At 70.4% G+C, this 54483-nt stretch carries 63 protein-coding genes (2 of these 63 running past the window's edge); 57 read left to right on the top strand and 6 right to left on the bottom strand.

Translation table 11 applies throughout. The annotated features are described in order from the left end of the window. Nucleotides 1-925, bottom strand: the 5' portion of a protein-coding gene (locus tag ACFVHK_RS06355; protein WP_376928075.1) for a PQQ-dependent sugar dehydrogenase. Its footprint begins 248 nt before the window's first position; the window shows 925 of its 1173 coding nt (coding positions 1-925); the start codon lies at nt 923-925; its stop codon lies off the left edge, out of view. A gap of 70 nt (nt 926-995) precedes the next feature. On the opposite strand from ACFVHK_RS06355, the gene ACFVHK_RS06350 reads away from it, so the two are divergent. From ACFVHK_RS06350 to ACFVHK_RS06340, 3 genes are read left to right on the top strand one after another with little or no spacing between them, the layout of a single operon-like run. Continuing rightward, the gene (locus ACFVHK_RS06350; protein ID WP_376928074.1) at nt 996-1757 is read left to right on the top strand and encodes a LamB/YcsF family protein; all 762 of its coding nucleotides are present in this window, start codon (nt 996-998) and stop codon (nt 1755-1757) included. After that, nucleotides 1754-2428 carry a 5-oxoprolinase subunit B family protein gene (locus ACFVHK_RS06345; RefSeq protein WP_376928073.1) on the top strand — a complete coding sequence of 225 codons (675 nt, stop codon included), beginning with the start codon at nt 1754-1756 and terminating at the stop codon, nt 2426-2428. The genes ACFVHK_RS06350 and ACFVHK_RS06345 overlap by 4 nt, the downstream gene beginning before the upstream one ends. Next, complete coding sequence (locus ACFVHK_RS06340) at nt 2425-3285, top strand: 5-oxoprolinase subunit C family protein (RefSeq protein ID WP_376928072.1); 861 nt, start codon at nt 2425-2427, stop codon at nt 3283-3285. Before ACFVHK_RS06345 ends, ACFVHK_RS06340 begins: the two co-directional genes overlap by 4 nt. Nucleotides 3286-3347: 62 nt before the next feature. On the opposite strand, the gene ACFVHK_RS06335 is transcribed toward ACFVHK_RS06340, so the two are convergent. Next, a complete protein-coding gene (locus tag ACFVHK_RS06335; protein WP_376928071.1) occupies nt 3348-4202 on the bottom strand; it encodes a spermidine synthase in 855 nt (284 codons plus the stop codon). Between the two features lie 24 nt (nt 4203-4226). Next, entirely contained in the window at nt 4227-4982 is a 756-nt protein-coding gene (locus tag ACFVHK_RS06330) for a spermidine synthase (protein WP_376928070.1), read from the bottom strand. Nucleotides 4983-5089: 107 nt separating this feature from the next. On the opposite strand from ACFVHK_RS06330, the gene ACFVHK_RS06325 reads away from it, so the two are divergent. Next, nucleotides 5090-5446, top strand: a complete 357-nt coding sequence (locus ACFVHK_RS06325) for a group I truncated hemoglobin (protein WP_129235977.1) — start codon at nt 5090-5092, stop codon at nt 5444-5446. A 6-nt stretch (nt 5447-5452) separates the two neighbouring features. On the opposite strand, the gene ACFVHK_RS06320 is transcribed toward ACFVHK_RS06325, so the two are convergent. After that, nucleotides 5453-8134, bottom strand: a complete 2682-nt coding sequence (locus tag ACFVHK_RS06320; RefSeq protein ID WP_376928069.1) for a helix-turn-helix transcriptional regulator — start codon at nt 8132-8134, stop codon at nt 5453-5455. 287 nt (nt 8135-8421) lie between these two features. On the opposite strand from ACFVHK_RS06320, the gene ACFVHK_RS06315 reads away from it, so the two are divergent. The 14 genes from ACFVHK_RS06315 (at nt 8422) to ACFVHK_RS06250 (ending at nt 27351) form a co-directional block, all read left to right on the top strand. Continuing rightward, nucleotides 8422-9321 (top strand): Ig-like domain-containing protein, encoded by a 900-nt coding sequence (locus tag ACFVHK_RS06315; protein WP_376928068.1) that lies wholly within the window; start codon nt 8422-8424, stop codon nt 9319-9321. A gap of 113 nt (nt 9322-9434) precedes the next feature. Next, nucleotides 9435-9812, top strand: coding sequence for a hypothetical protein (locus ACFVHK_RS06310; protein WP_376928067.1), 378 nt, complete (start codon nt 9435-9437; stop codon nt 9810-9812). A 1-nt stretch (nt 9813) separates the two neighbouring features. Continuing rightward, nucleotides 9814-10215: a hypothetical protein gene (locus tag ACFVHK_RS06305; protein ID WP_376928066.1), complete on the top strand. Its 402-nt coding sequence runs from the start codon at nt 9814-9816 to the stop codon at nt 10213-10215. Nucleotides 10216-10553: 338 nt separating this feature from the next. After that, complete coding sequence (rpoB, locus tag ACFVHK_RS06300; RefSeq protein WP_376928065.1) at nt 10554-14045, top strand: DNA-directed RNA polymerase subunit beta; 3492 nt, start codon at nt 10554-10556, stop codon at nt 14043-14045. A 44-nt stretch (nt 14046-14089) separates the two neighbouring features. Then, nucleotides 14090-17992, top strand: coding sequence for a DNA-directed RNA polymerase subunit beta' (gene rpoC, locus ACFVHK_RS06295; RefSeq protein ID WP_376928064.1), 3903 nt, complete (start codon nt 14090-14092; stop codon nt 17990-17992). A gap of 162 nt (nt 17993-18154) precedes the next feature. Continuing rightward, nucleotides 18155-18829, top strand: a complete 675-nt coding sequence (locus ACFVHK_RS06290; RefSeq protein WP_376928063.1) for a hypothetical protein — start codon at nt 18155-18157, stop codon at nt 18827-18829. A 130-nt stretch (nt 18830-18959) separates the two neighbouring features. Then, nucleotides 18960-20054 (top strand): hypothetical protein, encoded by a 1095-nt coding sequence (locus ACFVHK_RS06285; RefSeq protein ID WP_376928062.1) that lies wholly within the window; start codon nt 18960-18962, stop codon nt 20052-20054. 79 nt (nt 20055-20133) lie between these two features. Beyond that, nucleotides 20134-20610 (top strand): DUF6121 family protein, encoded by a 477-nt coding sequence (locus ACFVHK_RS06280; RefSeq protein ID WP_376928061.1) that lies wholly within the window; start codon nt 20134-20136, stop codon nt 20608-20610. A 74-nt stretch (nt 20611-20684) separates the two neighbouring features. After that, entirely contained in the window at nt 20685-21332 is a 648-nt protein-coding gene (locus ACFVHK_RS06275; protein ID WP_129234363.1) for a spermidine/putrescine ABC transporter substrate-binding protein, read from the top strand. A gap of 304 nt (nt 21333-21636) precedes the next feature. After that, nucleotides 21637-22011, top strand: a complete 375-nt coding sequence (rpsL, locus tag ACFVHK_RS06270) for a 30S ribosomal protein S12 (RefSeq protein ID WP_022889720.1) — start codon at nt 21637-21639, stop codon at nt 22009-22011. Beyond that, entirely contained in the window at nt 22011-22481 is a 471-nt protein-coding gene (gene rpsG, locus ACFVHK_RS06265; protein ID WP_067948599.1) for a 30S ribosomal protein S7, read from the top strand. The genes rpsL and rpsG overlap by 1 nt, the downstream gene beginning before the upstream one ends. A gap of 96 nt (nt 22482-22577) precedes the next feature. Next, nucleotides 22578-24692 carry an elongation factor G gene (gene fusA, locus ACFVHK_RS06260; protein WP_376928060.1) on the top strand — a complete coding sequence of 705 codons (2115 nt, stop codon included), beginning with the start codon at nt 22578-22580 and terminating at the stop codon, nt 24690-24692. Nucleotides 24693-24804: 112 nt separating this feature from the next. Next, nucleotides 24805-25998: an elongation factor Tu gene (gene tuf, locus ACFVHK_RS06255; RefSeq protein ID WP_129234361.1), complete on the top strand. Its 1194-nt coding sequence runs from the start codon at nt 24805-24807 to the stop codon at nt 25996-25998. Between the two features lie 138 nt (nt 25999-26136). Continuing rightward, a complete protein-coding gene (locus tag ACFVHK_RS06250; protein WP_376928059.1) occupies nt 26137-27351 on the top strand; it encodes an acyltransferase family protein in 1215 nt (404 codons plus the stop codon). A 23-nt stretch (nt 27352-27374) separates the two neighbouring features. Here the strand turns inward: ACFVHK_RS06250 and ACFVHK_RS06245 are convergent, their stop codons facing one another. Beyond that, on the bottom strand, nt 27375-27824 hold the full coding sequence (locus ACFVHK_RS06245) for an OsmC family protein (RefSeq protein WP_376928058.1): 450 nt from the start codon (nt 27822-27824) through the stop codon (nt 27375-27377). A gap of 531 nt (nt 27825-28355) precedes the next feature. On the opposite strand from ACFVHK_RS06245, the gene rpsJ reads away from it, so the two are divergent. The 23 genes from rpsJ to map all read left to right on the top strand — a co-directional run bounded on the left by rpsJ (nt 28356) and on the right by map (nt 40944). Beyond that, nucleotides 28356-28664, top strand: a complete 309-nt coding sequence (rpsJ, locus tag ACFVHK_RS06240; RefSeq protein WP_017201594.1) for a 30S ribosomal protein S10 — start codon at nt 28356-28358, stop codon at nt 28662-28664. Nucleotides 28665-28672: 8 nt separating this feature from the next. Then, the gene (gene rplC / locus ACFVHK_RS06235; RefSeq protein WP_129233329.1) at nt 28673-29329 is read left to right on the top strand and encodes a 50S ribosomal protein L3; all 657 of its coding nucleotides are present in this window, start codon (nt 28673-28675) and stop codon (nt 29327-29329) included. A gap of 1 nt (nt 29330) precedes the next feature. Next, nucleotides 29331-29990 (top strand): 50S ribosomal protein L4, encoded by a 660-nt coding sequence (gene rplD, locus ACFVHK_RS06230; protein WP_129233330.1) that lies wholly within the window; start codon nt 29331-29333, stop codon nt 29988-29990. After that, nucleotides 29987-30289, top strand: coding sequence for a 50S ribosomal protein L23 (gene rplW, locus ACFVHK_RS06225; protein WP_129233331.1), 303 nt, complete (start codon nt 29987-29989; stop codon nt 30287-30289). Before rplD ends, rplW begins: the two co-directional genes overlap by 4 nt. A gap of 19 nt (nt 30290-30308) precedes the next feature. Next, nucleotides 30309-31148, top strand: coding sequence for a 50S ribosomal protein L2 (gene rplB / locus ACFVHK_RS06220; protein WP_129233332.1), 840 nt, complete (start codon nt 30309-30311; stop codon nt 31146-31148). A 12-nt stretch (nt 31149-31160) separates the two neighbouring features. Further along, nucleotides 31161-31442: a 30S ribosomal protein S19 gene (gene rpsS / locus ACFVHK_RS06215; RefSeq protein WP_129233333.1), complete on the top strand. Its 282-nt coding sequence runs from the start codon at nt 31161-31163 to the stop codon at nt 31440-31442. Between the two features lie 25 nt (nt 31443-31467). Next, on the top strand, nt 31468-31833 hold the full coding sequence (rplV, locus tag ACFVHK_RS06210; protein ID WP_129233334.1) for a 50S ribosomal protein L22: 366 nt from the start codon (nt 31468-31470) through the stop codon (nt 31831-31833). Continuing rightward, entirely contained in the window at nt 31833-32579 is a 747-nt protein-coding gene (gene rpsC, locus ACFVHK_RS06205) for a 30S ribosomal protein S3 (protein ID WP_129233335.1), read from the top strand. Before rplV ends, rpsC begins: the two co-directional genes overlap by 1 nt. A 2-nt stretch (nt 32580-32581) precedes the next feature. Then, on the top strand, nt 32582-33001 hold the full coding sequence (gene rplP / locus ACFVHK_RS06200; protein WP_129233336.1) for a 50S ribosomal protein L16: 420 nt from the start codon (nt 32582-32584) through the stop codon (nt 32999-33001). Further along, the gene (gene rpmC, locus ACFVHK_RS06195) at nt 33001-33321 is read left to right on the top strand and encodes a 50S ribosomal protein L29 (RefSeq protein ID WP_129233337.1); all 321 of its coding nucleotides are present in this window, start codon (nt 33001-33003) and stop codon (nt 33319-33321) included. The genes rplP and rpmC overlap by 1 nt, the downstream gene beginning before the upstream one ends. A 2-nt stretch (nt 33322-33323) precedes the next feature. Then, on the top strand, nt 33324-33626 hold the full coding sequence (rpsQ, locus tag ACFVHK_RS06190; protein ID WP_129233338.1) for a 30S ribosomal protein S17: 303 nt from the start codon (nt 33324-33326) through the stop codon (nt 33624-33626). A 33-nt stretch (nt 33627-33659) separates the two neighbouring features. Beyond that, on the top strand, nt 33660-34028 hold the full coding sequence (gene rplN / locus ACFVHK_RS06185; RefSeq protein WP_129233339.1) for a 50S ribosomal protein L14: 369 nt from the start codon (nt 33660-33662) through the stop codon (nt 34026-34028). A 2-nt stretch (nt 34029-34030) separates the two neighbouring features. Then, entirely contained in the window at nt 34031-34390 is a 360-nt protein-coding gene (gene rplX / locus ACFVHK_RS06180) for a 50S ribosomal protein L24 (protein ID WP_129233340.1), read from the top strand. Continuing rightward, nucleotides 34390-34983, top strand: coding sequence for a 50S ribosomal protein L5 (rplE, locus tag ACFVHK_RS06175; RefSeq protein ID WP_129233341.1), 594 nt, complete (start codon nt 34390-34392; stop codon nt 34981-34983). Before rplX ends, rplE begins: the two co-directional genes overlap by 1 nt. Nucleotides 34984-35150: 167 nt before the next feature. Then, complete coding sequence (gene rpsH / locus ACFVHK_RS06170) at nt 35151-35549, top strand: 30S ribosomal protein S8 (protein ID WP_129233342.1); 399 nt, start codon at nt 35151-35153, stop codon at nt 35547-35549. 4 nt (nt 35550-35553) lie between these two features. Continuing rightward, a complete protein-coding gene (gene rplF / locus ACFVHK_RS06165) occupies nt 35554-36090 on the top strand; it encodes a 50S ribosomal protein L6 (RefSeq protein ID WP_376928057.1) in 537 nt (178 codons plus the stop codon). Nucleotides 36091-36092: 2 nt separating this feature from the next. After that, complete coding sequence (gene rplR / locus ACFVHK_RS06160) at nt 36093-36452, top strand: 50S ribosomal protein L18 (RefSeq protein WP_129233344.1); 360 nt, start codon at nt 36093-36095, stop codon at nt 36450-36452. Further along, nucleotides 36449-37144 (top strand): 30S ribosomal protein S5, encoded by a 696-nt coding sequence (gene rpsE, locus ACFVHK_RS06155; RefSeq protein WP_129233345.1) that lies wholly within the window; start codon nt 36449-36451, stop codon nt 37142-37144. Before rplR ends, rpsE begins: the two co-directional genes overlap by 4 nt. Then, nucleotides 37144-37329, top strand: coding sequence for a 50S ribosomal protein L30 (gene rpmD, locus ACFVHK_RS06150; protein WP_129233346.1), 186 nt, complete (start codon nt 37144-37146; stop codon nt 37327-37329). The genes rpsE and rpmD overlap by 1 nt, the downstream gene beginning before the upstream one ends. Then, on the top strand, nt 37329-38033 hold the full coding sequence (rplO, locus tag ACFVHK_RS06145; protein ID WP_376928056.1) for a 50S ribosomal protein L15: 705 nt from the start codon (nt 37329-37331) through the stop codon (nt 38031-38033). The genes rpmD and rplO overlap by 1 nt, the downstream gene beginning before the upstream one ends. A 117-nt stretch (nt 38034-38150) precedes the next feature. After that, nucleotides 38151-39473, top strand: a complete 1323-nt coding sequence (gene secY, locus ACFVHK_RS06140; RefSeq protein ID WP_129233348.1) for a preprotein translocase subunit SecY — start codon at nt 38151-38153, stop codon at nt 39471-39473. Further along, the gene (locus ACFVHK_RS06135) at nt 39470-40105 is read left to right on the top strand and encodes an adenylate kinase (RefSeq protein ID WP_376928055.1); all 636 of its coding nucleotides are present in this window, start codon (nt 39470-39472) and stop codon (nt 40103-40105) included. The genes secY and ACFVHK_RS06135 overlap by 4 nt, the downstream gene beginning before the upstream one ends. 11 nt (nt 40106-40116) lie before the next feature. After that, on the top strand, nt 40117-40944 hold the full coding sequence (gene map / locus ACFVHK_RS06130; RefSeq protein WP_376928054.1) for a type I methionyl aminopeptidase: 828 nt from the start codon (nt 40117-40119) through the stop codon (nt 40942-40944). Between the two features lie 21 nt (nt 40945-40965). On the opposite strand, the gene ACFVHK_RS06125 is transcribed toward map, so the two are convergent. Beyond that, on the bottom strand, nt 40966-42882 hold the full coding sequence (locus ACFVHK_RS06125; RefSeq protein WP_376928053.1) for a BglG family transcription antiterminator: 1917 nt from the start codon (nt 42880-42882) through the stop codon (nt 40966-40968). Nucleotides 42883-43112: 230 nt separating this feature from the next. On the opposite strand from ACFVHK_RS06125, the gene ACFVHK_RS06120 reads away from it, so the two are divergent. The 16 genes from ACFVHK_RS06120 to glmM all read left to right on the top strand — a co-directional run. Next, a complete protein-coding gene (locus tag ACFVHK_RS06120) occupies nt 43113-43424 on the top strand; it encodes a PTS sugar transporter subunit IIB (protein ID WP_376928052.1) in 312 nt (103 codons plus the stop codon). A 91-nt stretch (nt 43425-43515) separates the two neighbouring features. Further along, a complete protein-coding gene (locus ACFVHK_RS06115) occupies nt 43516-43782 on the top strand; it encodes an HPr family phosphocarrier protein (protein WP_129233352.1) in 267 nt (88 codons plus the stop codon). Nucleotides 43783-43824: 42 nt separating this feature from the next. Continuing rightward, nucleotides 43825-45510 (top strand): phosphoenolpyruvate--protein phosphotransferase, encoded by a 1686-nt coding sequence (ptsP, locus tag ACFVHK_RS06110; protein WP_376928051.1) that lies wholly within the window; start codon nt 43825-43827, stop codon nt 45508-45510. A gap of 18 nt (nt 45511-45528) precedes the next feature. Next, nucleotides 45529-47061, top strand: a complete 1533-nt coding sequence (locus tag ACFVHK_RS06105) for a PTS mannitol transporter subunit IICB (protein WP_376928050.1) — start codon at nt 45529-45531, stop codon at nt 47059-47061. 165 nt (nt 47062-47226) lie between these two features. After that, a complete protein-coding gene (locus ACFVHK_RS06100; RefSeq protein WP_376928049.1) occupies nt 47227-47667 on the top strand; it encodes a PTS sugar transporter subunit IIA in 441 nt (146 codons plus the stop codon). After that, on the top strand, nt 47664-48812 hold the full coding sequence (locus ACFVHK_RS06095) for a mannitol-1-phosphate 5-dehydrogenase (protein WP_376928048.1): 1149 nt from the start codon (nt 47664-47666) through the stop codon (nt 48810-48812). Before ACFVHK_RS06100 ends, ACFVHK_RS06095 begins: the two co-directional genes overlap by 4 nt. Nucleotides 48813-48963: 151 nt before the next feature. Continuing rightward, nucleotides 48964-49185: a translation initiation factor IF-1 gene (gene infA / locus ACFVHK_RS06090; protein ID WP_011186713.1), complete on the top strand. Its 222-nt coding sequence runs from the start codon at nt 48964-48966 to the stop codon at nt 49183-49185. 71 nt (nt 49186-49256) lie between these two features. Further along, nucleotides 49257-49370, top strand: a complete 114-nt coding sequence (rpmJ, locus tag ACFVHK_RS06085; protein WP_056734976.1) for a 50S ribosomal protein L36 — start codon at nt 49257-49259, stop codon at nt 49368-49370. 130 nt (nt 49371-49500) lie between these two features. Beyond that, a complete protein-coding gene (rpsM, locus tag ACFVHK_RS06080; RefSeq protein ID WP_376928047.1) occupies nt 49501-49881 on the top strand; it encodes a 30S ribosomal protein S13 in 381 nt (126 codons plus the stop codon). Between the two features lie 32 nt (nt 49882-49913). Continuing rightward, entirely contained in the window at nt 49914-50312 is a 399-nt protein-coding gene (gene rpsK / locus ACFVHK_RS06075) for a 30S ribosomal protein S11 (protein ID WP_022889749.1), read from the top strand. A gap of 135 nt (nt 50313-50447) precedes the next feature. Further along, complete coding sequence (locus ACFVHK_RS06070; protein ID WP_129234455.1) at nt 50448-51434, top strand: DNA-directed RNA polymerase subunit alpha; 987 nt, start codon at nt 50448-50450, stop codon at nt 51432-51434. 46 nt (nt 51435-51480) lie between these two features. Then, nucleotides 51481-52026 carry a 50S ribosomal protein L17 gene (rplQ, locus tag ACFVHK_RS06065; protein WP_376928046.1) on the top strand — a complete coding sequence of 182 codons (546 nt, stop codon included), beginning with the start codon at nt 51481-51483 and terminating at the stop codon, nt 52024-52026. Nucleotides 52027-52135: 109 nt separating this feature from the next. After that, nucleotides 52136-53029 (top strand): tRNA pseudouridine(38-40) synthase TruA, encoded by an 894-nt coding sequence (gene truA / locus ACFVHK_RS06060; RefSeq protein WP_376928045.1) that lies wholly within the window; start codon nt 52136-52138, stop codon nt 53027-53029. A 137-nt stretch (nt 53030-53166) separates the two neighbouring features. After that, nucleotides 53167-53613 carry a 50S ribosomal protein L13 gene (rplM, locus tag ACFVHK_RS06055; RefSeq protein ID WP_376928044.1) on the top strand — a complete coding sequence of 149 codons (447 nt, stop codon included), beginning with the start codon at nt 53167-53169 and terminating at the stop codon, nt 53611-53613. Between the two features lie 36 nt (nt 53614-53649). Next, nucleotides 53650-54132 carry a 30S ribosomal protein S9 gene (gene rpsI / locus ACFVHK_RS06050; protein ID WP_376928043.1) on the top strand — a complete coding sequence of 161 codons (483 nt, stop codon included), beginning with the start codon at nt 53650-53652 and terminating at the stop codon, nt 54130-54132. A gap of 21 nt (nt 54133-54153) precedes the next feature. Then, on the top strand, nt 54154-54483 hold the 5' end (the start) of the coding sequence (glmM, locus tag ACFVHK_RS06045) for a phosphoglucosamine mutase (RefSeq protein ID WP_376928042.1). Its footprint extends 1032 nt past the window's final position; only the first 330 of its 1362 coding nucleotides appear in the window; its start codon is at nt 54154-54156; its stop codon lies beyond the right edge, outside the window.

Genomic DNA, 54483 nt, shown 5'->3' with positions numbered 1-54483 from the left:
TGCCGCTCGGGCTCGCCTCGGAGGTCGGCCACTGCACGGCCGGGTCGCGGAACCGTGCGTCGCCCGCGCGACCCTCGACGATCGGCCAGCCGTAGTTCCCGCCGGGCTCGATGCGGTTGAGCTCGTCCCACGTGTTCTGGCCGAACTCCGCCGCCCACATGCCGCCAGCGGCATCCCATGCCAGACCCTGCGGATTGCGGTGCCCGAGGCTCCAGACGAGGGTGCCCGACGGGTTGCCCGGGGCGGGCTCGCCGTCGGCCGTCATCCGCAGGATCTTCCCGCCGAGGGAGTCGGGATCCTGCGACAGGTCGCCGTCGCCCGCGTCGCCCGTCGTCGCGTACAGGAAGCCGTCGGGGCCGACGGCGAGGCGTCCACCGTTGTGGCGTCCGCCGCGGGGGATGCCGTCGAGCACGACCTCGGGCTCGCCGAGCCCGAGGTCGCCGGGTTCGCCGGTGTGGGGCATCCGCACGATGCGATTGTCCGAGTCGGTCGAGAAGTACGCGAAGACGGATGCCCGGTCGTCGCCGTCGCCCGGGAGGAACGCGAGCCCGAGCAGTCCGCCCTCCCCGCCCGCGACCACGTCGGTCAGGACTGCGACCTCGCGGAGGCCGCCGTCGGCGAGCACCTCGACGATCCGCCCGCGATCGCGCTCGCTCACGAGCACGCCGCCGTCCGGCAGGGGCAGGATCGACCACGGCGCCTCGAGCCCGCTCGCCAGCGTCTCGACGTCGCCCACGGGCCGCACGGCCGGAGGCGCCGAGACGGAGGGCGTCGTGGTCGGAGCGTCGGTCGGGGCGTTCACCACCGGACCGGAGCCCGCGTCGGGCGCGCAGCCCGCGAGCAGGGCGCCGGAGCCGGCGAGCATCGTCGTGGTCGCGGCGAGCAGCGCGACCCGGGCCCGGGTCCGCCCCGTGCGTCCGCGCATGTGCGACCTCCCCGGTCCGGTCGTCGTACTCCTCTGCCCAGTCTGCGGGAGGGCGCGGGAGAATGGGAGCATGCAGCGCGCGATCGACCTGAACGCCGACCTCGGCGAGTCGTACGGCGCGTGGACCATGGGCGACGACGAGGCGATGTTCGAGGTCGTCTCGAGCGCGAACGTCGCGTGCGGGTTCCACGCCGGCGACCCGTCGACGATGCTGCGCAGCGCACGCCTCGCCGTCACCCACGGGGTGGTCCTCGGCGCCCACCCCGGGTACCGCGACCGCGCGGGGTTCGGCCGGCGTGCACTCGACGTCTCCGTCGACGAGCTCGCGGCCGAGGTCGTCTACCAGCTCGGCGCGCTCGACGGCCTCGCCCGGACCGTCGGTGCGACGGTCGCCTACGTGAAGGCCCACGGCGCGCTCTACCACCGGCTCGCCGCCGATGCCGCGGCCGCGTCGGCGGTCGCCGACGCGCTCGCCGCGGCCGTTCCGGGCATGGTCGTCCTCGGGCCCCCCGAGAGCGAACTCGAACGCGCGGCGGCGGGTGCCGGCATCCGCTACGCCCGCGAGGCCTTCATCGACCGCGGCTACCTCGCCGACGGCCGCCTCGTGCCGCGCGAGCACCCCGATGCGCTCGTGCACGACCCCGCCCGCGCGGCCGACCGCGCCCTCGAGCTCGTCGAGACCGGCGGCATCGCCGCCGCCGATGGAGCCCGCGTCGAGCTCGCGCCCGACTCGCTCTGCCTGCACGGCGACACCCCCGGCTCGGTCGGCATCGCCCGCGCCGTCCGGGCGGCGCTCGCGAGCGCGGGCCACGACGTGCGGCCGTTCGCATGAGCCGTCCCGAGCCGCGGCTGCTGCCCTCCGGGCGTTCGGCCATCCTCGTCGAGTGCGACGGCCTCGACGAGGTGCTCGCGCTGCACGACGCGCTCTCCGCCGACCCGCCCGACGGCGTGGTCGAGCTGGTCCCCGCGGCACGGACGCTCCTGGTCGCGGTCGACCCGGAGCGGTTCCCGCTCGAGTCGGCGGCGAGCTGGGTCCGGAGCGCGGTGCGCGACGCGCTCCCGGCCGTCGCGCCGACGCCGGGCGAGCGCCCCGCGACGCCGACCGTCGGAGCGCCGCCCGACGCCCTCGTCATCGAGGTCGACTACCGCGGGGAGGACCTCGCGGGACTCGCCGACCATCTCGGCGTGACGCCGGAGCACCTCGTCGCCCGGCACGTCGCGACGCGATGGCGCGTCGCATTCATCGGCTTCGCGCCGGGGTTCGGCTACCTCGTGGCCGAGGACTGGCCCTTCGACGTGCCCCGCCTGGACGTCGCGCGCACGCGCGTGCCGCCCGGCGCGGTCGGCCTCGCCGGCGCGTTCTCCGGCGCCTACCCGCGCGAGAGCCCCGGCGGGTGGCGCCTCATCGGGCGGACCGACGCCGCCCTCTGGGACCCGCACGCCGACCCGCCCGCGCTGCTCGTCCCGGGCCGGGTCGTCCGCTTCCGGGAGGCGCCCGCATGACGGCGCTGCGCGTCGAGGCGACCGCCGGACTCGTGCTGGTGCAGGATCTCGGGCGTCCGGGCCGCGCCCACCTGGGGGTCGCGCCCTCCGGCGCGCTCGACCGGGGCGCGCTCGCGCTCGCGAACCGCCTCGTCGGCAATCCAGACGGGGTCGCGGGACTCGAGGTCGTGCTCGGCGGGCTCAGGTTCGCGCCCGACCGCGACGTGTGGTTCTCGGTCACCGGAGCCTGGGGGTCGGTGCGCGTCGCGGGCCGCGAGGTCGGGCCCTACCGTGCCGCGCGCGTGCGCGCCGGCGAGGCCGTCGAGATCGGCGCCGCGGAACGCGGGCTGCGCTACCTCGTCGCCGTGCGCGGCGGGATCGACGAACCGCTCGTGCTCGGATCGCGCAGCCGGGACACGCTCGCGGGGATCGGGCCCGAGCCCGTCGGTGCGGGACGTGTGCTCGCGGTGGGACCCGAGCCCGCGGCATCCGTGCCGCTGCTCGACGACGACGCCGCCTACCCGCCGCCGGTCGGATCGGTCACCCTCGGCCTGCTGCCGGGGCCGCGCGCCGACTGGGTGACGGATGCCGCGCTCGCCGTGCTGCACGAATCGCGCTGGCGCGTCTCCCCATCCGCCGATCGCGTGGGGGCGCGGCTCGAGGGTCCGGCCCTGGAGCGCCGGGTGCCGGGCGAGCTGATGAGCGAGCCGACGGTCGCGGGCGCCATCCAGGTCACCGGTGCCGGCGTGCCGACCGTGCTCCTCGCCGACCGGCCGGTGACCGGCGGGTACCCGGTCGTCGCCATCGTCGATCCGGGCTCCCTCGACGTGCTCGCGCAGGTGCGACCCGGCCAGGAGATCCGGTTCCGGCACGCGTGAGCGCCGGGCGCCGGGCGCCGGTCGACGGCCGGCCGCCGTCCCGTCCGCCCCGTCCCGACGACCTACGGCCTGCTCAGGAACACCGACCGCGCCGGGGGCGGCGACGGCACTGCGGTGGCATCCGTCACGACCGGCGCGCCGGCGATGAAGCGCACCAGCTCGTCGCCTTCGACGAGCTTCGCCGGGGCCGGATCGCTCGCGAGGCGGCGCGGCAGCCCGGCGAACGGCAGCGGGTCGTGCGAGGCGTACATGACGACGTTGCCGAATCGCCGGCCCTTCAGCATGCCGGTGTCGGCGGCGAGCGCGACGTGCGCGTACACGTGCGACAGGGTCGCCGCCTGCGAACGGGCGAACGCGAGGCCGGCGCCGTCGGCGACGTTGACGGCGACGATGCCGCCCGGTGCGAGCCGCGGCGAGACGAGCCCATGGAACTCCGCGCTCGTGACGTGGGCGGGCGTGCGCGCGCCCGAGAAGATGTCGACGATCGCGATGTCGACCGCCCCGTCGAGCCCGGCCGGGAGCTTCGCGAGGACCTCGCGGGCGTCGCCGTGCCGCACGCGCACCTGCGCACCGCGCGGGAACGGCAGGTTCGCGCGCACGAGGTCGACGAGGTCGGACTCCAACTCGATCACCTGCTGGCGCGACCCGGGCCTGGTCGCGATGACGTACCTGGGCAGGGTGAACGCGCCGCCGCCGAGGTGCAGCGCGGTGATCGGCCGCCCTTCCTCGCGCACGAGGTCGACCGCGTGGCCGATGCGGCGCACGTACTCGAAGCCCAGCCACTCGGGCTGCTCGAGGTCGACGTGCGACTGCGGGGTCCCGTCGACCGTGAGGGTCCACGAACCGGGGCGCGTCCGCGACTCCTCGAGCCTGGCGAGGTGTCCGCTCACGGCGAGGCGACGTTCGAGTTCCGGCACGGATGCCACGCTACCCGCGCCGGCTCAGCACGCGCCCCACAGCACGGCGTCGAGCCGCGCGCCCTGCAGGACCTCGGCGGGGAACGGGCCTGCGGCGCGCAGCCGCTCGACCACGCGCGGCGGGATCGCGGGTCCGGCGACGATCACGGCATTGCCCTCCTCGGCGCCGGCGAGCACGGCGGGCGGGCCCGCCACCAGGAGGCCGGCCGCGGGGTCGGCGCGCGCGATGCCGCGCGCCTGCGCAGCGAGGCGGGGGCCGCCCGGCGCATCCGCCACGTTCACGACCATCACGCCGGCAGGGCCGAGCCGACCGAGGCACGCGCCGAGGAACGCGGGATCGTCGACGAACGCGGGGGCCTCGAGGCGGGCGTAGAGGTCGACGACCACCAGGTCGAAGGAGAGCGCCGCGTCGAGGCGCGCGAGGGCGTCGCGCGCGTCGGCGACCATGATCGAGACGCCCGAGGCCGCGGGCAGCGGGAGTCGCTCGGTCACGAGCGCGACGAGCCGGGCGTCGGCCTCGACGACGACCTGGCGCGAGTCGGGACGTGTCGCCGCGACGTACCGCGCGAGGCTCATCGCGCCCCCGCCGAGGTGCAGCGCCGTGACGGGGGCGCCGGGATCGGCGAGCGCGTCGACGACGTTGCCGATGCGTCGCACGTACTCGAAGAACAGCCGGGTCGGATCGTCCGCGTCGACGTGCGACTGGGCGGCGCCGTCCACGAGCAGCGTCCACCCGGTCGACGAGAAGACATCGCGCTCGAACTCGATGCGGGGGGCCATGGTGGCATCGTCGCACGCGGTGCGCAGTCCGGCCTGCAGATCGCCGACGAGGCGCTCGCGCCGGGAGGGTGCGGGCGGCCTAGGATCGCAGGGACGAGGGAGGCGGGATGACCGAGCTGTACGACGAGGTCGGCGGACCGGACGGCGTGCGCACGGCGGTCGCACTCCTCTATCGGCGGGTCGTCGCCGACGACGAGCTCGGACCGTGGTTCCGGGAGGTCGACCTCGATCGCCTCCGCGCGCACCAGCGCGCCTTCCTCGCCGCGGCGTTCGGCGGCCCCCAGGCGTTCTCGGGCCGCAGCCTCGCCGAGGCGCACGAGGGCCTCGAGATCACGGATGCCGCGTTCGACCGCATCGTCCAGACGCTGCTCACGAGCCTCGCCGACCTGGGCGTCGCGCACGACGCGGTGGCGCGGGTCGGCGAGCGCCTCGAGCAGGTGCGCGGCGACGTGGTCACCGCCTGAGCCGGGTCAGCTCCGGCCGACGATCGGATCGGTCGGCAGGTGCAGCTCGCGACGTCCTCGGATGCCGAGCTTCGCATACGTCGACTGCAGGTGGTTGTCCACGGTGCGGGTCGAGAGGAACAGTCGCCCGGCGATCTCGTTCGAGCTCAGGCCCTGGGCCGCGAGCGACGCGACCTCGCGTTCGCGTGGCGTGAGCGGTTCGGCGCCCTCGGAGAAGCGGAGCAGGGGCGTCCTCGCCCCCTCGCAGGCCGCGGACAGCTCGGCGGCGCGCCGCAGGTCGGCCGCCGCCTCCCGTCCGCGGCCGTCGGCCCGCGCCGCCTGCCCTGCGGAGGCGTGGGCCTCGGCGGCGTAGAGGAGCGAACCCACCCGCTCCCATTCGGACGCGGCGGCGCGCAGGCCGGCCGGATCCGCCTCGGCCTCGGCGCGGGCGTGCGCCGCCCGCCGTGCGACGTCCGGAGCCCCGGTCCGCGCGGCCAGCGACTCGAGCCGATCGGCGGACGACGCGGTGTGGGGGCGCGAGCCGAACCTCGTGACGTGATGGAGCAGTCCGCTCGCGACGTTCAGCGCGCCGCGCGACTGCGCGAGCTCGGCACGCTCGAGCACCCGGGTCGCGGCGCGGTCGGCGGCGCCCTCCGCCGCATCGATCCAGGCGTCGGCCAGCGTCACGACCGAGCTGTCCTGCTCGAGGCCGGCCACCACCCGATCACGGTGCTCGCGGGCGGCAGCCGGGTCGCCCTGCTCGGCCGCGACGATCGCAAGGAAGCAGCGCGCGAACTCGCGCAACGACGTCGGCCCGTGCACTTCGGCGCCGCCGATGGTGTCGCGGAACCAGCGGGCGGCGGTGTCGAGGCGGCCGAGCTGCCAGAAGATCCGGCCCATCGTCAGCTCGGCCACGCGCGCGGTCGGCTCGTCGTCGTCGCGGATCGCATCGTGCAGCGCGTCGACGAGGGTGCCGCGGGCGTCCTCGAGGCGGTCGCTCGCGACGAGCACGTTCGCGAGGACCACCTCGGCGCGGCGCCGCGACACCGGGGAGTCGGCGCGGGCGGCGGCGGATACGGCGCGCTCGGCGCTCGCGACGGCCTCCTCGGTGCGCCCGACGAGGGAGAGCGGGGTCGCGCGGGCCAGGTCCAGCAATGCGCGTTCCGGCCCGTCGCCGAGGCGGCGACCCGCGTCCTCGACGGCGGCGAGCGCGGCGTCGCCGTACTCGAGGTTCGCCTGCAGCGCGGACTTGCCGAGCCCGATCGCCGCGGACTGCCCCGGGAGCTCGCCCTCGAGGCGTTCCAGCAGGTCGAGGGCGCGGACCGTGCCGAGCGGATCGCCGCCGAGCACGTCGGCCTGCACGCGCCCGATCGCGGCGAGCAGCGCCTCGTCGGCGCCGTCCGAGGCCGCGGCGCGACGCGCCGCCTCGAGCGCGGTCAGCGCCTCGTCGCCTCGGCCGAGGGACCACAGGATCTCGCCGTGCAGGAGCAGCGTCGGCGCGTCGGCGGCTCCCGCCGCGACGGCGGCTGCGGCGAGCCGCTCAGCGGTACGGCGATCGTACGCGGACCGCGCGAGCACGGCGCATCGGGCGAGCAGGGCGGGATCGCTCGGTCGACCGGCGTCGAGTCGCCACACCGCGACCCGCAGTTCATCGCCCGGATCCATCGGGCGGGACGCGACGAGGTCGGCCTGTTCGGCGAGCAGCGAGAGCGCGCGGATGCGCGGCATCGCCTCGCGGACGGCAGCCGCGTACTGCGGGTGCGCGAGCCCGACGCGCACCCGAGGTCCCGACTCGTCGACGCGGATGAGTCCTCGCAGCTCGAGTGCGGCGAGCGCCTCGGCGGCGCCCGGGCGCGCGAGCTCGTCGAAGGCGAGCGGCTCGCACAGCGCGAGACGTTCGACCGCGTCCCGCTCCGCCTCGTGGAGGCCTCGGAGGCGGGCGCGGATCAGGTCGCGCAGCGCGGGCGTGCCGACGGGTTCCCCGGCCAGGTGCCAGAGCCCCTCGTGCGCGACGAGCGATCCGGCGTCCCACGCGCCGATCGCGAGTTCCCGGAGGAAGAGCGGGTTGCCGTGCGCCGCACGGTGCAGCTCGACGACGTCGCGATGCGCGATGGCGCCGCCGAGCACCCTGGTGAGCAGTTCCGCGACCTCGTCGACGCCGAGCGGACCGAGGTCGAGGCGGATCGAGTCCGACGCCGTCGCCACCGGGACCAGCACATCGGGGACCGGCTCGGACTCGCGGACCGTGGCCGCAACCCGGAGCACCGACGCCTCCACGAGCTGGGCCACGAGTGTCACCGAGACCGGGTCCGCGACCGAGATGTCGTCGAAGGCGAGCAGCACGGAGCGGTCGCCGGCCAGCCGGGCGATCGCGGCGTGGGCGACGGCGAACAGCTCCGCCGCGTCGGCGGCGGACGTGAGCGGGGAACCCGTCTCCCTCGCGAACACGGGTGCCAGGGCCGAGAGCGGCACCGCGCTCAGCGCAGGGTTCCCGGTCGCGGTGAGGACGAGCCACCCGTCCTCGTCCAGGTGCTCGGCGACCTCCTGGACCACGCGCGACTTGCCGATGCCCGAAGCGCCGTAGGCGAACACGGCCCTCGTCGAACCTGCGAGGCCGTCGAGGGCACGACGGACGTCGGCGCCGCGTCCGACGAGCGGCCAGCTCTCGTCGAGCGCGAGGGGCGGCCGGGCCGTCCCCCCGGTGTCCAACGCCACCATCTCGGCCCTTCAGGTTCACCGGCGTGGCCGGTCGTCTCACTGTATTGCGCGACGACGTGAACCTGGTTGCGTGATCTTGGCCCCCGTACGGGGGAATCGGCCCGTGATGCGCGTGGGGCCTGGGTAGTCGGGCCGGTGAGGTGAGCAGTCGTCGACGGCGGATGAGCAGCGCCTGCCCATCCGCTCGTACCCCGGCCGCGGGCAGGCTCGTCACCGGCGGGTGGGACCCGCCCCGCGGATCAGGGGATCCGCGCCACCGACTCACCAGGAGACACGACATGACGCAGGAGCAGCGGGACGGCTCGTCGAAGCGGGCCGCGCGGGCGAGACGACTGAGAGGCACGGCTGCCGCGGCCGCCGCGATGATGGCCTCGGCCGGGGCGGTCCTCGCCGCGGCACCGGCGTCGGCCGCGGACAACGCGCCGCCGGTCGCCGTGGACGACCTCTTCACCTTCGTGCAGGGCACGACGATGTTCGTGCCGGCGCCCGGCTTCCTCGCGAACGACAGCGACCCCGACGGGGACGCGATCGTCGGGCACGTCACGGACATCTACGGACCCACGCACGGCGTGTCCTGGAGCCCGAACAACGGCAGCATCATCTACGAACCCGCCCCCGACTTCGTCGGCCCGCTGAGCTTCGGCTATCGACTGCGCGATGCGCACGGCGCGCTGAGCAACTGGGCGACGATCACCCTCGAGGTGCTCCCGAGCGTGGAGCCCGAGCCCGAGCCCGAGCCCGCGCCGGAGCCGGAGCCGGAGCCCGAGCCCGAGCCGGAGCCCGAGCCCGAGCCCGAGCCGGAGCCGGAGCCCGAGCCCGAGCCCGAGCCCGAGCCCGCTGATCCGGGAGAGCCGGGGGAGCCGGGGGAGCCGGGCGAGCCTTCAGAGCCCGGGGAGCCTTCAGAGCCCGGGGAGCCCGCAGAACCCGGGGAACCGACCGAGCCTGGAGAGCCGGGCGAGCCGACCGAGCCCGCCCCGCACGAGGAGCCGGGGCCGGCCGACGTCGACGAGCCCGCCGAACCCGTTCGCCACGAATCCGCCGAGGAGCTCGCGACGGCCGCACCCGTCGGCAGCCTCGCCCGCACGGGGGCCGATCCCCGACCGTCGCTCGCGATCGCGGCGATCCTCGCCGGGATCGGGCTCCTCTTCGTCGCCGCCAGGCCGCGCTCGACGCGATGAGCCCGGTGCCGCGGCGGGCCGGGGAACCCGCCGCGGCATCCGATCCGATCCCCACTCGATCCCGCACCGAACACCGAACCACGAGAAGAACCGCAAGAGAAGGAGCAGGAACCATGATGATGTTCAGCCAGCTCGGCGACATGGTGAAGACGGTGAAGGCCGCGCCCGGCCTCATCGACCGCGCGAACGCGCTCGCCGACCGGACCGCGACGTACCGGCAGCAGATGGACGCCATGGCGGCCCAGGCCGTGCACGCGGAGCCCGCCGCGGGCGCGCTCGAGCCCATCGCCGGCGTCGACCTCGATCGCTACGCCCGGATCGTCAAGGGCATCGCGGCCTACGGCTACGACGAGACGAAGCTGCCCGTGGTGGCCCGCATGTTCGGCATCGATCCCGAGGCGTGGGCGCAGGCCCAGGCCGGCTGGGGCGCCCGCATCCAGGCCGACCGCGGCGTCGGCCGCCGGTTCAACGAGATCTACGCGGCGGTGTGACATGGGCTTCCTCGCAGACCTCCGCACGCTGAACGCGCAGGCGACGGCCGTCCGGGAGCGGATGGACGTCGGCGCGACGCTCGCCGCCGCGCAGCAGTCCCTCGAGCAGGCCGATCGCGTGATGGCCGCGGCCGTCGCCGCGAACGACCCCGCATCCGACGCCGCGCGCGTCCGCACGACCGCCTCGGTGGTGTCCGCCCGCCAGCTGCCCATGGTGATCGGCATGGACGTCATGGTCGAGCTCGAGCTCGTCGCGCAGCTCCCGGGCGGCACCCCCGTCCCGGCGTCCCGCACCCAGCCGCTCGCGCCGATCCAGCTCGCTCGCGTGACCCCGGGTGCGATCGTCGACGTGAGCCTCGTGCCGGGTCGTCCCGAGACGGTCCGGCTCGAGATCGGAGCCTGAGCGGCCGGTCGATCCGGTGGTGACGACGGATGCCGCGTGGGGGAGCCCCACGCGGCATCCGTCATCGCGAGCCGGGGCGCCTCGTGCCGGGTCGACCCGTCGCCTGACGGAGTTCGCGCGGGTTATACCGGAGAAGCGGAGACAAATCAAGAATCCGACTGGACACGGCGCGCCTTCCGGTCTATGCTTGACCTTTGCGCTCCCAGACCCACTATGCCTTCATATTGCGGTCGGCTTCTGCGTGTCGGGTCTCCCGGCATCCGCACCACGTCTGAGGGGTCAACTCCACCACCACCGACAGTGAACCGGCCCCCGACGGGGCCATGGAGGTCATTTCCTTGGCTGCTGCGCGCAACGCATCCACGCCCACCCCCAAGAACGGACGCGGTGCAAGCCGCCTCTCGTTCGCGAAGGTCACCGACACCCTCACCGTACCCGATCTGCTCGCCCTCCAGACCGAGAGCTTCGACTGGCTCGTCGGCAACGAGGCGTGGCGGGCCCGCGTCGAGGAGGCCATCGAGTCCGGCCGTCAGGACCTTCCCGAGGCCACCGGCCTCGAGGAGATCTTCGAGGAGATCTCGCCCATCGAGGACCTCGGCGAGACCATGCAGCTCTCGTTCTCGAACCCGGAGCTCGAGCCGCCGAAGTACACGATCGACGAGTGCAAGGAGAAGGGCAAGACCTACTCCGCTCCGCTGTACGTCAACGCGGAGTTCATGAACCACCTCACCGGTGAGATCAAGACCCAGACGGTCTTCATGGGCGACTTCCCGCTCATGACCCCGAAGGGCACGTTCGTCATCAACGGCACCGAGCGCGTCGTCGTCTCGCAGCTCGTCCGTTCGCCCGGCGTCTACTTCGAGCGCACGCCCGACAAGACCTCCGACAAGGACATCTACTCGGCGCGCGTCATCCCGAGCCGCGGCGCATGGCTCGAGTTCGAGGTCGACAAGCGCGACCAGGTCGGCGTCCGCATCGACCGCAAGCGCAAGCAGTCGGTCACCGTCTTCCTGAAGGCCCTCGGCCTGACCTCCGAGGAGATCCTCGAGGAGTTCGCCGGCTACGAGTCCATCGCGCTCACCCTCGAGAAGGACAACATCCTCACGAAGGAGGAGGCGCTCAAGGACATCTACCGCAAGCTCCGTCCGGGCGAGCAGGTGGCCGCCGAGGCCGCGCGTGCGCTCCTCGACAACTTCTACTTCAACCCGAAGCGCTACGACCTCGCGAAGGTCGGCCGGTACAAGATCAACAACAAGCTCGGCCTCGAGGCGCCGCTCACCGACTCGGTGCTGACGGTCCAGGACATCGTCGCCACGATCAAGTACCTCGTCGCCCTGCACGAGGACCGTCCGACCCTGCCCGGCCGCCGCGGCGGCAAGGCGGTCGACATCCGCCTCGACGTCGACGACATCGACAACTTCGGCAACCGCCGCATCCGCGCGGTGGGCGAGCTGATCCAGAACCAGGTCCGCACGGGCCTGTCCCGCATGGAGCGCGTCGTCCGCGAGCGCATGACCACGCAGGACATCGAGGCGATCACCCCGCAGACCCTGATCAACGTCCGCCCCGTCGTGGCCGCGATCAAGGAGTTCTTCGGGACCTCGCAGCTCTCGCAGTTCATGGACCAGAACAACCCGCTGGCCGGCCTCACGCACAAGCGCCGCCTCTCGGCGCTCGGCCCCGGCGGCCTCTCGCGCGACCGCGCGGGCGTCGAGGTCCGCGACGTGCACCCCTCGCACTACGGCCGCATGTGCCCGATCGAGACCCCGGAAGGCCCGAACATCGGCCTGATCGGATCGCTCGCCTCGTTCGCGCGCATCAACTCGTTCGGCTTCATCGAGACCCCGTATCGCCGGGTCGAGGACGGCAAGGTCACCGACCGGATCGACTACCTCACCGCGATGGAGGAGGACGACTACATCGTCGCCCAGGCCAACGCGCCGCTCGACGCCAAGGGCCACTTCGTCGAGGAGCGCGTCCTCGCGCGTCGCAAGGGCGGCGAGGTCGACCTGTTCCCGGCCGACGAGATCGGCTACATGGACGTCTCGCCGCGCCAGATGGTCTCGGTGGGCACCTCGCTCATCCCGTTCCTCGAGCACGACGACGCGAACCGCGCCCTCATGGGTGCGAACATGCAGCGTCAGGCGGTGCCGCTGCTGCGCAGCGACTCGCCGTTCGTCGGCACGGGCATGGAGGGCTACGCCGCGATCGACGCCGGTGACGTGATCACCGCCGACCGCGCGGGCGTCGTCGCCGAGGTCTCGGCCGACGCGGTCACGCTGCAGCTCGACGAGGGCGGCACGCAGACCTACTACCTGCGCAAGTTCGACCGCTCGAACCAGGGCACGTCGTACAACAACCGCGTCGTCGTCTCCGCCGGCGACCGCGTCGAGGTGGGCGAGGTCATCGCCGACGGTCCCGCGACCGACGACGGCGAGCTCGCGCTCGGCAAGAACCTCCTCGTGGCGTTCATGCCGTGGGAGGGCCACAACTTCGAGGACGCGATCATCCTCAGCCAGAACCTGGTGAAGGACGACGTCCTCTCCTCGATCCACATCGAGGAGTACGAGGTCGACGCCCGCGACACCAAGCTCGGCAAGGAGGAGATCACCCGCGACCTCCCCAACGTGAGCCCCGACCTGCTGGCAGACCTCGACGAGCGCGGCATCATCCGCATCGGCGCCGAGGTCCGGCCCGGCGACATCCTCGTCGGCAAGGTGACGCCGAAGGGCGAGACCGAGCTGTCGGCCGAGGAGCGCCTGCTCCGCGCGATCTTCAACGAGAAGAGCCGCGAGGTCCGCGACACGTCGCTGAAGGTCCCGCACGGCGAGCAGGGCACGATCATCGGCGTCAAGGTGTTCGACGCGCAGGACGGCGACGACGAGCTCGGCTCGGGCGTCAACCAGCGCGTGATCGTCTACATCGCCCAGAAGCGCAAGATCACCGAGGGCGACAAGCTCGCCGGCCGCCACGGCAACAAGGGCGTCATCTCGAAGATCCTGCCGGTCGAGGACATGCCGTTCCTCGCCGACGGCACGCCGGTCGACGTCATCCTGAACCCGCTCGGCATCCCCGGTCGAATGAACTTCGGCCAGGTGCTCGAGACCCACCTCGGCTGGGTCGCCAAGCAGGGCTGGAAGGTCGAGGGCAACCCGGACTGGGCCAAGCGCCTGCCCGAGGGCGCCCGCGAGGCCGAGCCCGGTACCAAGGTCGCCACGCCCGTGTTCGACGGCGCGCTCGAGGAGGAGATCGCGGGTCTGCTCGACTCGACCCTCCCGAACCGCGACGGCGAGCGGCTCATCGACTCCAGCGGCAAGACGCAGCTGTTCGATGGCCGTTCGGGCGAGCCGTTCCCGTACCCCGTCTCCGTGGGCTACATGTACATCCTGAAGCTCCACCACCTCGTCGACGACAAGATCCACGCGCGTTCGACCGGCCCGTACTCGATGATCACCCAGCAGCCGCTCGGTGGGAAGGCGCAGTTCGGCGGCCAGCGCTTCGGCGAGATGGAGGTGTGGGCGCTCGAGGCCTACGGCGCCGCATACGCGCTGCAGGAGCTCCTCACGATCAAGTCCGACGACATCCTCGGCCGCGTCAAGGTGTACGAGGCCATCGTCAAGGGCGAGAACATCCAGGAGCCCGGCATCCCCGAGTCCTTCAAGGTGCTCATGAAGGAGATGCAGTCGCTGTGCCTGAACGTCGAGGTCCTCTCGGCCGACGGCACCGCGGTGAGCCTCCGCGACACCGATGACGAGGCCTTCCGCGCAGCGGAGGAGCTCGGCATCAACATCTCCGCGCGCTTCGAGTCGTCGAACATCGACGAGATCTGATCCGCCAGGCATACGAGAACGACTTCAGGAATCTAGGAGAGAAATTGCTCGACGCAACGACGTTCGATGAGCTCCGTATCGGCCTGGCGACCGCCGAGGACATCCGCAAGTGGTCCTACGGCGAGGTCAAGAAGCCCGAGACCATCAACTACCGCACGCTGAAGCCCGAGAAGGACGGGCTCTTCGGCGAGCAGATCTTCGGACCCAGCCGCGACTGGGAGTGCGCCTGCGGCAAGTACAAGCGCGTCCGCTTCAAGGGCATCGTCTGCGAGCGATGCGGTGTCGAGGTCACCAAGTCCTCGGTCCGCCGCGAGCGGATGGGCCACATCGAGCTGGCCGCGCCCGTGACGCACATCTGGTACTTCAAGGGCGTGCCCTCGCGCCTCGGGTACCTGCTCGACATGGCGCCGAAGGACCTCGAGAAGGTCATCTACTTCGCCGCGTACATGGTGATCGACGTCGACGACGAGGGTCGTCACGCCGACATGCCCGGCCTCGAGAACGAGCTCCGGCTCGAGATCAAGGCCATCGGCGACGCCCGCGACGCTCGCATCGCCGAGCTCATGCAGCGCAAGGAGGAGGAGCTCGCGGCCCTGGAGGCCGAGGGCGCCAAGTCCGACCAGAAGAAGCGCGCCGAGGCCGCGGCCGACAAGGAGATGGCCGGCGTCCGCAAGTCGGGCGACGAGCAGATCGCGCACCTCGAGCGCGTGTGGGAGGACTTCCGCACGCTGAAGGTCGGCGACCTGAAGCCCGAGGACTCGGTCTTCCAGGAGCTGCAGGACCGCTTCGGCATGTACTTCGAGGCCTACATGGGCGCCGAGGCGATCAAGAAGCGCCTCCTGTCCTTCGACCTGGCCGCCGAGGCGGAGGACCTGCACCTGCAGATCGCCGAGGGCAAGGGCCAGAAGAAGATCCGCGCGATCAAGCGGCTCAAGGTCGTCAACTCGTTCCTGCAGACCGGCAACTCGCCGGCCGCGATGGTCCTCGACGTCGTCCCGGTGATCCCGCCGGAGCTGCGCCCGATGGTCCAGCTCGACGGTGGCCGCTTCGCGACCTCCGACCTGAACGACCTCTACCGTCGCGTGATCAACCGCAACAACCGCCTCCGTCGCCTGCTCGACCTCGGTGCGCCCGAGATCATCGTCAACAACGAGAAGCGGATGCTGCAGGAGGCCGTCGACGCGCTGTTCGACAACGGCCGCCGCGGCCGCCCCGTCACGGGTACGGGCAACCGCGCCCTGAAGTCCCTGAGCGACATGCTCAAGGGAAAGCAGGGTCGCTTCCGCCAGAACCTGCTCGGCAAGCGCGTGGACTACTCGGGCCGTTCGGTCATCGTCGTCGGACCGCAGCTCAAGCTGCACCAGTGCGGCCTGCCGAAGCAGATGGCGCTCGAGCTGTTCAAGCCGTTCGTCATCAAGCGCCTCATCGACCTCAGCCACGCGCAGAACATCAAGGCCGCCAAGCGCATGGTGGAGCGTTCGCGTCCGCAGGTGTGGGACGTGCTCGAGGAGATCATCCGCGAGCGCCCCGTTCTGCTGAACCGCGCGCCCACGCTGCACCGCCTCGGCATCCAGGCGTTCGAGCCGCAGCTGGTCGAGGGCAAGGCCATCCAGCTCCACCCGCTCGTCTGCGCCGCGTTCAACGCGGACTTCGACGGCGACCAGATGGCCGTGCACCTGCCGCTGTCCGTCGAGGCGCAGGCCGAGGCCCGCATCCTCATGCTGGCGTCGAACAACATCCTCAAGCCGTCGGACGGCCGTCCGGTGACCCTGCCCTCGCAGGACATGATCATCGGCCTCCACCACCTGACGACGGTCATCGAGGGCGGTGCCGGTGAGGGTCGTGCGTTCTCGTCGATCGCCGAGGCGGTCCTCGCGTTCGACCAGAACCGTCCCGGCGAGCCGGTGCTCGACCTCGGCGCCATGGTGAAGATCCGCCTCGAGGGGCTGCACTTCGCCGAGGGCCAGGAGCCCGAGGGCTTCGTGTCGGGCCAGCCGTTCCTGATGGAGACGACCCTCGGTCGCGCGCTCTTCAACGAGGCGCTTCCGGAGGACTACCCCTTCTTCAACGCGCAGGCGGGCAAGTCGCAGATCTCGCAGATCGTCAACGACCTCGCCGAGCGCTACCCGAAGACCGAGGTGGCCGCGACGCTCGACCGCATCAAGGACGCCGGCTTCCGCTGGGCGACCCGTTCGGGCGTGACCGTCGCACTCTCCGACATCGTCGAGCTGCCGCAGAAGCGGGAGATCGTCTCGAAGTACGAGAAGCAGGCCGCGAAGGTCCAGTCGCAGTTCGAGAAGGGTCTCACGACCGACCTCGAGCGTCGTCAGGAGCTCATCCAGATCTGGACCAAGGCGACCGACGAGGTCGCGAAGGCCATGCAGGAGGAGTTCGCCGCGAACCAGGGCAACACCATCAACCGCATGGTGACCTCGGGTGCTCGTGGTAACTGGCTGCAGGTGCGCAACATCGCCGGCATGCGAGGCCTCGTGAACAACCCGAAGGGCGAGATCATCCCGCGTCCGATCATCTCCTCGTACCGCGAGGGGCTGTCGGTGGCGGAGTACTTCATCGCCACGCACGGTGCCCGCAAGGGCCTGGCCGACACGGCCCTCCGTACGGCCGACTCGGGCTACCTCACGCGTCGTCTGGTGGACGTCTCGCAGGACGTCATCATCCGCGAGGACGACTGCGGCACCTCGAAGGGCCTCGAGCTCCCGATCGCCGCGGTCGACTCGACGGGTGCGCTCGTGCGCGACCCGAACGTCGAGAACTCGGTGTTCGCCCGGTCGCTCGCGACCGACACGGTGAACGCGAAGGGCGAGGTCGTCGCCGCCGCAGGCGACGACGTCGGCGACGTGCTGATCGACAAGCTCGTCGCGGCGGGCGTCGAGTCGATCAAGGTCCGCTCGGTGCTCACCTGCGAGTCCGCGGTCGGCGTGTGCGCGAAGTGCTACGGCCGTTCGCTCGCGACCGGCAAGCTCGTCGACATCGGCGAGGCCGTCGGCATCATCGCGGCCCAGTCGATCGGCGAGCCGGGCACCCAGCTCACGATGCGCACCTTCCACACCGGTGGTTCGGCCTCGGCCGACGACATCACGCAGGGTCTGCCCCGCGTGCAGGAGCTCTTCGAGGCCCGCACCCCCAAGGGTGCGTCGCCCATCGTCGAGGCCCCCGGCCGGATCACGATCGACGAGACCGAGAAGCAGCGCAAGGTCATCCTCACGCCCGACAACGGCGACGAGCCGATCGCGTACAACGTGCTCAAGCGTTCGACGCTGCTCGTCGAGGACGGCCAGCACGTCGAGCTCGGCCAGCAGCTGATCGTCGGCACCGTCGACCCGAAGGAGGTCCTCCGGGTCAAGGGCGTGCGCGAGGTGCAGAAGCACCTGGTGAACGGCGTGCAGGACGTGTACCGCTCGCAGGGCGTGCCGATCCACGACAAGCACATCGAGGTCATCGTCCGGCAGATGCTCCGCAAGGTGACGGTCGTCGACCACGGCGACACCGACCTGCTGCCGGGTGAGCTCGTCGACCGTTCGAAGTACAACGGGATCAACCGTGCTGCGCTCACCGAGGGCAAGAAGACGGCGTCGGCTCGTCAGGAGGTCATGGGCATCACCAAGGCCTCGCTCGCGACCGAGTCGTGGCTGTCGGCCGCGTCCTTCCAGGAGACGACCCGCGTGCTCACGCAGGCCGCCATGGAGGGCAAGTCCGACCCGCTCGTCGGCCTCAAGGAGAACGTGATCATCGGCAAGCTGATCCCGGCCGGTACGGGCCTCGCCAAGTACCGGAACGTCACCGTCGAGGCGACCGAGGAGGCGAAGGCGGAGCGCTACCCGAACCGCATCTTCTCCGACGACGCGTCGTTCACCGAGGGCGACCTCAGCTTCGTCGACTTCGACTCGTTCTCGAGCGACGACTTCACCCCCGGCAACTACAGCTGATCCCCGCGGGGCGGCGGCCTGGCCGCCGCCCCGCGCACACGACGGGCCCCGGAGCGATCCGGGGCCCGTCGTCGTCCGATCGCCACCGCCTGATGACGGCACACAGGTGCGCGGGCTAGTATCTCGGGCGGTCGTCCCATCCGAATCCGACCCGGAGCCCACATGCCAGACGCTGCCCCCGCCACCCGCCGATCGAGGACACTGCTCATCGTCGCCGCGTCCGCGCTGGTGATCGCGGTCGTCGCCCTCGTCGTGGTCCTGGCGCTGCCCGCCCCGGACAGCCAGTCCGCCGAGCCGGCGCCGCAGACCCGTCCCGCGCCGACCGCCGAGCCGGCACCGGCACCGGTCGCGGTCCCGACGCCGGAGCCGGTGCGGGACGAGCGGATCCCGACCGACTGCGCGGGCATCTACACGTTCGACTGGTCGAGCACGTTCGCTCCCGGCTACGTGCTGAACCCGGAGTGGTCGACCGCCGACGGCGCTCCGGCGCTCTTCGGGACGGATGACGCGGGCGCGCTGCCGGTGCTGCAGGAGACGTCGCAGCTCACCTGCGCCTGGCTCCCCCCGGAGGGAGGCGACGGACGCGTCGGCCTCGTGACGAACGTCGCGAGCGTCGACGAGGCCCAGGCCGCGGCGGCGATCGCGGCGTTCCAGGCCGCCGGCCAGGAGTGCTACCAGGAGGAGGGCGGCACGCGCTGCATCTTCGAGTACCAGGGCGTCGCGGGCTCGGCCGGCGAGTCGCACTTCATCCGCGAGGGCCTCTGGATCGCCACGCGCTGGGACGGCCCGGCCGTGAGCGGCTACACGCTCGACATCGTCTCGCAGCTCTTCGCCTGACCTGCGACCGGGTCCGCCCCGCACCGCGACGCGCGGGCGACCTCCCGCGCGTGCCTCCCGATCGCACGCCGACGCGTTGCTAGAGTGAGCCGCACCACGGGCGGCCGGTGCTGCCCGGAAGGAGCGGACGATGAGCAGCACGACACCCGGATCCGAGCCCGACCAGCCGGCCGCCGACGACGGGTCCGCGACCGACGCCACCGACGCGTCGACGGATGCCGCGTCGCGCGACGACGTCGCCGCCGAGCAGGCGCAGGTCGACCCGACGGCTCCCGATGCGGAGCACGTCGATCGCGTCGAGCCTCCGGCCGTCGCGCCCGAACCGGCCGCGTCCGAGGAGGAGTACGACTTCACCGGGACGCAGGGTGCGGAGGAGCCGACGTCGGCGGAGGCATCCGCGCCGGTCGGGCCGACGCAGGCCGAGGCGGCCGACGAGCGGTCCGAACTCGACGCCGCCGTCGAGCGGGCGCGCACCGACCACCCGCCCGTCGCAGACGACACGACGGCGATCGACGAGCACCCCGAGCCGGTGCGCGCCGAAGCCGTCCGCCGCGAGACCGGCGTGCCCGAGACGGTCGGTGCGACGGGTGTCGGCGCCGCAGCGGGAGCCGGCGTGGCCACGGCGGCCCCGGAGACGCCGGCGCCGCCGATGCCGCAGACGATCTACGTCCAGGCGCCCACTCCGCCCAAGGAGAAGGGCAACCGCGGCTTCGGCGTGCTCGTCGGCCTGATCGCGACCGTCGGCTTCGCACTGCTCTACGCGGCGATCTCGTACCTCGTGATCACGTGGTACGGCGCCGGTCGCGGCGACGGCATCCGCGTGTACACCGAGTTCCTCGCGCAGCCGGTCTTCTGGATCCCGGTCGTCTTCTTCTTCCTGTCGTTCGCGCTCCTCGCGGCGATCCTCAACCGCGCCGCGTGGTGGACCTGGGCCGTGTTCGGCCTCGCGGTCGGGATCATCGTGTACTTCTCCTACATCGCAGGTTCCCTCCTCACGGTCGCGGCGTGGCAGTTCACCCCGCAGCAGGCGGCGGACTTCGTCGCCGAGCGCTGGGTCGACCCGTTCGCGATCATCGCGTTCATCGTCGCCCGCGAACTGCCCATCTGGTTCGGCGGGTGGATCGCCGCGCGAGGCCGCACGATGACGGAGCGGAACGTCCGGGCGCGCGAGGAGTACGACCGCCAGCTCGCGGCCGGACCGCAGACGGTGACGTCCTCGCGCTAGCGGAGCGGATCGCCCTCGGGCCCTCGGTCCGGGTGCGCTCATGGCGGGTGCTCCCTTCGAGGCGGCGTAGGCTCGGAGCATGGCGTCGAACGCGACCTCCGCGTGGGCCGTCGCCGGCTTCGCGGCGGCGCTCGACGTCGCGCTGATCGTGGCGGCGTTCGGATTCACGAGCCTGCTCGCCGACCTCGAGCCGATCGCCGATCCCGCCGCCGGCCGCCTCGTCGGACCGATCACCATCGGCGTAGCCGTCGGCGCCCTGCTGCTCCTGCTCGGGGCGGCCCTGGGGCGGGGGATGCGCGCCTGGTCGATGGCCGGCCTCGCGTTCCTCGTCACGTGGACGTCCGGCGTCGTGGCCGGGACGATCGCGTACTCCGCGTCCACCGGCACCATCCTCGCGGCGTTCCTCTTCGCGCTCTCGTTCATGTCGGTCGGATTCGGGCTCATCATCCCGCTCGCGAGCGCCCTCGTCGCCCTGCTCGCCGCGGTCACGGTGCGCGCCGAGGAGGGCGGGGTGGAACGGCCCAGGTGGCCGTGGGAGCGCGACGACGACGAGTGATCCGTGCGCCCGCGTCGGGACATCCGTTCATGGCTTCTCGGGCGCTCGCGGTCGACGGCAGTAGGGTGAACCGCGTGGAGGGATCGGTCGAGGCCCGGGTGAGCCACGAGGTCGACCGCTGGCTGGCGTGGCTGCCGCGGTGGCGACCGGGGACGCACCGCGGTCGCGTGCGCCTCTGCACGCGCTGCTTCGGTTCGCCGATCCTCGCCGCGGCCGGCCTCGACGTCGACGTGCCGCACCCGGTGCAGCACGCCTTCTCCATGCGCATGAAGGGCATCATCGACGTCGCGGTCGACGACTACACCGCACGGAACCTCCCCATGCTTCACCGTGAGATCCGCCTCGCCGAGGAACGCAAGGCCAGGCGGCCGTATCGTGCCGGGGAGGGCCTGGACCCGGAGTTCCTGGGGCTCGACCTCGACCCCGACCCGACGCCCGGGGAGCCGTTCCTGTTCACGCTGCAGGGGCTCGAGGCGGATGCCGCGGCCGAGGCCGCCGAGCCCGCACCGCGTCCGTTCACCCCGCAGGAGAAGGAGGCGCTCCGGGAGGAGGTGCGCCTCGCCGACGACTTCGCCAAGCAGCTCGGACGGCGCATCTGCGCCGAGCTCGCGCGGCACCGCCAGCGCATCGCCAACGCGGTCGAGCGGCTCGTCGAGCCGCAGGTCGCCGAGCTGCTCGCCGACCTCGACCGCGAACTCGACGCACCCGGCTGGACCGGCTGATCGCGCCGTCGACGCCGCCCGGCGTTCGCCGAGGGCGTGCAGACGTCATTTGACCGCATCGTGACGCCGGATTACCATTGGTCGGGTGTGCGCGTTGCCGCGCGCTCGTGCCGTGCCCACGGATCCCCCGGATCCACGGAGGCGGCGCGGGTTCTCACAGTGCGCACACCAGGGCGCCGGCCCCCGGCCGGAACGCCCCCACGGCATACCCACCACTGAAAAGGCAGCGCCGCTCGGCGGTGCCGGTGGGTCGTGATGTGAAATCCATCAACGCTGTCACCGTGCAGCACAACAAGGAGAAGCAGTGCCAACCATTCAGCAGTTGGTCCGCAAGGGTCGCTCGCCGAAGGTCACCAAGACCAAGGCTCCCGCCCTGAAGGCCAACCCCCAGCAGCGCGGCGTGTGCACGCGTGTGTACACCACCACCCCGAAGAAGCCGAACTCGGCGCTCCGCAAGGTCGCCCGCGTGAAGCTCTCGAACGGCACCGAGGTCACCGCCTACATCCCCGGTGAGGGCCACAACCTGCAGGAGCACTCGATGGTGCTCGTCCGCGGCGGTCGTGTGAAGGACCTCCCGGGTGTCCGCTACAAGATCATCCGCGGTGCGCTCGACACGCAGGCCGTGAAGAACCGCAAGCAGGCTCGCAGCCGCTACGGCGCGAAGATGGAGAAGAAGTAATGCCTCGCAAGGGACCCGCTCCGAAGCGCCCCGTCGTCGCAGACCCCGTCTACGGCTCGCCGGTCGTCAGCCAGCTCGTCAACAAGATCCTCGTCGACGGCAAGAAGGACCTCGCGCAGCGCATCGTCTACGAGGCGCTCGAGAACGTCGCGAACAAGTCCGGCCAGGACGCCGTCGCGGTCCTGAAGAAGGCCCTCGACAACGTGCGCCCGACCCTCGAGGTCCGTTCGCGCCGCGTCGGCGGCTCGACCTACCAGGTCCCCGTCGAGGTCAAGCCGCACCGTGCGAACACCCTGGCGCTGCGCTGGCTCACCAGCTACGCCAAGGCCCGCCGCGAGAAGACCATGACCGAGCGTCTCACCAACGAGATCCTCGACGCCTCGAACGGCCTGGGTGCCGCGGTCAAGCGCCGCGAGGACACCCACAAGATGGCCGAGTCGAACCGCGCCTTCGCCCACTACCGCTGGTAGCGGGCCGAGCGGATGCCGCGGGCCTCGCGCTCGCGGCGGCCTCGCGGCATCCGCTCACCCCCCACCCTTCCCTTCCTGAACATCCGGAGGAACCCCGTGGCACTTGACGTGCTCACCGACCTGAACAAGGTCCGCAACATCGGCATCATGGCGCACATCGATGCCGGCAAGACCACCACGACCGAGCGCATCCTGTTCTACACGGGCGTCAACCACAAGATCGGCGAGACGCACGACGGCGCGTCGACCACCGACTGGATGGAGCAGGAGAAGGAGCGAGGCATCACGATCACGTCCGCCGCGGTCACCTGTTTCTGGAACAAGAACCAGATCAACATCATCGACACGCCCGGCCACGTCGACTTCACCGTCGAGGTGGAGCGTTCGCTGCGCGTGCTCGACGGCGCGGTCGCCGTCTTCGACGGCAAGGAGGGCGTCGAGCCCCAGTCCGAGACCGTCTGGCGCCAGGCCGACAAGTACGACGTCCCGCGCATCTGCTTCGTCAACAAGATGGACAAGCTCGGCGCCGACTTCTACTTCACCGTCGACACGATCGTCAAGCGCCTCGGCGCGAAGCCGCTCGTGCTCCAGCTCCCGATCGGCGCCGAGAACGACTTCGTCGGCGTCATCGACCTGATCGAGATGCGCGCACTCGTGTGGCCCGGCGACGCCAAGGGCGACGTGACCATGGGCGCCAAGTACGAGGTCCAGGAGATCCCCGCGGACCTCAAGGACAAGGCCGACCAGTACCGCCAGCAGCTGCTCGAGACCGTCGCCGAGACCAGCGACGAGCTGCTCGAGAAGTTCTTCGGCGGCGAGGAGCTCACGGTCGACGAGATCAAGGGCGCGATCCGCAAGCTCACGGTCAACTCCGAGATCTACCCCGTCCTGTGCGGCTCGGCGTTCAAGAACCGCGGCGTGCAGCCGATGCTCGACGCGGTCATCGACTTCCTGCCGTCGCCGCTCGACGTGCCCGCGGTCCAGGGCCACGACGTGCGCGACGAGGAGAAGATCATCGAGCGCCACGCCGACGCGACCGAGCCCTTCTCGGCGCTCGCGTTCAAGGTCGCGGTGCACCCGTTCTTCGGTCGCCTCACCTACGTCCGCGTCTACTCGGGCCGTCTCGACTCCGGCGCCCAGGTCATCAACTCGACCAAGGGCAAGAAGGAGCGCATCGGGAAGATCTTCCAGATGCACGCCAACAAGGAGAACCCGGTCGACTCGGTCACGGCGGGCAACATCTACGCCGTCATCGGCCTGAAGGACACCACGACCGGCGACACCCTGTGCGACCCGGACAACCAGGTCGTCCTCGAGTCGATGACCTTCCCGGAGCCCGTCATCGAGGTCGCCATCGAGCCGAAGACCAAGGCCGACCAGGAGAAGCTCGGCACGGCCATCCAGAAGCTCGCCGAGGAGGACCCGACCTTCCGCACCGAGCTCAACCAGGAGACCGGCCAGACGGTCATCAAGGGCATGGGCGAGCTGCACCTCGACATCCTCGTGGACCGCATGAAGCGCGAGTTCAAGGTCGAGGCCAACGTCGGCAAGCCGCAGGTGGCCTACCGCGAGACGCTCCGTCGCACGGTCGAGCGTCACGACTACACCCACAAGAAGCAGACGGGTGGATCGGGCCAGTTCGCGAAGATCCAGTTCAAGCTCGAGCCGCTCGAGGTCGAGGGCGACAAGACCTACGAGTTCGAGAACGCCGTCACAGGTGGTCGCGTCCCGCGCGAGTACATCCCGTCGGTGGATGCGGGCTTCCAGGACGCCATGCAGGTCGGCATCCTCGCCGGCTATCCGATGGTGGGCGTCAAGGCGACGCTCACCGACGGTGCCGCCCACGACGTCGACTCCTCGGAGATGGCGTTCAAGATCGCCGGCTCGATGGGCTTCAAGGAGGCCGCTCGGAAGGCGAACCCCGTCCTGCTCGAGCCGCTGATGGCCGTCGAGGTCCGTACTCCCGAGGAGTACATGGGCGACGTCATCGGCGACCTGAACTCGCGCCGCGGCCAGATCCAGTCCATGGAGGATGCCGCAGGCGTGAAGGTCGTGCGTGCGCACGTCCCGCTCTCGGAGATGTTCGGCTACATCGGCGACCTGCGGTCCAAGACCTCGGGCCGCGCCGTGTACTCGATGGAGTTCGAGAGCTACGCGGAGGTCCCGAAGGCCGTGGCCGAGGAGATCGTCCAGAAGAACAAGGGCGAATAGCGCCCGAACGCACGGACCGACAGGTTCGCGTAACATAACAACACAACCCCGTAGCACACCGGTCGCAATCCGGCGCCCGGTGCTGCTACACGGATCCTGAGGAGGACCCACAGTGGCTAAGGCCAAGTTCGAGCGGACCAAGCCGCACGTCAACATCGGAACGATCGGTCACGTCGACCACGGCAAGACCACGCTCACCGCAGCGATCTCCAAGGTGCTCGCCGACAAGTACCCGTCGGCCACCAACGTGCAGCGCGACTTCGCGTCGATCGACTCCGCTCCCGAGGAGCGCCAGCGCGGCATCACGATCAACATCTCGCACGTCGAGTACGAGACGCCGAAGCGCCACTACGCGCACGTCGACGCCCCGGGTCACGCCGACTACATCAAGAACATGATCACCGGTGCCGCCCAGATGGACGGCGCGATCCTGGTGGTCGCGGCGACCGACGGCCCGATGGCCCAGACGCGCGAGCACGTGCTGCTCGCCAAGCAGGTCGGCGTGCCCTACCTGCTCGTCGCGCTGAACAAGGCCGACATGGTCGACGACGAGGAGATCCTGGAGCTCGTCGAGCTCGAGGTCCGCGAGCTGCTCTCGTCGCAGGGCTTCCCCGGCGACGACGCCCCGGTCATCCGCGTCTCGGGCCTCAAGGCGCTCGAGGGCGACGAGAAGTGGGTCAACTCGGTCCTCGAGCTCATGGAGGCCGTCGACGACTCGATCCCCGACCCCGTGCGTGACAAGGACAAGCCGTTCCTCATGCCGATCGAGGACGTCTTCACCATCACCGGTCGTGGCACGGTCGTCACGGGTCGCGCGGAGCGCGGCACCCTGAAGATCAACTCCGAGGTCGAGATCGTCGGCATCCGCCCGACGCAGAAGACCACGGTCACGGGCATCGAGATGTTCCACAAGCAGCTCGACGAGGCATGGGCCGGCGAGAACTGCGGTCTCCTGCTCCGCGGCACCAAGCGCGAGGACGTCGAGCGCGGCCAGGTCGTCGTGGCCCCGGGCTCGGTCACCCCGCACACGAACTTCGAGGGCACGGCCTACATCCTCTCGAAGGACGAGGGCGGCCGTCACAACCCGTTCTACGCGAACTACCGTCCGCAGTTCTACTTCCGCACCACCGACGTCACCGGCGTCATCACGCTGCCCGAGGGCACCGAGATGGTCATGCCCGGCGACACCACCGACATGACGGTCGAGCTCATCCAGCCGATCGCCATGGAGGAGGGCCTCGGCTTCGCCATCCGCGAGGGTGGCCGCACGGTCGGCGCCGGTACCGTCACGAAGATCATCAAGTAATCTTCGCGATCGCGACCTGCAAGGGGTCGGGCCTTCGGGCCCGGCCCCTTCGTCGTTCCGCTACCACAGTCGCGCACGGGCGTCCAGATGCGGGCAGCGCGTCCCTCGTCGAGGAGACCTCGGGTTAGCCTTGACCGGATGGTTCCCCCGTCGATCCGAACCCGGGCCGCAGTGCGGCCCGAGATCCAGGCCCTCCGCGCGATCGCGGTGTGCGCCGTCGTGCTGCACCACGGGTGGCCCGCGGTCGCCCCCGCCGGCTACATGGGCGTCGACGTCTTCTTCGTCGTGTCGGGGTTCCTCATCACCGCACTGCTCCTGCGCGAGTCGGCCCGCACGGGTCGCATCTCGCTGAAGGACTTCTACCTCCGCCGCGCACGGCGGATCCTGCCGGCCGCCATGGCCGTGCTCGTCGCAGTCACCGTGCTCACGTATCTCGTCGTCCCCAGGGTCGAGTGGCGCTCCTACTTCCGCGAGGTCATCGCGAGCGCGCTCTACTTCGAGAACTGGCTGCTCGCTGCCGACTCGCAGGACCCCGCGCGCGACGACCTCGCCTCCACGCCGGTCCAGCACTTCTGGTCGCTCTCGGTCGAGGAGCAGTTCTACCTCGCCTGGCCGCTGCTGATCATCGCCGCGCTCGCGTTCGCCGCCCGTCGGTCGCGAGACCCGCGGCGCGCCCTGCTCGTCGTGCTCGGCGCCGCGACGATCGCCTCATTCGCGTGGAACGTGGTCCTCACCGTGCAGGACCACAACCTCGCCTACTTCTCGACGTTCACGCGAGTGTGGGAGTTCGGCGTCGGCGGAATCCTCGCCATCCTCGTCCCGGAGGTCGCTGCCGGTCGGGAACGGCTCCGGGCCGCGGTGGGATGGCTGGGGCTCGCGCTCATCGCCGTGCCGATCATCGTCTTCCGCGACCCGGAGGTGTTCCCGGGGGTCGTGGTCCTCGTCCCCGTCGCCGGTGCCCTCGCGGTCATCTGGGCAGGCATGCCGGCCGTCGGATGGTCGCCGGCACGCGTCACCGGGACCTCGGCGGTCCAGTGGACGGGCGACATCTCCTACTCGCTCTACCTCTGGCACTGGCCGATCTTCATGTTCGTGCCGTTCATCACGGGGGTGCCGAGCCCGCCGTGGCTGATGGTCCTGCTCGTGATCGCGGCATTCGCGGTCGCCGCGGCGTCGAAGCGATGGATCGAGGATCCGGCGAGGTTCGGCGCGGCCGGGGCGCGCCGGCCGCGGTCGGCCCTGCTGCTCGGCTCGGTCGCCACGCTCGCGGCGCTCCTCGTGGCCGCGGGGATCGTCGGACCGAGCGCGGCGGGCGCCGAGGCCTGCGAGCGTCCGTCGCAGACGGGGGAGTGACCTCCCGGCAGCGAGGCGGCGCCTCAGATCTCGATTCCCCCGATGGTGGTCCGGAGGTCGATGGACCCCTCGACGCTCCGCGCCACCGTGCACGCCTTCGCGATCGCGCGCGCCATGATCGCCGCCAGCTGTTCGCGATCGGCGGGCTCGAGTGCGGAGAGATCGACGACGATCTCCTCGTCGATCTCCCGGTACCGGTTGTCGTCCTTCGACGTGCCGTGCGCCCAGACCGTGATCGCGACGTCGTCGCCGAGGCGACGCGCCGCGACCGAGTCGGCGCTCATGCCCGCGCAGCCGGCCAGCGCGAGCTTCAGGAGCTCGCCCGGCGTGAAGTGGCCCGGGGCCTCGACGGGCCCGATGAGCACGGTCGATCCGCGCTCGTTGAGGCCCTCGTAGGTGCGCGGGCCGGTGCGGGTCACCGAGACGCTGCCCGGTCCGATCCGTTCGCCGACCGCGTGCGCATGCTCCGTCATCGAGTCCTCCCTCGGCTTGCCGTGCACCGATTCCACCACGACGACGGATGCCGCGGCATCCGCTTGACTGGGAGGATGCGGTGAGCATCGAGGCCGCGACACGCCCGGGTTGCACGGAAGTGCCCGCATGTGGCAGACTCGTTGAGTTCAACATTTCGAACGGCGTGCCTTGCTGCGCTCCGTTCGAATCACTGCCAGGCAGTGCATAGCCACCGGAAGCTCCACGGAGTCCCACGGGTCAGGCTAGGCCGCGGGCAGCAGGACACCACAACCGACACCCTCAGATTCGAGCATGGCCTCTGCCTGCGTGCAAGAGACCCATGCCCGTTTCCGCGAGTGCGACACGCCCGAGCGCGGGGGTCGGTTGGGGCTCGAGGTCGAGCGTGTCGAGGCCACCGCACCGCGGGGTGGCTTCGACAGGCTCGATCACCGGCCTTTGACAGAAGAACAGTGGTGCTTCACACGGAGTAGCTACGCGGCGTCCGATGCCCTCGGAAGGGGTAAGACGCCTTGACAGAGAGAGAGTCAGCAATGGCGGGACAGAAGATCCGCATTCGACTGAAGTCGTATGACCACGAGGTCATCGACACCTCGGCGCGCAAGATCGTCGACACGGTGACCCGCGCGGGCGCCACGGTCGTCGGCCCCGTGCCGCTTCCGACCGAGAAGAACGTGGTGTGCGTCATCCGTTCGCCCCACAAGTACAAGGACAGCCGCGAGCACTTCGAGATGCGCACCCACAAGCGCCTGATCGACATCGTGGACCCGACGCCCAAGGCCGTCGACTCGCTCATGCGTCTCGACCTTCCGGCCGACGTCAACATCGAGATCAAGCTCTGAGGTACGACATGTCCACCACTGCAAAGAACGTGAAGGGTCTGCTCGGCACCAAGCTCGGCATGACCCAGGTGTGGGACGAGAACAACAAGCTCATCCCGGTCACCGTCATCGAGATCGCCCCCAACGTGGTCACCCAGCTCCGCACGCAGGAGAAGGACGGCTACTCCGCCGTCCAGATCGCCGCGGGCGCCATCGACCCCCGCAAGGTCACCCAGCCCCTCACCGGTCACTTCGAGGCCGCCGGCGTCACGCCGCGCCGCCACGTGACCGAGGTGCGCACCGCCGACGCCGCGGACTACGCGCTCGGCCAGGAGCTCACCGTCGACGGCACCTTCGAGGCCGGCCAGCTGGTCGACGTCGTCGGCACGTCGAAGGGCAAGGGCTTCGCCGGTGTCATGAAGCGCCACAACTTCGCGGGCGTCTCCGCGTCGCACGGTGCCCACCGCAACCACCGCAAGCCCGGTTCGATCGGCGCCTCGTCGACCCCGAGCCGTGTCTTCAAGGGCATGCGCATGGCCGGTCGAATGGGTGGCGAGCGCGTCACCGTCCTGAACCTCCGCGTGCACGCCGTCGACGCCGAGAAGGGCCTGCTGCTCGTCAAGGGCGCGGTCCCCGGTGCTCGCGGCCGTCTCGTGTTCGTCCGCAACGCTGTGAAGGGAGCCTGAGATGGCTACCGCTGCCACCATCGACGTCCTCGACGTCACCGGCAAGAAGTCCGGCTCGATCGAGCTGCCCGCCGAGCTCTTCGACGTGCAGACCAACGTCCCGCTGATCCACCAGGTCGTCGTCGCCCAGCTCGCCGCCGCGCGTCAGGGCACGCACAAGACCAAGACCCGCGGCGAGGTCTCCGGCGCCGGCCGCAAGCCCTTCAAGCAGAAGGGCACGGGCCGCGCCCGCCAGGGCTCGATCCGCGCACCGCACATGACCGGCGGCGGCGTCGTCCACGGCCCGCAGCCTCGCGACTACTCGCAGCGCACCCCCAAGAAGATGATCGCCGCGGCCCTGCTCGGCGCGCTCTCCGACCGCGCTCGCGGCGGCCGCATCCACGCGGTCGAGTCGCTCGCCAACGGCGAGGCCCCGAAGACGAAGGACGCCGTCGCGCTCCTCGCCGGGATCGCCCCGTCGAAGCACCAGCTCGTCGTGCTCACCCGCGACGAGGAGCTCTCGGAGCGTGCGGTCCGCAACATCCCGACCGTGCACGTCCTGCCGGTCGACCAGCTGAACGCCTACGACGTGCTCGTCTCCGACGACATCGTCTTCAGCAAGGCCGCGCTCGAGGCGTTCGTCGCCGCGAAGCAGGCGAAGAAGGAAGAGGTCTCCGCATGAGCGCCGCGCACAACAAGGACCCCCGCGACATCATCATCTCGCCGGTGGTCTCGGAGAAGAGCTACAACCTGATCGACGAGGGCAAGTACACGTTCATCGTGGACCCCCGCGCGAACAAGACCGAGATCAAGCTCGCCATCGAGAAGATCTTCAACGTCCAGGTCGCCTCGATCAACACCCTCAACCGTCAGGGCAAGACGCGTCGCACCCGCTTCGGCATGGGCAAGCGCAAGGACACCAAGCGCGCGATCGTCACCCTCAAGTCCGGCTCGATCGACATCTTCACGAACGTCGGCTAAGGAGCAGAGGAACCTCACTATGGCTATTCGCAAGTACAAGCCCACGACCCCGGGTCGTCGCGGTTCGTCGGTCGCCGACTTCGCCGAGATCACGCGCTCGACGCCCGAGAAGTCGCTGCTCCGCCCGCTGTCGAAGTCCGGTGGTCGCAACAACCAGGGCCGCATCACCACCCGCCACGTCGGCGGTGGCCACAAGCGCCAGTACCGCGTCATCGACTTCCGTCGCAACGACAAGGACGGCGTGCCCGCCAAGGTCGCGCACATCGAGTACGACCCGAACCGCACCGCGCGCATCGCGCTGCTGCACTTCGTGGACGGCACCAAGCGCTACATCATCGCTCCCGACAAGCTCAAGCAGGGCGACCTCGTGGAGTCGGGCCCGGCCGCCGACATCAAGCCCGGCAACAACCTGCCGCTGCGCAACATCCCGACCGGTACCGTCATCCACGCCATCGAGCTCCGCCCCGGCGGCGGCGCGAAGATGGCGCGTTCGGCCGGCGCCTCGGTGCGCCTGGTCGCGAAGGACGGCCCCTACGCGCAGCTCCGCCTGCCGTCGGGCGAGATCCGCAACGTCGACGCGCGCTGCCGCGCGACCGTCGGCGAGGTCGGCAACGCCGAGCAGTCGAACATCAACTGGGGCAAGGCCGGCCGCAAGCGCTGGAAGGGCGTCCGCCCGACCGTCCGCGGTGTCGCGATGAACCCGGTCGACCACCCGCACGGTGGTGGTGAGGGCAAGACCTCCGGTGGTCGTCACCCGGTGAGCCCGTGGGGCCAGCCCGAGGGACGCACCCGTCGCCCCAACAAGGAGAGCGACAAGCTCATCGTCCGTCGTCGCACCGTCGGCAAGAAGCGCAAGTAGGAGTAAGAGAAGATGCCTCGCAGCCTCAAGAAGGGCCCCTTCGTCGACGAGCACCTGCTTCGCAAGGTCGCCTCGCAGAACGACGCGGGTTCCAAGAACGTCATCAAGACGTGGTCGCGTCGCTCGATGATCGTCCCGGCCATGCTCGGCCACACGATCGCCGTGCACGACGGCCGCAAGCACATCCCGGTGTTCGTCACCGAGACCATGGTGGGCCACAAGCTCGGCGAGTTCGCGCCCACCCGCACCTTCCGTGGACACGTGAAGGACGACAAGAAGGGCCGCCGCCGCTGACGCGGTGGCGTGAAGGAGGAGAGAAATGGTGGAGTCGATCGCCCGCGTGCGTCACATCCGCGTGACCCCCATGAAGGCCCGCCGCGTCGTCAACCTGATCCGCGGCAAGCAGGCACAGGAGGCCCTGGCCATCCTGAAGTTCGCCCCGCAGGGTGCGAGCGAGCCGGTGTACAAGCTCGTCGCCTCGGCCATCGCGAACGCTCGCGTCAAGGCCGATGCCACGAACACCTACCTGGACGAGCAGGATCTCTACGTGAAGACGGCGTACGTCGATGAGGGCACCACCCTCAAGCGTTTCCAGCCGCGCGCGCAGGGTCGTGCCTTCCGCATCAACAAGCGCACGAGCCACATCACCGTCGTGCTCGGCACGCCCGAGGAGGGTACGAAGTAATGGGTCAGAAGGTCAACCCGTACGGCTTCCGTCTCGGCATCACCACCGACCACGTGTCGCGGTGGTTCTCAGACTCGACGAAGCCCGGACAGCGCTACGCCGACTACCTCGCCGAGGACGTCAAGATCCGTCGCCTGCTGCAGACGTCGCTCGATCGTGCCGGCGTGAGCCGCATCGAGATCGAGCGCACCCGCGACCGCGTCCGCGTGGACATCCACACGGCTCGCCCGGGTATCGTGATCGGCCGCCGCGGCGCCGAGGCCGAGCGCATCCGCGCCGACCTCGAGAAGCTCTCCGGCAAGCAGATCCAGCTCAACATCCTCGAGGTCAAGAACCCCGAGGCCGACGCCCAGCTCGTCGCGCAGGGCATCGCCGAGCAGCTCTCCGCCCGCGTGGCCTTCCGCCGCGCGATGCGCAAGGGCCTGCAGGGCGCGCAGCGCGCCGGCGCCAAGGGTGTCCGCATCCAGGTGTCGGGCCGCCTCGGCGGCGCCGAGATGAGCCGCTCGGAGTTCTACCGCGAGGGTCGCGTGCCGCTGCACACGCTCCGCGCGAACATCGACTACGGCTTCTACGAGGCCAAGACCACCTTCGGTCGCATCGGCGTGAAGGTCTGGATCTACAAGGGCGACATCACCAACAAGGAGCTCGCCCGCGAGCAGGCCTCCCAGAAGCCGTCGCGTGACCGTAACGACCGTCGCCGTGCGCCCCGTGCGCAGGAGGCGGCCGCAGCAGGAGTTGAGGCATAACCATGTTGATTCCCCGTCGAGTCAAGTACCGCAAGCAGCACCACCCCGGCCGTTCGGGCCAGGCCACCGGCGGCACGAAGGTCTCCTTCGGCGAGTACGGCATCCAGGCCCTGAGCCCCGCCTACGTGACGAACCGTCAGATCGAGTCCGCTCGTATCGCCATGACGCGTCACATCAAGCGTGGCGGCAAGGTGTGGATCAACATCTACCCCGACCGTCCGCTCACGAAGAAGCCGGCCGAGACCCGCATGGGTTCCGGTAAGGGTTCGCCCGAGTGGTGGGTCGCCAACGTCAAGCCGGGTCGCGTCCTCTTCGAGGTCTCGGGCGTCTCCGAGGAACTCGCTCGCGAGGCCATGACCCGTGCAATCCACAAGCTGCCCCTCAAGGCACGCATCATCAAGCGCGAGGAGGGCGACGCATAATGGCCGTCGGTTCCAAGGAGCTCGCTGTGACCGAGCTCGACACCTTCGAGGACGAGCGTCTCGTCGACGAGCTGAAGAAGGCCAAGGAGGAGCTGTTCAACCTCCGCTTCCAGGCCGCCACCGGCCAGCTCGAGAGCCACGGCCGCCTGCGTGCCGTGAAGCGCGACATCGCCCGCATCTACACGGTCATCCGTGAGCGCGAGCTCGGCATCCGTGCCACGCCCGCGCCGGTCGAGGCGCCCGCAGCGCCCGCGAAGAAGACGAAGAAGGCCAAGGCCGAGGCATCCGCCGACGCCGAGGCCGAGACGAAGGAGGCCTGATCATGGCTGAGACCAAGAAGGCTGCGGCCGAGGTCGCCGAGACGGCCGAGCTCGTCCGCGGCTACCGCAAGGTCCGTCGCGGCTACGTCGTCAGCGACAAGATGGACAAGACCATCGTCGTCGAGGTCGAGGACCGCGTGAAGCACCCGCTGTACGGCAAGGTCATGCGCCGTACGTCGAAGGTCAAGGCGCACGACGAGCAGAACACCGCCGGCATCGGCGACCTCGTCGTGATCTCCGAGACCCGCCCGCTCAGCGCCACCAAGCGCTGGCGCCTGGTCGAGATCGTCGAGAAGGCCAAGTAAGCCCCCGGGCTTGCTTCCCAGAAGGAGTACGAAGTGATTCAGCAGGAATCCCGGCTCAAGGTCGCCGACAACACGGGCGCCAAGGAGCTGCTCACCATCCGCGTGCTCGGCGGTTCCAGCCGACGCTACGCGGGCCTGGGCGACGTCATCGTCGCCACCGTCAAGGACGCGATCCCGGGCGGCAACGTGAAGAAGGGCGACGTGGTCAAGGCCGTCATCGTCCGCACCGTGAAGGAGACCCGTCGACCCGACGGCTCCTACATCAAGTTCGACGAGAACGCCGCGGTGATCCTCAAGAACGACGGTGACCCTCGCGGCACCCGCATCTTCGGGCCGGTCGGCCGGGAGCTTCGCGACAAGAAGTTCATGAAGATCATCTCGCTGGCGCCGGAGGTGCTGTAAACATGGCCAAGATCAAGAAGGGCGACCTCGTCGAGGTCATCTCGGGCCGCAGCCAGGCCCGCGGCGGCGACCGCGGCAAGCAGGGTCGCGTCATCGAGGTCCTGGTCGACCAGAACCGCGTCGTGGTCGAGGGCGTGAACTACGTCACGAAGCACGTGCGCGTCGGCCAGACCCAGCGCGGCTCCAAGACCGGTGGCATCGAGACCCACGAGGCCCCGATCCACGTGTCGAACGTCGCGATCGTCGACCCGGAGACCAAGAAGCCGACCCGCGTGGGCTTCCGCACCGAGACGGTCACCAAGGACGGCGTCGAGAAGACGGTCCGCGTCCGCTACGCCAAGAAGTCAGGTAAGGACCTCTAATGACTGACACCGCGACTGCCGCGCCGGCTGGCAAGATCCAGCCGCGCCTCAAGCAGAAGTACCAGACCGACATCACGAAGACCCTGACCGAGGCGAACGGGTACACCAACCCGCACCAGGTCCCGGGCCTGACGAAGATCGTCGTCAACATGGGTGTCGGCGAGGCCGCGCGCGATGGCAAGGTCATCGACGGCGCGATCGCCGACCTCACCAAGATCACCGGCCAGAAGCCGCAGGTCACCAAGGCCCGCAAGTCCATCGCGCAGTTCAAGCTGCGCGAGGGACAGCCGATCGGCGCGCACGTCACGCTGCGCGGCGACCGGATGTGGGAGTTCCTCGACCGCCTGCTCTCGCTCGCGCTGCCCCGTATCCGCGACTTCCGCGGCCTCTCGGACCAGCAGTTCGACGGCACCGGCAACTACACGTTCGGTCTCACGGAGCAGTCCGTGTTCCACGAGATCGACCAGGACAAGATCGACCGCGTCCGCGGCATGGACATCACCGTGGTGACCACCGCCAAGACCGACGACGAGGGTCGCGCGCTGCTGAAGGCGCTCGGCTTCCCGTTCAAGTCGAACGAGTCCGCCCAGTAGTTCGTAGTAGACTCTACGAGTTTGTGCCTGCGCCGGCGGGTCTCGGAACCATCCGAGGCCCCGCCGGCACCGGCATACGGCGGTCCGCAACCGCGTGCCGCCACCACCACAGGTCAGTCCCCGTGTAACGGGTCCTGAAACCTGGTGAACGTAAGGAAACCAGTGTCATGACGATGACCGACCCGGTCGCTGACATGCTGACGCGCCTGCGCAACGCCAACTCCGCGCACCACGACACCGTGTCGATGCCGCACTCCAAGCTCAAGGGGCACATCGCCGAGATCCTCAAGTCCGAGGGCTACATCTCCGGCTTCGAGGTCGCCGACGCGCGCGTGGGCAAGACGCTCACGCTGCAGCTCAAGTTCGGCCCGAACCGCGAGCGCTCGATCGCGGGCATCAAGCGCGTGTCGAAGCCCGGCCTCCGCGTGTACGCGAAGTCGACCGAGATCCCCAAGGTGCTCGGCGGCCTCGGCGTCGCGATCCTGTCCACTTCCAGCGGTCTGCTGACGGACCGCCAGGCCGAGAAGAAGGGCGTGGGTGGGGAAGTCCTCGCCTACGTGTGGTAGATCCATGTCACGAATCGGACGACTTCCCATCGACATCCCCGCGGGTGTCGACGTCAAGGTCGACGGCCGCGCCGTCACCGTGAAGGGCCCGAAGGGCGAGCTCGCACTCACCGTGGCGCAGCCCATCGAGGTCAAGGTCGAGGACAACCAGGTCCTCGTCACCCGCCCCGACGACGAGCGCGAGTCGCGTTCGCTGCACGGCCTGACCCGGAGCCTCATCGCCAACGACATCGTCGGCGTGACCCAGGGCTACTCCAAGGGCCTCGAGATCGTCGGCACCGGATACCGCGTCGCGCAGAAGGGCAGCGCGGTCGAGTTCGCGCTCGGCTTCTCGCACCCGGTCACCGTCGAGCCGCCCGCCGGCATCACGCTGACGGTCGAGGGCAACAACAAGATCACCGTCTCGGGCATCTCGAAGCAGGTCGTCGGTGAGACCGCCGCCAACATCCGCAAGATCAAGAAGCCCGAGCCCTACAAGGGCAAGGGCATCCGCTACGCCGGCGAGGTCGTGCGTCGCAAGGCCGGAAAGGCTGGTAAGTAATCATGGCCGTCAAGAGCAAGTCGGCTGCGCGTTCGCGCCGCCACACCCGGCTTCGCAAGAAGATCGTCGGCACCGAGCTGCGTCCCCGTCTCGTGGTGACGCGTTCGGCCCGCCACGTCTTCGTGCAGGTCGTCGACGACAGCAAGGGCCACACCGTGGCATCCGCCTCGACCATGGAGGCAGACCTCCGTGCGTTCGAGGGTGACAAGACCGCCAAGGCGAAGAAGGTCGGCGAGCTCGTCGCCGAGCGCGCGAAGCAGGCCGGCGTCGACTCGGTCGTGTTCGACCGCGGCGGCAACAAGTACGCCGGTCGTGTCGCAGCGATCGCCGACGGAGCGCGAGAGGCAGGACTGAGCCTGTGAGCGAAAACACTGTGAAGGAGACCGAGGTGGCCGCAGAGGCACCCGTCGAGACGGCAGCTTCCTCGGAGCCGCCGCGCAACGAGCGCGAGGGCCGCCGTGGCGGCCGCGACCGCGGCCAGGGCCGCGACCGTCGCGATCGCGACGCCGAGAAGAGCCAGTTCCTCGAGCGCGTCGTCACCATCAACCGCGTGTCGAAGGTCGTCAAGGGCGGCCGTCGCTTCAGCTTCACGGCGCTCGTCGTCGTGGGTGACGGCAACGGCCTCGTCGGCGTCGGCTACGGCAAGGCGCGCGAGGTGCCGACCGCGATCTCGAAGGGCGTCGAGGAGGCGAAGAAGAACTTCTTCCGCGTCCCGCGCGTCGGCGCGTCCATCCCGCACCCCGTTCAGGGCGAGGCGGCCGCCGGTGTGGTGCTCCTGCGCCCGGCCGGCCCCGGTACCGGTGTCATCGCCGGTGGTCCGGTCCGCGCCGTGCTCGAGTGCGCCGGCATCCACGACGTCCTGAGCAAGTCGCTCGGTTCGTCGAACACCATCAACATCGTGCACGCCACGGTCGAGGCGCTGAAGCAGCTCGAGGAGCCGCGCGCGGTCGCCGCACGTCGTGGTCTCGACTACGACCAGGTCGCGCCGGCCCGCCTGCTGCGTGCCGAGGCCCAGGCGGCCGAGGCCGCCGCAGCAGCGAAGGCAGGTGCCTGATGGCCAAGCAGCTCAAGGTGACCCAGATCAAGTCCAAGGTGAGCGAGAAGCAGAACCAGCGCGACACGCTGCGCAGCCTCGGTCTCAAGAAGATCGGCCAGAGCGTCGTTCGCGAGGACACCCCCCAGGTGCGCGGCTACGTGAACACGGTCGCCCACCTCGTGACGGTTGAGGAGATCGACTAATGGCTGACGAGACGAAGGACGTCGCCGCCGAGGAGACCCCGAAGAAGGCTCCCGCGAAGAAGGCCGCTGCCAAGCCGGCTGCCGAGAAGAAGGCCGCTGCCAAGCCGGCTGCCGAGAAGAAGGCCGCTGCCAAGCCGGCTGCCGAGAAGAAGGCTCCGGCCAAGGCCGCCGCCAAGGCCGACGACGCGAAGGCCGAGAAGGCCCCCGCGAAGAAGGCCCCGGCGAAGAAGGCTCCGGCCAAGAAGGAGTCCGAGGACGTCGTGCGCGAGCCCGTCCTCAAGGTGCACCACCTTCGCCCGGCGCCCGGCGCCAAGAAGGACCGCACCCGCGTGGGTCGCGGTGAGGGCTCGAAGGGCAAGACCGCCGGTCGCGGCACGAAGGGCACCAAGGCCCGCAACACCGTGCGCCCCGGCTTCGAGGGCGGCCAGCTTCCGTACCACATGCGTGCGCCGAAGCTCCGCGGCTTCAAGAACCCGTTCCGCGTCGAGTACCAGGTGGTCAACCTGGACAAGCTCGCCGAGCTCTACCCGAAGGGCGGCGACGTCACCGTCGCCGACCTGGTGGCCAAGGGTGCCGTCCGCAAGAACGAGCGCGTCAAGGTGCTCGGCAACGGCGACATCCAGGTGAAGCTCAACGTCGCGGTCGACAAGGTCTCCGGCTCCGCAGAGCAGAAGATCGTCGCCGCCGGCGGTTCGGTCAAGTAAGGCCGCTGCACCACACACGGAATTCGAGCCTGTCGGGACCTCGCGTATGATTCACGGGGGTCTCGACAGGCTCGAGCCGCATTCATACTGACTGCGGCGTCAGTAACAGGAGGACGAGTGTTCAACGCCATCGGGCGGATCTTCCGCACCCCCGACCTTCGCCGGAAGATCGGTTTCACGCTGGGCATCATCGCCCTGTTCCGCCTCGGCTCGTTCATCCCGGCGCCGTTCGTGGACTTCGGCAACGTCCAGCAGTGCCTGGCGGCGAACCAGGGTGCGTCCGGCCTCTACGAGCTCGTCAACCTCTTCTCCGGCGGCGCGCTCCTCCAGCTGTCGGTCTTCGCGCTGGGCATCATGCCGTACATCACGGCGTCGATCATCGTGCAGCTGCTGCGCGTGGTCATCCCCCACTTCGAGACCCTCTACAAGGAGGGCCAGTCCGGCCAGGCGCGACTCACGCAGTACACGCGCTACCTGACGATCGCGCTCGGCGTCCTCCAGTCGACGACGCTCATCACCGTGGCCCGCTCGGGCGCGCTGTTCCCGGCGAACTCCGACCCCGCGTGCTCGCAGCTCATCACGAACGACGCGTGGTACGCGATCCTCCTCATGGTCGTCACGATGACCGCCGGCACCGGCCTCATCATGTGGATGGGCGAGCTCGTCACCGAGCGCGGCGTCGGCAACGGCATGTCGCTGCTCATCTTCACCTCGATCGCCGCGACCTTCCCGACCTCCCTGTGGGGCATCGGCGTCGCCCGCGGCTGGGACGTCTTCGCACTCGTGCTGGCGATCGGCCTGCTCGTGGTCGTGGCCGTCGTCTTCGTCGAGCAGTCGCAGCGCCGAGTACCGGTCCAGTACGCCAAGCGCATGGTCGGGCGCCGCACCTACGGCGGCAACAACACCTACATCCCGATCAAGGTGAACATGGCCGGCGTCGTGCCCGTCATCTTCGCCTCCTCGCTGCTGTACCTGCCGGCGCTCATCGCGCAGTTCAACCAGCCCGCAGCCGGCGAGGAGCCGCAGGCCTGGGTCGTGTGGATCACGAACTACCTGACGCAGGGCGATCACCCGCTCTACATGCTGCTGTACTTCCTCCTCATCGTCGGCTTCACGTACTTCTACGTGGCGATCACGTTCAACCCCGACGACGTCGCCGAGAACATGAAGAAGTACGGCGGCTTCATCCCCGGCATCCGCGCGGGCCGTCCGACCGCCGAGTACCTCGACTACGTCCTCACCCGCATCACGCTGCCGGGCTCGATCTACCTCGGCCTCATCGCACTGCTGCCGCTCGTCGCGTTCTCGTGGTTCGGCGCGAACCAGAACTTCCCGTTCGGCGGCGCGTCGATCCTCATCATCGTGGGCGTCGGCCTCGAGACCGTGAAGCAGATCGACGCCCAGCTCCAGCAGCGCCACTACGAAGGACTCCTCCGATGACGCAGACCCCCTCCGCCCGGTTCCTCATCGTCGGTCCGCAGGGCTCGGGCAAGGGCACGCAGGGCGTGCTCGTCGCCGAGGCCTTCGGCGTCCCGCAGGTCGCCACCGGCGACATCTTCCGCGAGAACGTCAAGGGCGGCACCGAGCTCGGCAAGCGCGTCCAGGCGATCATCGAGGCCGGCGACCTCGTCCCCGACGAGCTGACGAGCGAGCTGGTCCGCGACCGGCTCGAGCAGCCGGATGCCGCGCGCGGCTTCCTCCTCGACGGGTACCCGCGCAACCGCGGTCAGGTCGACGACCTCGAGGCGTTCCTCTCGGGTCGAGGCGAGTCGCTCGACGCGGTCGTCGAGCTCGTGGTCCCGCGCGAGGAGTCGATCACCCGACTCCGTCAGCGCGCGATCGACCAGGGCCGCACGGATGACACGGAGGAGGTCATCGCGAACCGCCTCGCGATCTACGAGCGCGAGACGGCTCCGATCCTCGACGTGTACCGCGAGAAGGACCTCGTCGTCCGCGTCGACGGCGTCGGCACGCTCGACGAGGTCACGGAGCGCATCTTCGCCGCACTCGCGACGCGCGGCCTCGAGCCGAACGGCAGCGACGCGCACGGTCGCAACGCCGGCGCAGCCTGACGGCGCGCCGCGTGTTCGGCCGCCTGAAGCTCAAGACGCCGGCCGAGCTGCGTGCCATGGTCCCCGCGGGCGAGGCGACCGCGGCGCTGCTCTCCGCAGCGCGTGAGCGACTCGTCGTCGGCGCCGCCCCGCTCGACCTCGACGCCGCGGCCGACGAGGTGATCCGCGCCCGCGGCGGCCGCTCGAACTTCCGCCTCGTCCCGGGCTACTCGCACACGCTCTGCGTGTCGGTCGACGACGACGTCGTGCACGGGATCCCCGGCGCGCGGCCGTTCCGACCCGGTGACATCGTGTCGGTCGACGGCGGCGTCGAGATCGGCGGCTGGAACGGCGACGCCGCGTTCACGGTCGTCCTGCACGACCCCGGCCGGCCCGACGTGGTGCTCGCCCGCGAGCGGCTCGCGGAAGCGGCCGAGCGGTCGTTGTGGGCCGGCATCGCCGCGCTCGCCTCGGCCCGCCACCTGAACGAGGTCGGCGAGGCGATCGAGGCGTCCGTCGAGGCGTCGGGCGAGTACGGCATCATCGAGGGCTACGGCGGCCACGGCATCGGCCGTGCGATGCACGAGGAGCCGTCGGTCTACAACCACGCGGTCCGCGGTCGCGGGCCGCGGGTGCGCCCGGGACTCGTCGTGGCGATCGAGCCGATGATCACGTCGGGCGACCCCGCGACGTTCGTCCGCGAGGACGGCTGGACCGTCGCGACGGCGGACGGCGGGGACGGCGCGCACGTCGAGCACAGCGTCGCCGTGCACGCCGACGGGATCTGGGTGCTCACCGCTCCCGACGGCGGAGCCGCGGGGCTCGCGGGACACGGCGTGCGGCCGGTGCCGATCGCCTGACCGGCCGCGGCGCGGCATCCGTCAGGTCGTCATGAGGCCGGACAGCTCGGCCAGCAGCCCGGGGTAGTCGGTCGCCCCCCGGACGAGCCGGCGCACGTTCTCCGGCTCGGAGAACGCCTCGACGAACTGGTCGAAGACCGACTGGAACTCCGCGCGGCCGTCTTCCGCGAACGCGATCAGCGCGACGACGTGCACGTTCGCCTCGCCCCATTCGATCGCCCGCTCGTCGATCGCGATGGCGATCGCGCTCCGGGTGGCCGTCATCGTCATCGCGTGGGGCACGGCGAGCAGGTCGGTGAACGCGGTCGACGACATCCGTTCGCGTTCGAGGGCGCCCTGCACGTAGGCGTCGTCGATGACGCCCGCATCGATGAGGCGATCACCGAGCAGGCGGATCACCGCCTCGCGATCGCGTCCGCCGACCCCCCGCACGAAGAGCTCGGGCCCGATCGAGTGGGACAGCGTCGACGCCAGCCGTGCTCGCCGACGGCCGCGCCGGAGACGCGCGACCTCCGCGCGCACCCGATCGACGTCGTCGTCCGTCGGGAAGGGCGCGACCGTGATGACGGCGGGCATCGGCGAGTCCGGCGGGAGCACAGCGACCACGAGGTCGGCCTCGTCGGGTTCGTCGTCGACCAGGTCGACCTCGTCGCCCAGGGCGTTCCGCAGGCGCTCCACGAGCAGCTCGCGGGCGTCGTGGTACTCGGGGACGTCGACGGCCACGCGGACGACGTCGCCCCGCGACCGGGTGCGCTCGAGCTGTGCGCCGAGGTGCATCGCGAGGTACGCGATCTCGTCGTCGTTCACCGTGATGCCCTCGAGCCGGGCGAGCTCGCTGGCGAGGTAGACCGCGAGGTCGTAGATCAGCGGGTACGCGGACTTGATGGAGGCGGTGAGCGGGTTGCGCGAGTAGCTCTGTTCGGCGGCCCGGGCGGCCAGGTTCTCGACGTGCAGGGCGAGGCGCTCGATGAACCGGTCGTCGCCGAGTTCGACGAGCCACTCCCGCGAGATGCGCGCGACGATCTCGCGGACGACCGCCTCGCGGGCGGGGCCCTGCTGGGACGTCGCGACGCGCGTGCCGACGAGCCGTGCGAGGTGCTCGAGCTCCGCGGGCGGGAGGCGCACGTCGAACTCCGCGCGCACGAGGCGGTCGAGGAGCACGGAGAGCGCCGCGGGCGCCGAGGCGGCGGTGGCGGCGGCTCCGTCCTCCGCTCCGGCGTCGGGTGCCCCCGATGCGGCGGGGGCGGTCGCGGATGTCGCGGCGTCCTCCGCTTCGACGAGCACGCGATCCCGACCGACCCGATCGAGCGCGATCGCGACGTGCAGCAGCACGTCGTCGAGCGCGTACTCGTTCGGAGCGTACCCGGCCTCGCGGAGACCCGAGACGAGCGAGGAGCGGAAGCCCTCCATGGACGGGAACCCGGCGCGCAGCGACGACAGGTCGCGGATGCCTCGTCGTCCCTCCTCGCGCACGAGCGATCCGAGGAGCCGGCGCATCGCCGTCTCGGGGCCCGCGATCCGGACCCTGCTGCCGTCGCGCACGAGCGCGAGGCCGGTGTTCTGGAGGCGTGCGCGGACGCGCCCGAGGTCCGCCTCCACCGTCGACTCGCTCACGTGCGCCTCGGAGGCGACGTCGTGCACGTCGAGTCCGTCGCGGGCGTCGACGAGGTCGCGGATGAGGCGGGCACGCCGGCCGTCGGGCGTGGCCGTGGCCTCGGCGTCCGAGCGGGCGTGGAGGACCCGAGCCCAGGCGGTGCGGTCCAGGCGGTAGCCGTCGGGTCCGGACTCGACGACCATCTCGCCCGTGCGATTCGCCTGCGCGACGTAGGAGCGGACGGTGCGGGCGGAGACTCCGAGCCGGTCGGCGAGTCGGGCGGCCGTGACCGGGGCGCCGTCGTCGGCGAGGACCTCGACCAGACGCTCCCAGTTGTCCGACACCTTCAGCCCCGCTCCGAATCCTCTCCGCCGCGGCGCGCACGTTCGTCGGGCGGGTGCAGCCCAGTCAACCACCTGCCGGGCGGCCGGGGGAGCGGATGCGACGCATCTTCCGGGGGTGCGGAAGCGGATCTGTTGGCGGCACCGGGCCGCTCGGGAGCAGACTCGGCATGTTCGCGGCTTCCCGCCGTGACCGATCGAAGAGGACCGGGCAAGGCTCGGCGAGGAGGCCGATGATGCGGATCGTCGTGGTGTGCGGGGCGGGTGCGTCGAGCACCTTCGCCGCGCTGCGCATCCGCCGGGCCGCCGAGGCGCGCGGCATCGCCGCCGACGTCCGGGCTGCCGGCGAGCAGACCCTCGCCGATGCGCTCGACGGCGCCGACGCGCTGCTCGTGGGCGTGCACCTCGTGCCGAGGCTCGACGCACTCGAGCAACTGGCGACCGCGGCATCCGTGCCCGTCGCCGTGCTGCCCGGCGAGACCCGCGCGCTCGACGGCGACGCAGCGCTCGACCTCGCGATCGCGATCATCGGAGCCCGAGCATGAACACGCCCACGCCGCGCAAGCCCGTTCCCTCCGCGCACGCACGGGTCTATGGTGAACACGGGAACGGACGCCAGCGACGGAGGCCGGAGACATGGTGGAACGCACTGTTCGAGTCGGATCGAGTCACGGACTGCACGCCAGGCCGGCGAAGCTGTTCACGCAGGCCGCCGCTGCATCCGGGGCGAGCGTCACGATCGCGAAGGCGGGAGGCGCTCCCGTCAACGCGGCGAGCATCCTGGCCGTCATCGCGCAGGGCATCGACCACGGCGACGAGGTCACCGTGGCCGTCGACGGCGGCGACGAGCAGCGCGTGCTCGACGAGCTCGTCGAGCTGCTCAGCACCGATCACGACGAGTAGCCTGCAGCGTCCGTCCTCGATCGAACCGAATGGGGAGGGCGAATGATGGAGTTCAGAGGCACCGGCATCGGCCAGGGTGTGGCCGTCGGACCGGTCGTACGGATGTCCGAGCGGCTGCCGGAACCGGTGGATCGACCGAGCCACCTGGACCCGGCCCGCGAGGAGGAGCGAGCCCGCGCGTCGGTCTCGGTCGTCGCGGACGACCTGCAGCGCAAGGGCGCTCAGGCGGGCGGTGCCGCGCAGGACGTGCTCGAGGCGCAGGCCATGATGGCCGAGGACCCGACGCTCATGGACGACGTCGTGAAGCGGCTGGCCGACGGCAAGACCGCCGAGCGCGCCGTGTTCGAGGCGTTCGCCGCGTTCCGTGACCTGCTGACGTCGATGGGCGGCTACATGGGCGAGCGCGCCGCCGACCTCGACGACGTGTCGCAGCGCGTGGTGGCGCACCTGCTGAAGGTGCCCGCGCCGGGCGTGCCCAATCCGGGCCATCCGTTCGTGCTCGTCGCCCGCGACCTCGCGCCGGCCGACACGGCGCTCCTCGACCTCACGCAGGTGCTCGGGCTCATCACGATCGACGGCGGCCCCACCTCGCACACCGCGATCCTCGCTCGTGAGAAGTCCATCGTGGCGGTGGTGGGCGCAGCGGATGCCGCGAGCCTCGCCGACGGCGACACCGTGATCGTCGACGCCGAGAACGACCTCGTCGTCTCCTCGCCCGCGCCGGACGCCGTCGCAGCGGCGAAGGAGCGCATCGCGGAGCGCGCTGCGCGTGCCGCCGCGCCGGTCACGCCGGGCGCACTCGCCGACGGCACGGCCGTGCCGCTGCTCGCGAACCTCGGCTCGGCCGACGGCGCGGCCGGCGCGATCGAACTCGGCGCCGAGGGCGTCGGGCTCTTCCGCACCGAGTTCCTGTTCCTGGACTCCGACCGCGCGCCGAGCGTGAGCGAGCAGCAGGACCAGTACACGCGCATGCTGTCGGCGTTCGCCGGCAAGAAGGTCGTCGTGCGGGTGCTCGACGCCGGCGCGGACAAGCCGCTGTCGTTCCTCAACGACGCCGAGGAGGAGAACCCGGCACTCGGACTCCGCGGCATCCGGGCGCTGCGGCACGCCGAGGTCATCCTGCGCGAGCAGCTCACCGCGCTCGCCGCGGCCGACGCCGCGACCGACGCCGACCTCTGGGTCATGGCCCCGATGATCGCGACGGTCGATGAGACCCGGTACTTCACGGAGCTCTGCCATGAGCTGGGACTCAAGACCTCCGGGGTCATGGTCGAGACGCCCTCGGCGGCGCTGATCGCCGACCGGGTGCTCGAGGTCGCCGACTTCGCATCGATCGGCACCAACGACCTCACCCAGTACACGATGGCCGCCGACCGGCTGCTCGGCACGGTCGCGAACCTGCAGGACCCGTGGGCGCCCGCCGTGCTGCGGCTGGTCGCCGAGGTCGGCGCCGCCGGCGGACGGCTCGGCAGGCCCGTCGGGATCTGCGGCGAGGCCGCCGCCGACCCGCTCCTCGCCGTGGTCCTCGTGGGACTCGGCGCCACCACCCTGTCGATGTCGCCATCGGCACTCGCAGACGTCCGCGCCTCCCTCGCGCGGTACACCCGGGAGGATGCCGAGCGCATCGCCCGGGCAGCCTTGGCCGCGGAGGGAGCGGTCGAGGCGAAGCAGGCGGCGAAAGAGGCCGCCGAATCCGCACCCACCCCCACCGGCACGACCGTGCCGTGACCCAGCACTGGAGGCATCATGACGACGACGTCAGCTGAGGCGAAGCGACCGGGAGGAGCCCGGGTCGCCGTCCAGCGATTCGGAACCTTCCTCAGCGGCATGATCATGCCGAACATCGCGGCATTCATCGCCTGGGGCTTCATCACCGCGCTCTTCATTCAGGTCGGACCGTTCCCGATCCCCGAGATCGGCGGGTTCCCGAGCCCCGACGGCACGGAGAACATCGGCCTCGTCGGCCCGATGATCACCTACCTGCTGCCGCTGCTCATCGCGAACATGGGCGGCCGCATGGTCTACGACACCCGCGGAGGCGTGGTCGGCACCATCGCGACCGTCGGCGTCATCGTCGGCGCGGGTATCCCGATGTTCATCGGCGCCATGATCATGGGGCCGCTCGCGGCGTGGATCATGAAGCAGATCGACCGCCTGTGGGAGGGCAAGATCAAGGCCGGCTTCGAGATGCTGGTCAACAACTTCTCCGCCGGCATCGTCGCCATGCTGCTCGCCCTGGTCGGCTTCTACGCGTTCGCGCCGGCCGTCGAGGCCGTGAGCAACGGCCTCGAGGCTGCGGTGAACTGGCTGGTCCTCGCGGGCCTGCTGCCCCTCGTGTCGATCCTCGTCGAGCCCGGCAAGATCCTCTTCCTGAACAACGCCATCAACCACGGCGTGTTCACGCCGCTCGGCGTGCAGCAGTCGGAGGAGACGGGCAAGTCGATCCTGTTCCTCATCGAGGCGAACCCCGGCCCCGGCCTCGGCATCCTGCTCGCATTCGCGATCTTCGGTGTCGGCCTCGCCCGTGCGAGCGCCCCTGGCGCGATCATCATCCAGTTCCTGGGTGGCATCCACGAGATCTACTTCCCGTACGTGCTGATGAAGCCGCTGCTCGTCATCGCGGCCATCGCGGGAGGCATGACGGGCGTGGCGACGAACGTCCTGTTCTCGAGCGGCCTCCGCGCCCCCGCGGCGCCGGGCAGCATCTTCGCGGTGCTCATCCAGACCGCCTCCGACAGCTACGTCGGCGTCATCCTCTCGGTGGTCCTCGCGGCGACGGTCTCGTTCGTGATCTCCGCGATCATCCTCCGGGCGAGCCGCAAGCGCGACCTCGAGAAGGAGAACGCCGGCGACCTCTCGGCGGCGATCGCGCAGACCCAGGCCAACAAGGGCAAGGATTCGGGCGTGCTCTCCGGCCTCCAGGCCGAGGGCGTCGCGGCCGGCGGCGGCCTCATCGCCGAGGGCGAGCAGGCGGCGTTCGAGCACAAGCCGATCCACTCGATCATCTTCGCCTGCGACGCGGGCATGGGTTCGAGCGCGATGGGCGCGACCGTCCTGAGGAACAAGATCAAGAAGGCGGGCATCGACAGCGTCACGGTCACCAACAAGGCGATCGCGAACCTGCGCGACGACGTCGACCTGGTCATCACCCACCAGGACCTCACCGAGCGGGCGAAGCTGCAGTCGCCGAGCGCCCTGCACGTGTCCGTCGAGAACTTCATGAACTCGCCGAAGTACGACGAGATCGTGAACCTCCTCGAGTCGGAGGGCGTCCGCTGACGACCCCACCCGACGGATGACGCGACGCCCGAGGCGCGGCCCCACCCCCGTGTGGCGGTCGCGGCTCGGGCGGTCGCGTCATCCGGCCCGCGGCTCGTGCGCCGCGCACGGGCATCACGCCTCCCGACCACGAACCACGAAGCCCTGAGGAAGAAGGAGCCACCCATGACCGACCAGATCCTTTCGCCCGGCGACGTCCGCCTGGCCCCCGGCTCGGCGACCCGCGACGAGGCCATCCGGGCCGCCGGTGCGATCCTCGTCGAGGCGGGGGCGGTGCGCCCGGAGTACGTCGACTCGATGCTCGAGCGCGAGGGCAGCGTCTCGACGTACATGGGCAACTGGCTCGCCATCCCGCACGGCACGAACGACGCGAAGGACCAGATCCTCCGCTCCGCGCTCTCCTTCATCCGCTACGACGAACCCGTCGACTGGGGCGGCGAGGAGGCGCGGTTCGTGGTCGGCATCGCCGGTATCGGCGACGAGCACCTCGAGATCCTCTCGAAGATCGCGATGATCTTCTCCGACGAGGACGAGGTCGGCAAGCTCCTCGCCGCGGGATCCTCCGACGAGCTCGTCGCGCTCCTCGACGAGGTGAACGACTCGTGAAGGCCGTCCACTTCGGCGCCGGCAACATCGGCCGCGGCTTCATCGGGCTGCTGCTCCACGACGCCGGGTACGAGCTCGTCTTCGCCGACGTGAACGCCGAGCTGATCGATGCGCTCGCGGCATCCGACCACTACACCGTGCACGAGGTCGGAGTCGGCGCGCGCGACCTCGTCGTCGACCGCTATCGGGCGGTCAACAGCCAGACGGATGCCGCGGCCCTGGCCGCCGAGCTCGCCGACGCCGACGTGCTCACCACGGCCGTCGGGCCGAACATCCTGCGCTTCATCGCGCCGCACGTGGTGCAGGCGTTGCGCGACCGTGCGCCCGACGCCCCGCCGCTGGCGGTCATGGCGTGCGAGAACGCGATCGACGCGACGAGCATGCTGCGCGAGGAGACCCGCCACCTCGCCGGACCGGACGAGTGGCTCGAGCTCGAGCGGCGCGCGGTCTTCGCGAACACCGCCGTCGATCGCATCGTGCCGGGCCAGCCGGAGGGAGCCGGCCTCGACGTGACCGTCGAGACGTTCTCGGAATGGGCGATCGAGGAGCCGCCGTTCGGCGATGCGCCGCCCGTGATCCCGGGTGCGCACTTCGTCGATCGGCTCGGGCCGTACATCGAGCGGAAGCTGTTCACGGTCAACACGGGGCACGCGTCGACCGCGTACTTCGGGTTCCTCGCCGGACACGAGCGGATCGCCGAGGCCCTCGCCGATGCGTCGGTCGCCGACCGCGTCGAGCGCGTGCTGCACGAGACGTCCGCCCTGATCGTGGCCAAGCACGGCTTCGGTGCGGGCGAGATGGCCGAGTACCGGGAGGTCATCCTGGGGCGCTTCCGCAACGAGGCGCTCCCGGACACGGTGGAGCGGGTGGGCCGCCAGCCGCTTCGGAAGCTCTCGCGGCGCGAGCGGTTCATCGCGCCCGCGGCCGAGCTGGCCGAGCGGGGGCTCCCGGTCGACGCGCTGCTCGCCGCCGTGGAAGCGGCGCTGGGCTTCGACGTGCCGGCCGACCCGGAGAGCGTCGAGCTCCAGGAGCGCCTGGCGACGGATGCCGCGCCGACGTTCGTGCGCGAGGTGTGCGGGATCGAGCCGGGGCATCCGCTCCACGACCGCCTCGTCGAGGTCGTCGAGCGCCGCACCGCAAGCTGACACGCGGCCCGAGTGGCGAATCGCGACCGATTCGCCTATAGTTGATCCTTGGTGTTCTGCACACCTGCTTCGGCATGCCCGATGGGTCCTGCCGGGGTCGTGCATCATCATCGCACGACCGACAACCCAAACCCCAAGCGATAGTGAGGCTATGGCCAAGAAAGACGGCGTCATCGAGATCGAAGGCTCGGTCATCGAGGCACTCCCGAACGCGATGTTCCGGGTGGAGCTGACCAACGGGCACAAGGTGCTCGCCCACATCTCCGGAAAGATGCGCCAGCACTACATCCGCATCCTCCCCGAGGACCGCGTGATCGTGGAGCTGAGCCCGTACGACCTGACGCGCGGCCGCATCGTCTACCGCTACAAGTAAGGGCTGTTCGGAAAGTAACGACCCGTGGCATCCCGCGGGTACGAGGACAGCGAGAAAAAGGAACAACGACTGTGAAGGTCAACCCCAGCGTCAAGCGCATCTGCGACAAGTGCAAGGTCATCCGCCGCCACGGCCGCGTCATGGTGATCTGCGAGAACCCGCGCCACAAGCAGCGCCAGGGCTAGTCCCGCGCCGACGCAACTCGATACCGGCACACCCACGAACCCGCGCTGAGGCGCGGGGGACACCCTCGGACGGAGGCCGAGGCACCGGGAGTGCTCCACACCTCCGACACATCCAACAGGAGAAGCCACCATGGCACGTCTGGCAGGAGTCGACATCCCGCGCGAGAAGCGCGTGGAGATCGCACTGACCTACATCTACGGCGTCGGCCGTACCCGCGCGCTGGAGACGCTCGCGGCGACCGGCATCGACGGGAACATCCGCGTCAAGGACCTCAGCGACGAGCAGCTCGTCGCGCTCCGCGACCACATCGAGGGGACCTACAAGGTCGAGGGCGACCTCCGCCGCGAGGTCGCCGCCGACATCCGCCGCAAGGTCGAGATCGGCTCCTACGAGGGCATCCGCCACCGCCGCGGTCTTCCGGTCCGTGGTCAGCGCACCAAGACCAACGCTCGTACCCGCAAGGGACCGAAGCGCACCGTCGCCGGCAAGAAGAAGCCCGGCCGCAAGTAACCGCTCGCGCCAAGATCTAGGAGATTTCGACAATGGCAGCACCCAAGGCGGCGACTCGCAAGCCGCGCAAGAAGGAAAAGAAGAACATCGCCGTGGGCCAGGCCCACATCAAGTCGACGTTCAACAACACCATCGTGTCGATCACCGACACGAACGGTGCCGTGATCAGCTGGGCCTCCTCCGGTGGCGTCGGCTTCAAGGGCTCGCGCAAGTCGACCCCGTTCGCCGCACAGCTCGCCGCCGAGTCGGCCGCCCGCCAGGCGCAGGAGCACGGCATGAAGAAGGTCGACGTCTTCGTCAAGGGCCCGGGCTCGGGACGTGAGACCGCGATCCGCTCGCTCCAGGCCGCGGGCCTCGAGGTCGGCAGCATCAACGACGTGACGCCCCAGGCGCACAACGGCTGCCGCCCGCCGAAGCGCCGCCGCGTCTAGTTCTTCGAGCCGTCGATCGGAGGGCGCCGCCTCGCGCGCGCCCTCCGGTCGGCGGGTTCCCGTTCTCTCTACAACTCAAGATCCTCGAACTCGCAGGTGTCATATAGCGGACACCCTGCCGAAAGGAATCACACCGTGCTGATCGCACAGCGTCCGACGCTCACCGAAGAGAACATCTCGGAGTTCCGTTCGCGTTTCGTGATCGAGCCCCTCGAGCCGGGCTTCGGTTACACCCTGGGGAACTCGCTCCGTCGCACCCTCCTCTCCTCGATCCCCGGCGCCGCCGTGACGAGCATCCGCATCGACGGCGTGCTCCACGAGTTCTCGACCGTCCCGGGCGTGAAGGAGGATGTCACCGAGATCATCCTCAACATCAAGAACCTGGTCGTCTCCAGCGAGCACGACGAGCCGATCACGGCGTACCTGCGCAAGCAGGGTTCCGGTGAGGTCACCGCCGCCGACATCTCCGCTCCGGCGGGCGTCGAGGTGCACAACCCCGAGCTGGTCATCGCGACCCTCAACGACTCGGCGAAGTTCGAGCTCGAGCTCACCATCGAGCGCGGCCGCGGCTACGTCTCGGCCAGCCAGAACCGCAACGAGTACTCCGAGGCGGGCCAGATCCCGGTCGACTCGATCTACTCGCCGGTCCTGAAGGTGACCTACCGCGTCGAGGCGACCCGTGCCGGTGAGCGCACCGACTTCGACCGCCTCGTGGTCGACGTCGAGTCCAAGCCCGCGATCTCGCCGCGCGACGCCATCGCGTCGGCGGGCCGCACGCTCGTCGAGCTCTTCGGCCTCGCCCGCGAGCTCAACAGCGCCGCCGAGGGCATCGAGATCGGCCCCGCGCCGGTCGACGCCGTGCTCTCGAGCGAGCTGTCGATCCCGATCGAGGACCTCGACCTGTCGGTCCGCTCGTACAACTGCCTGAAGCGCGAGGGCATCAACACGGTGTCCGAGCTCGTGGCCCTGTCGGAGTCGCAGCTGATGAACATCCGCAACTTCGGCCAGAAGTCGGTCGACGAGGTCAAGGACAAGCTCACCGAGATGGGCCTCTCGCTCAAGGACTCGGTCCCCGGCTTCGACGGCGCCCACTTCTACACGGGCTTCGACGACGAGAACTAGCAGGCCACGGGCCGCACCAACCCCACACCACTGGAGATAACGAACCATGCCGAAGCCCACGAAGGGCCCCCGCCTCGGAGGCGGACCCGCGCACGAGCGCCTGCTGCTCGCGAACCTCGCCGCTGCGCTGTTCACGCACAAGCGGATCACCACGACCGAGACCAAGGCCAAGCGCCTCCGTCCGTTCGCCGAGCGCCTGGTGACCTTCGCCAAGCGCGGCGACCTGCACGCGCGCCGTCGCGTGCTCGCCGTGATCGGCGACAAGTCGGTCGTCCACGAGCTGTTCGCGGTCATCGCGCCGCAGGTCGCCGACCGTGAGGGCGGCTACACCCGCATCACCAAGATCGGCAACCGCAAGGGCGACAACGCCCCGATGGCCGTCATCGAGCTCGTCCTCGACCCGGTCGAGCCGAAGCAGCGCGCCGCGAAGCCGGCCGCCGCCGAGGCGCCCGCCGACGAGGCCCCGGCCGAGACGCCCGAGGCCGAGGTGACCGAGGCCGAGGCCGCGGTCGACGAGGCCGCCGGCGCCGAGGCGTCGGAGGAGTCGGCCGAGGCTCCCGCAGAGGAGACCGAGGCCGCCGAGGCGAAGTAGCCCCGCGCACCACGCACCCGGAGCCCCCGCAGCGATCGCTGCGGGGGCTCCGTGCGTTCGCGTCACGCGACCGCACGCACCGTAGGCTTGGCTGCGTGGGAGCACACGGATGACGCTGCGGATCCGGCTCGACCTCGCCTACCAGGGCACGGGATTCGCGGGATGGAGCCGGCAGCCCTCGCTGCGCACGGTGCAGGGCGTGCTCGAGGCGGCGCTTGCGACGCTCTTCCGACGTGAGGGCGCCACTCCGCGACTCGTCGTGGCCGGTCGCACCGATGCCGGCGTGCACGCGACCGGACAGGTGGCCCACATCGACGTCGATCACGAGGCGTTCGAGGCCGTGACGCGTCCGAAGCGCGCCGCATCGGCGGACGGGTCCGCCGCGGACCCGTACGGCGTCCTGGTGCGCCGGCTCACCGGCATCCTGGGCAGCTCCGACGACGACCTCGTCGTCCGCGACGCACGACGGGCGCCCGACGGGTTCGACGCGCGGTTCTCCGCGGTCTGGCGTCGCTACGCCTACCGGATCGCCGACCTCGGGGCCGAGCACGACCCGCTGCAGCGGCACCGCACCGTCTGGTATCCGCGGTCCCTCGACGCGGAGTCGATGGACGTGGCCGCCCAGACGCTGCTCGGCCTCGGCGACTTCGCGGCGTTCTGCAAGCCGCGGGAGGAGGCGACGACGATCCGCACGCTCCAGTCGTACCGGTGGCGCCGCGAGGCCGACGGCGTGCTCGTCGCCGCCCTGCAGGCCGACGCGTTCTGCCACTCGATGGTGCGTGCGCTCGTCGGGGCGTGCGTCGCGGTGGGCGAAGGGCGGCTGGATGTCTCCGGGCCGTCGGCACTGATGCAGGCGCGAGAGCGCACGAGCGCGTTCAAGGTCCTCCCCGCCAGGGGACTCACGCTCACCGAGGTCGGATACCCGGTCGACGAGGAGCTCGCCGCTCGCGCGGAGCAGACCCGTGCGCGTCGGGAATTGCACGTGGACGGCGTCGTCGGCTAAGATTTCCCTTTGGTGCCGTCGACTGCGTCGGTGCCCGATGTTGAGCCCTCCACCGGAGCGTTCCACCCGCATCGCGGGAGAACCCCCACCGGAGCGGGATTCACGAACCCCTCACTCGATCAGAAAGCAGCACTACTGTGACGCGCACCTACACCCCGAAGGCGAACGAGATCCAGCGCGACTGGGTCGTCATCGACGCCACCGACATCGTGCTCGGCCGCCTCGCGAGCCACGCCGCCTCGATCCTCCGAGGCAAGCACAAGGCGATCTTCGCCAACCACATCGACACCGGTGACTTCGTCATCATCGTCAACGCCGGCAAGGTGGCCCTCACCGGCCAGAAGCTCGAGCAGAAGAAGGCGTACCGCCACTCCGGCTACCCGGGCGGCCTGAAGGCCGTCGGCTACGCCGAGCTCCTCGAGAAGAACCCGGTCCGCGCCGTGGAGAAGGCGATCCGCGGCATGCTGCCGAAGAACTCGCTCGGCCGCGCCCAGATCAAGAAGCTGAAGGTCTACGCCGGCCCGGAGCACCCGCACGCGGCCCAGCAGCCGAAGCCGTACACCCTCACCCAGGTCGCCCAGTAAGCCCGGCGCCGAGCGAAAAAGGACTCAGACACCACCATGGCGAAGATCGCAGACCAGATCGACCAGGCTCCTGAGAGCTACACCACCGAGTCGGCTCCGGCCGCCGCCCCCGCGGCGCGTCCCGTGCTGAACGTCTCGGGCGCGGCCGTCGGCCGCCGCAAGCAGGCCATCGCGCGCGTGCGCGTGGTTCCCGGTGCGGGCGCCATCACGGTCAACGGCCGTGAGTTCGCGGACTACTTCCCGAACAAGCTCCACCAGCAGCTCATCACCGACCCGTTCACCGTGCTCGAGCTCTCGGGCTCGTACGACGTGATCGCGCGCATCACCGGCGGCGGCCCCTCGGGCCAGGCCGGTGCGCTCCGCCTCGCGATCGCGCGTGCGCTCAACGAGATCGACCGCGAGAACAACCGCGCGACCCTCAAGAAGGCCGGCTTCCTCACGCGTGACGCTCGCGTCATCGAGCGCAAGAAGGCCGGTCTCAAGAAGGCCCGCAAGGCGCCCCAGTTCTCGAAGCGCTAAGCGCGAGATCGAGTCTCTCGCATGCCTCGGCTCTTCGGAACCGACGGGGTCCGGGGCCTGGCCAACCGTGAACTCACGGCTGACCTGGCCCTGGGCCTCGCCCAGGCGGCTGCCGCCGTCCTCACGCAGGGGCGTCACGCCGACGAACTGCGTGCCGCCGGTCGTCGGCCGGTCGCGATCGTGGCACGCGACCCCCGCGTGTCCGGTGAGTTCCTGACCGCCGCCGTCTCGGCGGGTCTCGCCAGTTCCGGCGTCGACGTCCTCGACGCCGGAGTCATCCCGACGCCCGCGACGGCGTTCCTGATCGACAGCATCGGCGCCGACTTCGGCGTGATGATCTCGGCCTCGCAC

The organism is Agromyces binzhouensis (assembly GCF_042672355.1).
Taxonomy (GTDB): domain Bacteria; phylum Actinomycetota; class Actinomycetes; order Actinomycetales; family Microbacteriaceae; genus Agromyces; species Agromyces binzhouensis.
This window is presented reverse-complemented; position numbering and strand designations above follow the sequence as displayed.

Bases quoted from the DNA above. Each gene is read 5' to 3' on its own strand.
- rpsQ (WP_129233338.1), top strand. From the start codon at position 33,324: ATGGCTGAGACCAAGAAGGCTGCGGCCGAGGTCGCCGAGACGGCCGAG.
- rpsH (WP_129233342.1), top strand. From the start codon at position 35,151: ATGACGATGACCGACCCGGTCGCTGACATGCTGACGCGCCTGCGCAAC.
- ACFVHK_RS06100 (WP_376928049.1), top strand. From the start codon at position 47,227: ATGACCGACCAGATCCTTTCGCCCGGCGACGTCCGCCTGGCCCCCGGC.
- rpsG (WP_067948599.1), top strand. From the start codon at position 22,011: ATGCCTCGCAAGGGACCCGCTCCGAAGCGCCCCGTCGTCGCAGACCCC.
- ACFVHK_RS06285 (WP_376928062.1), top strand. From the start codon at position 18,960: ATGAGCAGCACGACACCCGGATCCGAGCCCGACCAGCCGGCCGCCGAC.
- ptsP (WP_376928051.1), top strand. From the start codon at position 43,825: ATGATGGAGTTCAGAGGCACCGGCATCGGCCAGGGTGTGGCCGTCGGA.
- ACFVHK_RS06350 (WP_376928074.1), top strand. From the start codon at position 996: ATGCAGCGCGCGATCGACCTGAACGCCGACCTCGGCGAGTCGTACGGC.
- rplP (WP_129233336.1), top strand. From the start codon at position 32,582: ATGTTGATTCCCCGTCGAGTCAAGTACCGCAAGCAGCACCACCCCGGC.
- rpsK (WP_022889749.1), top strand. From the start codon at position 49,914: ATGGCAGCACCCAAGGCGGCGACTCGCAAGCCGCGCAAGAAGGAAAAG.
- rplD (WP_129233330.1), top strand. From the start codon at position 29,331: ATGGCTACCGCTGCCACCATCGACGTCCTCGACGTCACCGGCAAGAAG.
- rplV (WP_129233334.1), top strand. From the start codon at position 31,468: ATGGTGGAGTCGATCGCCCGCGTGCGTCACATCCGCGTGACCCCCATG.
- truA (WP_376928045.1), top strand. From the start codon at position 52,136: ATGACGCTGCGGATCCGGCTCGACCTCGCCTACCAGGGCACGGGATTC.
- rpmD (WP_129233346.1), top strand. From the start codon at position 37,144: ATGGCCAAGCAGCTCAAGGTGACCCAGATCAAGTCCAAGGTGAGCGAG.
- rplB (WP_129233332.1), top strand. From the start codon at position 30,309: ATGGCTATTCGCAAGTACAAGCCCACGACCCCGGGTCGTCGCGGTTCG.
- ACFVHK_RS06325 (WP_129235977.1), top strand. From the start codon at position 5,090: ATGACCGAGCTGTACGACGAGGTCGGCGGACCGGACGGCGTGCGCACG.
- ACFVHK_RS06315 (WP_376928068.1), top strand. From the start codon at position 8,422: ATGACGCAGGAGCAGCGGGACGGCTCGTCGAAGCGGGCCGCGCGGGCG.
- rpsI (WP_376928043.1), top strand. From the start codon at position 53,650: ATGGCGAAGATCGCAGACCAGATCGACCAGGCTCCTGAGAGCTACACC.
- ACFVHK_RS06245 (WP_376928058.1), bottom strand. From the start codon at position 27,824: ATGACGGAGCATGCGCACGCGGTCGGCGAACGGATCGGACCGGGCAGC.
- ACFVHK_RS06340 (WP_376928072.1), top strand. From the start codon at position 2,425: ATGACGGCGCTGCGCGTCGAGGCGACCGCCGGACTCGTGCTGGTGCAG.
- rpsC (WP_129233335.1), top strand. From the start codon at position 31,833: ATGGGTCAGAAGGTCAACCCGTACGGCTTCCGTCTCGGCATCACCACC.
- rpsJ (WP_017201594.1), top strand. From the start codon at position 28,356: ATGGCGGGACAGAAGATCCGCATTCGACTGAAGTCGTATGACCACGAG.
- rplR (WP_129233344.1), top strand. From the start codon at position 36,093: ATGGCCGTCAAGAGCAAGTCGGCTGCGCGTTCGCGCCGCCACACCCGG.
- ACFVHK_RS06120 (WP_376928052.1), top strand. From the start codon at position 43,113: ATGATGCGGATCGTCGTGGTGTGCGGGGCGGGTGCGTCGAGCACCTTC.
- ACFVHK_RS06305 (WP_376928066.1), top strand. From the start codon at position 9,814: ATGGGCTTCCTCGCAGACCTCCGCACGCTGAACGCGCAGGCGACGGCC.
- rplF (WP_376928057.1), top strand. From the start codon at position 35,554: ATGTCACGAATCGGACGACTTCCCATCGACATCCCCGCGGGTGTCGAC.
- rplO (WP_376928056.1), top strand. From the start codon at position 37,329: ATGGCTGACGAGACGAAGGACGTCGCCGCCGAGGAGACCCCGAAGAAG.
- ACFVHK_RS06330 (WP_376928070.1), bottom strand. From the start codon at position 4,982: ATGGCCCCCCGCATCGAGTTCGAGCGCGATGTCTTCTCGTCGACCGGG.
- rpmC (WP_129233337.1), top strand. From the start codon at position 33,001: ATGGCCGTCGGTTCCAAGGAGCTCGCTGTGACCGAGCTCGACACCTTC.
- ACFVHK_RS06115 (WP_129233352.1), top strand. From the start codon at position 43,516: ATGGTGGAACGCACTGTTCGAGTCGGATCGAGTCACGGACTGCACGCC.
- ACFVHK_RS06280 (WP_376928061.1), top strand. From the start codon at position 20,134: ATGGCGTCGAACGCGACCTCCGCGTGGGCCGTCGCCGGCTTCGCGGCG.
- ACFVHK_RS06310 (WP_376928067.1), top strand. From the start codon at position 9,435: ATGATGATGTTCAGCCAGCTCGGCGACATGGTGAAGACGGTGAAGGCC.
- rplW (WP_129233331.1), top strand. From the start codon at position 29,987: ATGAGCGCCGCGCACAACAAGGACCCCCGCGACATCATCATCTCGCCG.
- rplE (WP_129233341.1), top strand. From the start codon at position 34,390: ATGACTGACACCGCGACTGCCGCGCCGGCTGGCAAGATCCAGCCGCGC.
- ACFVHK_RS06345 (WP_376928073.1), top strand. From the start codon at position 1,754: ATGAGCCGTCCCGAGCCGCGGCTGCTGCCCTCCGGGCGTTCGGCCATC.
- ACFVHK_RS06290 (WP_376928063.1), top strand. From the start codon at position 18,155: ATGCCAGACGCTGCCCCCGCCACCCGCCGATCGAGGACACTGCTCATC.
- rplQ (WP_376928046.1), top strand. From the start codon at position 51,481: ATGCCGAAGCCCACGAAGGGCCCCCGCCTCGGAGGCGGACCCGCGCAC.
- infA (WP_011186713.1), top strand. From the start codon at position 48,964: ATGGCCAAGAAAGACGGCGTCATCGAGATCGAAGGCTCGGTCATCGAG.
- ACFVHK_RS06105 (WP_376928050.1), top strand. From the start codon at position 45,529: ATGACGACGACGTCAGCTGAGGCGAAGCGACCGGGAGGAGCCCGGGTC.
- rpsS (WP_129233333.1), top strand. From the start codon at position 31,161: ATGCCTCGCAGCCTCAAGAAGGGCCCCTTCGTCGACGAGCACCTGCTT.
- rplC (WP_129233329.1), top strand. From the start codon at position 28,673: ATGTCCACCACTGCAAAGAACGTGAAGGGTCTGCTCGGCACCAAGCTC.
- ACFVHK_RS06250 (WP_376928059.1), top strand. From the start codon at position 26,137: ATGGTTCCCCCGTCGATCCGAACCCGGGCCGCAGTGCGGCCCGAGATC.
- rplX (WP_129233340.1), top strand. From the start codon at position 34,031: ATGGCCAAGATCAAGAAGGGCGACCTCGTCGAGGTCATCTCGGGCCGC.
- rpsM (WP_376928047.1), top strand. From the start codon at position 49,501: ATGGCACGTCTGGCAGGAGTCGACATCCCGCGCGAGAAGCGCGTGGAG.
- ACFVHK_RS06135 (WP_376928055.1), top strand. From the start codon at position 39,470: ATGACGCAGACCCCCTCCGCCCGGTTCCTCATCGTCGGTCCGCAGGGC.